Source organism: Methylomonas sp. EFPC3 (genome assembly GCF_029643245.1).
Lineage (GTDB): Bacteria > Pseudomonadota > Gammaproteobacteria > Methylococcales > Methylomonadaceae > Methylomonas > Methylomonas koyamae_B.
The window spans coordinates 1,843,140-1,900,810 of sequence record NZ_CP116398.1 but is presented as its reverse complement, the minus strand read 5'-3'; the positions used below and the strand labels follow the sequence as shown (position 1 = coordinate 1,900,810).

50 protein-coding genes, 2 tRNA genes, 3 rRNA genes and 1 pseudogene (2 of these 56 cut by a window edge) are annotated in these 57,671 nt (G+C 53.6%); 32 read left to right on the top strand and 24 right to left on the bottom strand.

Annotated elements, in window-relative coordinates; genetic code table 11:
- The 14 genes from accB to rrf form a co-directional block, all read left to right on the top strand.
- Positions 1–108: the 3' portion of an acetyl-CoA carboxylase biotin carboxyl carrier protein gene (accB, locus tag PL263_RS08505; RefSeq protein ID WP_278212602.1), read on the top strand. 336 nt of this gene lie to the left of the window's left edge; only the last 108 of its 444 coding nucleotides appear in the window; its start codon lies off the left edge, out of view; its stop codon occupies positions 106–108.
- 20 nt (positions 109–128) lie between these two features.
- Positions 129–1,472, top strand: coding sequence for an acetyl-CoA carboxylase biotin carboxylase subunit (accC, locus tag PL263_RS08500; RefSeq protein ID WP_140912175.1), 1,344 nt, complete (start codon positions 129–131; stop codon positions 1,470–1,472).
- 57 nt (positions 1,473–1,529) lie between these two features.
- Positions 1,530–2,414, top strand: coding sequence for a 50S ribosomal protein L11 methyltransferase (prmA, locus tag PL263_RS08495; protein ID WP_278212599.1), 885 nt, complete (start codon positions 1,530–1,532; stop codon positions 2,412–2,414).
- Positions 2,415–2,642: 228 nt separating this feature from the next.
- Positions 2,643–3,056, top strand: coding sequence for a DUF3426 domain-containing protein (locus tag PL263_RS08490; RefSeq protein ID WP_278212598.1), 414 nt, complete (start codon positions 2,643–2,645; stop codon positions 3,054–3,056).
- A 6-nt stretch (positions 3,057–3,062) separates the two neighbouring features.
- Complete coding sequence (locus PL263_RS08485) at positions 3,063–4,259, top strand: class I SAM-dependent rRNA methyltransferase (protein ID WP_278212597.1); 1,197 nt, start codon at positions 3,063–3,065, stop codon at positions 4,257–4,259.
- 195 nt (positions 4,260–4,454) lie between these two features.
- A complete protein-coding gene (locus PL263_RS08480; protein WP_140912187.1) occupies positions 4,455–4,982 on the top strand; it encodes a hypothetical protein in 528 nt (175 codons plus the stop codon).
- A gap of 186 nt (positions 4,983–5,168) precedes the next feature.
- A complete protein-coding gene (gene xrtD, locus PL263_RS08475) occupies positions 5,169–6,776 on the top strand; it encodes a VPLPA-CTERM-specific exosortase XrtD (protein ID WP_278212596.1) in 1,608 nt (535 codons plus the stop codon).
- 86 nt (positions 6,777–6,862) lie between these two features.
- Entirely contained in the window at positions 6,863–7,984 is a 1,122-nt protein-coding gene (gene gmd, locus PL263_RS08470) for a GDP-mannose 4,6-dehydratase (RefSeq protein ID WP_278212595.1), read from the top strand.
- Positions 7,985–7,991: 7 nt separating this feature from the next.
- On the top strand, positions 7,992–8,963 hold the full coding sequence (locus PL263_RS08465) for a GDP-L-fucose synthase (protein WP_278212593.1): 972 nt from the start codon (positions 7,992–7,994) through the stop codon (positions 8,961–8,963).
- Between the two features lie 435 nt (positions 8,964–9,398).
- Positions 9,399–10,934, top strand: a 16S ribosomal RNA gene (locus tag PL263_RS08460).
- Between the two features lie 60 nt (positions 10,935–10,994).
- Positions 10,995–11,071, top strand: a tRNA-Ile gene (locus PL263_RS08455).
- A 108-nt stretch (positions 11,072–11,179) separates the two neighbouring features.
- Positions 11,180–11,255, top strand: a tRNA-Ala gene (locus tag PL263_RS08450).
- 341 nt (positions 11,256–11,596) lie between these two features.
- Positions 11,597–14,490: ribosomal RNA gene (locus PL263_RS08445) — 23S ribosomal RNA — on the top strand.
- Between the two features lie 162 nt (positions 14,491–14,652).
- Positions 14,653–14,768, top strand: a 5S ribosomal RNA gene (gene rrf, locus PL263_RS08440).
- The 16S, 23S and 5S rRNA genes sit together here with 2 tRNA genes alongside, the layout of an rRNA operon.
- Positions 14,769–14,858: 90 nt before the next feature.
- On the opposite strand, the gene PL263_RS08435 is transcribed toward rrf, so the two are convergent.
- Positions 14,859–15,419: a DUF1415 domain-containing protein gene (locus PL263_RS08435; protein WP_278212592.1), complete on the bottom strand. Its 561-nt coding sequence runs from the start codon at positions 15,417–15,419 to the stop codon at positions 14,859–14,861.
- A gap of 42 nt (positions 15,420–15,461) precedes the next feature.
- Here PL263_RS08435 and PL263_RS08430 point away from each other — a divergent pair, with 42 nt between their 5' ends.
- On the top strand, positions 15,462–16,259 hold the full coding sequence (locus tag PL263_RS08430) for a thermonuclease family protein (RefSeq protein WP_278212591.1): 798 nt from the start codon (positions 15,462–15,464) through the stop codon (positions 16,257–16,259).
- A 2-nt stretch (positions 16,260–16,261) separates the two neighbouring features.
- Here the strand turns inward: PL263_RS08430 and PL263_RS08425 are convergent, their stop codons facing one another.
- The 14 genes from PL263_RS08425 to queF form a co-directional block, all read right to left on the bottom strand.
- Entirely contained in the window at positions 16,262–16,570 is a 309-nt protein-coding gene (locus PL263_RS08425) for a hypothetical protein (RefSeq protein ID WP_140912407.1), read from the bottom strand.
- Positions 16,571–16,872: 302 nt separating this feature from the next.
- Positions 16,873–17,370 carry a thiol peroxidase gene (gene tpx / locus PL263_RS08420; RefSeq protein ID WP_278212588.1) on the bottom strand — a complete coding sequence of 166 codons (498 nt, stop codon included), beginning with the start codon at positions 17,368–17,370 and terminating at the stop codon, positions 16,873–16,875.
- Between the two features lie 27 nt (positions 17,371–17,397).
- Positions 17,398–18,789 (bottom strand): ribosome biogenesis GTPase Der, encoded by a 1,392-nt coding sequence (gene der / locus PL263_RS08415; protein WP_278212587.1) that lies wholly within the window; start codon positions 18,787–18,789, stop codon positions 17,398–17,400.
- A gap of 4 nt (positions 18,790–18,793) precedes the next feature.
- The gene (bamB, locus tag PL263_RS08410; protein ID WP_278212586.1) at positions 18,794–20,005 is read right to left on the bottom strand and encodes an outer membrane protein assembly factor BamB; all 1,212 of its coding nucleotides are present in this window, start codon (positions 20,003–20,005) and stop codon (positions 18,794–18,796) included.
- A gap of 28 nt (positions 20,006–20,033) precedes the next feature.
- Complete coding sequence (locus PL263_RS08405; RefSeq protein ID WP_278212585.1) at positions 20,034–20,687, bottom strand: tetratricopeptide repeat protein; 654 nt, start codon at positions 20,685–20,687, stop codon at positions 20,034–20,036.
- 24 nt (positions 20,688–20,711) lie between these two features.
- Positions 20,712–22,007: a histidine--tRNA ligase gene (gene hisS, locus PL263_RS08400; RefSeq protein WP_278212584.1), complete on the bottom strand. Its 1,296-nt coding sequence runs from the start codon at positions 22,005–22,007 to the stop codon at positions 20,712–20,714.
- Between the two features lie 15 nt (positions 22,008–22,022).
- On the bottom strand, positions 22,023–22,781 hold the full coding sequence (pilW, locus tag PL263_RS08395) for a type IV pilus biogenesis/stability protein PilW (RefSeq protein ID WP_278212583.1): 759 nt from the start codon (positions 22,779–22,781) through the stop codon (positions 22,023–22,025).
- Entirely contained in the window at positions 22,771–23,883 is a 1,113-nt protein-coding gene (gene rlmN / locus PL263_RS08390; protein ID WP_278212581.1) for a 23S rRNA (adenine(2503)-C(2))-methyltransferase RlmN, read from the bottom strand. Before rlmN ends, pilW begins: the two co-directional genes overlap by 11 nt.
- A complete protein-coding gene (gene ndk, locus PL263_RS08385; protein ID WP_140912399.1) occupies positions 23,858–24,289 on the bottom strand; it encodes a nucleoside-diphosphate kinase in 432 nt (143 codons plus the stop codon). The genes rlmN and ndk overlap by 26 nt, the downstream gene beginning before the upstream one ends.
- Before the next feature lie 135 nt (positions 24,290–24,424).
- Positions 24,425–26,272 carry a protein translocase subunit SecD gene (gene secD / locus PL263_RS08380; RefSeq protein WP_278212578.1) on the bottom strand — a complete coding sequence of 616 codons (1,848 nt, stop codon included), beginning with the start codon at positions 26,270–26,272 and terminating at the stop codon, positions 24,425–24,427.
- 76 nt (positions 26,273–26,348) lie between these two features.
- Positions 26,349–26,693: a preprotein translocase subunit YajC gene (yajC, locus tag PL263_RS08375; RefSeq protein ID WP_140912397.1), complete on the bottom strand. Its 345-nt coding sequence runs from the start codon at positions 26,691–26,693 to the stop codon at positions 26,349–26,351.
- Positions 26,694–26,808: 115 nt separating this feature from the next.
- Positions 26,809–27,669, bottom strand: a complete 861-nt coding sequence (gene asd / locus PL263_RS08370; RefSeq protein WP_278212576.1) for an archaetidylserine decarboxylase — start codon at positions 27,667–27,669, stop codon at positions 26,809–26,811.
- Positions 27,666–27,950: an EscU/YscU/HrcU family type III secretion system export apparatus switch protein gene (locus PL263_RS08365; protein WP_278212574.1), complete on the bottom strand. Its 285-nt coding sequence runs from the start codon at positions 27,948–27,950 to the stop codon at positions 27,666–27,668. The genes asd and PL263_RS08365 overlap by 4 nt, the downstream gene beginning before the upstream one ends.
- Before the next feature lie 11 nt (positions 27,951–27,961).
- Positions 27,962–28,351 carry a preQ(1) synthase gene (gene queF / locus PL263_RS08360; RefSeq protein WP_278212573.1) on the bottom strand — a complete coding sequence of 130 codons (390 nt, stop codon included), beginning with the start codon at positions 28,349–28,351 and terminating at the stop codon, positions 27,962–27,964.
- 159 nt (positions 28,352–28,510) lie between these two features.
- Here queF and PL263_RS08355 point away from each other — a divergent pair, with 159 nt between their 5' ends.
- Positions 28,511–28,981, top strand: coding sequence for a hypothetical protein (locus PL263_RS08355; protein WP_278212572.1), 471 nt, complete (start codon positions 28,511–28,513; stop codon positions 28,979–28,981).
- Positions 28,982–29,076: 95 nt separating this feature from the next.
- On the opposite strand, the gene PL263_RS08350 is transcribed toward PL263_RS08355, so the two are convergent.
- Positions 29,077–30,261 (bottom strand): GGDEF domain-containing protein, encoded by a 1,185-nt coding sequence (locus PL263_RS08350; protein WP_278212571.1) that lies wholly within the window; start codon positions 30,259–30,261, stop codon positions 29,077–29,079.
- A 218-nt stretch (positions 30,262–30,479) separates the two neighbouring features.
- Between PL263_RS08350 and smc the strand changes: the two genes are divergently transcribed.
- The 10 genes and pseudogenes from smc to PL263_RS08300 all read left to right on the top strand — a co-directional run bounded on the left by smc (position 30,480) and on the right by PL263_RS08300 (position 41,621).
- Entirely contained in the window at positions 30,480–33,980 is a 3,501-nt protein-coding gene (gene smc / locus PL263_RS08345; protein WP_278212570.1) for a chromosome segregation protein SMC, read from the top strand.
- Positions 33,980–34,711: a cell division protein ZipA C-terminal FtsZ-binding domain-containing protein gene (locus tag PL263_RS08340; RefSeq protein ID WP_278212568.1), complete on the top strand. Its 732-nt coding sequence runs from the start codon at positions 33,980–33,982 to the stop codon at positions 34,709–34,711. Before smc ends, PL263_RS08340 begins: the two co-directional genes overlap by 1 nt.
- A gap of 67 nt (positions 34,712–34,778) precedes the next feature.
- Entirely contained in the window at positions 34,779–36,578 is a 1,800-nt protein-coding gene (gene lepA, locus PL263_RS08335; protein ID WP_278212566.1) for a translation elongation factor 4, read from the top strand.
- Between the two features lie 12 nt (positions 36,579–36,590).
- Entirely contained in the window at positions 36,591–37,367 is a 777-nt protein-coding gene (gene lepB, locus PL263_RS08330; RefSeq protein WP_278212564.1) for a signal peptidase I, read from the top strand.
- Between the two features lie 78 nt (positions 37,368–37,445).
- Positions 37,446–37,823: a DUF4845 domain-containing protein gene (locus tag PL263_RS08325; RefSeq protein WP_140912387.1), complete on the top strand. Its 378-nt coding sequence runs from the start codon at positions 37,446–37,448 to the stop codon at positions 37,821–37,823.
- Positions 37,820–38,503: a ribonuclease III gene (rnc, locus tag PL263_RS08320; RefSeq protein ID WP_140912386.1), complete on the top strand. Its 684-nt coding sequence runs from the start codon at positions 37,820–37,822 to the stop codon at positions 38,501–38,503. Before PL263_RS08325 ends, rnc begins: the two co-directional genes overlap by 4 nt.
- Positions 38,500–39,389 (top strand): annotated as a pseudogene (era, locus tag PL263_RS08315) (GTPase Era). Before rnc ends, era begins: the two are co-directional and overlap by 4 nt.
- Positions 39,389–40,090 (top strand): DNA repair protein RecO, encoded by a 702-nt coding sequence (gene recO, locus PL263_RS08310; protein ID WP_278212862.1) that lies wholly within the window; start codon positions 39,389–39,391, stop codon positions 40,088–40,090. The pseudogene era and the gene recO overlap by 1 nt, the downstream one beginning before the upstream one ends.
- A 42-nt stretch (positions 40,091–40,132) precedes the next feature.
- Positions 40,133–40,876, top strand: coding sequence for a pyridoxine 5'-phosphate synthase (gene pdxJ, locus PL263_RS08305; RefSeq protein WP_278212563.1), 744 nt, complete (start codon positions 40,133–40,135; stop codon positions 40,874–40,876).
- 4 nt (positions 40,877–40,880) lie between these two features.
- The gene (locus PL263_RS08300) at positions 40,881–41,621 is read left to right on the top strand and encodes a PP2C family serine/threonine-protein phosphatase (protein ID WP_278212562.1); all 741 of its coding nucleotides are present in this window, start codon (positions 40,881–40,883) and stop codon (positions 41,619–41,621) included.
- A gap of 80 nt (positions 41,622–41,701) precedes the next feature.
- On the opposite strand, the gene PL263_RS08295 is transcribed toward PL263_RS08300, so the two are convergent.
- The 5 genes from PL263_RS08295 to epmB form a co-directional block, all read right to left on the bottom strand.
- On the bottom strand, positions 41,702–42,655 hold the full coding sequence (locus tag PL263_RS08295; protein ID WP_140912381.1) for a sigma-54 dependent transcriptional regulator: 954 nt from the start codon (positions 42,653–42,655) through the stop codon (positions 41,702–41,704).
- 12 nt (positions 42,656–42,667) lie between these two features.
- Positions 42,668–43,393: a sulfite exporter TauE/SafE family protein gene (locus PL263_RS08290; RefSeq protein ID WP_278212561.1), complete on the bottom strand. Its 726-nt coding sequence runs from the start codon at positions 43,391–43,393 to the stop codon at positions 42,668–42,670.
- Between the two features lie 92 nt (positions 43,394–43,485).
- A complete protein-coding gene (locus PL263_RS08285) occupies positions 43,486–44,409 on the bottom strand; it encodes a diguanylate cyclase (protein ID WP_140912379.1) in 924 nt (307 codons plus the stop codon).
- Complete coding sequence (locus PL263_RS08280) at positions 44,379–48,389, bottom strand: PAS domain-containing protein (RefSeq protein ID WP_278212560.1); 4,011 nt, start codon at positions 48,387–48,389, stop codon at positions 44,379–44,381. Before PL263_RS08280 ends, PL263_RS08285 begins: the two co-directional genes overlap by 31 nt.
- A 96-nt stretch (positions 48,390–48,485) precedes the next feature.
- Positions 48,486–49,472, bottom strand: coding sequence for an EF-P beta-lysylation protein EpmB (gene epmB, locus PL263_RS08275; protein WP_278212558.1), 987 nt, complete (start codon positions 49,470–49,472; stop codon positions 48,486–48,488).
- Positions 49,473–49,545: 73 nt separating this feature from the next.
- On the opposite strand from epmB, the gene efp reads away from it, so the two are divergent.
- The gene (gene efp, locus PL263_RS08270; protein WP_140912376.1) at positions 49,546–50,115 is read left to right on the top strand and encodes an elongation factor P; all 570 of its coding nucleotides are present in this window, start codon (positions 49,546–49,548) and stop codon (positions 50,113–50,115) included.
- Between the two features lie 56 nt (positions 50,116–50,171).
- Positions 50,172–51,095 (top strand): EF-P lysine aminoacylase EpmA, encoded by a 924-nt coding sequence (gene epmA, locus PL263_RS08265; RefSeq protein ID WP_278212556.1) that lies wholly within the window; start codon positions 50,172–50,174, stop codon positions 51,093–51,095.
- A gap of 100 nt (positions 51,096–51,195) precedes the next feature.
- On the opposite strand, the gene PL263_RS08260 is transcribed toward epmA, so the two are convergent.
- The 3 genes from PL263_RS08260 to PL263_RS08250 all read right to left on the bottom strand — a co-directional run bounded on the left by PL263_RS08260 (position 51,196) and on the right by PL263_RS08250 (position 53,836).
- Entirely contained in the window at positions 51,196–51,462 is a 267-nt protein-coding gene (locus PL263_RS08260) for a hypothetical protein (RefSeq protein WP_278212555.1), read from the bottom strand.
- A 247-nt stretch (positions 51,463–51,709) separates the two neighbouring features.
- Positions 51,710–53,500, bottom strand: coding sequence for an aspartate--tRNA ligase (gene aspS, locus PL263_RS08255; protein WP_278212554.1), 1,791 nt, complete (start codon positions 53,498–53,500; stop codon positions 51,710–51,712).
- Between the two features lie 63 nt (positions 53,501–53,563).
- Positions 53,564–53,836, bottom strand: coding sequence for an FmdB family zinc ribbon protein (locus PL263_RS08250; protein WP_140912372.1), 273 nt, complete (start codon positions 53,834–53,836; stop codon positions 53,564–53,566).
- Between the two features lie 113 nt (positions 53,837–53,949).
- Between PL263_RS08250 and pyrC the strand changes: the two genes are divergently transcribed.
- From pyrC to PL263_RS08230, 4 genes are all read left to right on the top strand, one after another.
- Positions 53,950–54,993, top strand: coding sequence for a dihydroorotase (gene pyrC, locus PL263_RS08245; protein WP_278212553.1), 1,044 nt, complete (start codon positions 53,950–53,952; stop codon positions 54,991–54,993).
- 187 nt (positions 54,994–55,180) lie between these two features.
- Positions 55,181–56,764 (top strand): glycosyltransferase family 39 protein, encoded by a 1,584-nt coding sequence (locus PL263_RS08240; RefSeq protein ID WP_278212552.1) that lies wholly within the window; start codon positions 55,181–55,183, stop codon positions 56,762–56,764.
- A 71-nt stretch (positions 56,765–56,835) separates the two neighbouring features.
- Positions 56,836–57,561, top strand: a complete 726-nt coding sequence (locus tag PL263_RS08235; protein WP_278212551.1) for a glycosyltransferase family 2 protein — start codon at positions 56,836–56,838, stop codon at positions 57,559–57,561.
- Positions 57,562–57,603: 42 nt separating this feature from the next.
- Positions 57,604–57,671, top strand: the start of a protein-coding gene (locus PL263_RS08230) for a lipid-A-disaccharide synthase N-terminal domain-containing protein (RefSeq protein WP_278212549.1). 304 nt of this gene lie beyond the right edge of the window; the window shows 68 of its 372 coding nt (coding positions 1–68); its start codon is at positions 57,604–57,606; its stop codon lies off the right edge, out of view.

Here is a 57,671-nt window from a genome sequence, read left to right as displayed (position 1 = left end):
AAAATTCTAAATCAGATCGAAGCCGACAAAAGCGGCAAGGTTAAGCAGATACTGGTGGAGAACGGTCATCCGGTCGAATACGGCCAGCCTCTATTCATTATCGAATAACCTGTTTCGAGGCTTGGCTTATGTTTGAAAAAATTGTTATCGCCAATCGTGGCGAGATTGCATTGCGCATTTTGCGGGCTTGCCGCGAGTTGGGTATTAAAACTGTGGCGGTCTATTCCGAAGCGGACCGAGACCTGAAGCATGTGCGTTTGGCCGACGAGGCGGTTTGCATCGGCCCGGCGGCTTCTTCCGGCAGCTATTTGAACATCCCGGCCATCATCAGTGCTGCCGAAGTTACCGATGCCGAGGCGATTCATCCTGGGTACGGTTTTCTGTCGGAAAATGCCGATTTTTCGGAAAAAGTCAGTCAGAGCGGATTTGTATTTATCGGGCCCAAGCCGGATACCATTCGGATGATGGGCGATAAAATCTCTGCGAAGAAAGCGATGCAAGCGGCCGGTATTCCATGCGTTCCCGGTAACGGCGACCCATTGGGCGACGACGACGAAACCAACCTAAAAATGGCGCGGGAAATCGGTTATCCGGTGATTATCAAGGCTGCGGGCGGCGGCGGTGGCCGGGGCATGCGCACAGTGCATACCGAAAGCACCTTGTTGAACGCGATTGCGATGACCAAGGCCGAAGCCGGTACCGCATTTGGCAACAGTACGGTGTATATGGAGAAGTTTTTGGAGGATCCGCGCCATATCGAGTTTCAAGTCTTAGCCGATTCGCACGGCAATGCCATCCATTTGGGCGAACGCGATTGCTCGATGCAGCGCCGCCACCAAAAGGTAGTCGAAGAAGCACCGGCGCCGGGCATCACCGAGGAACAGCGTCAGCTGATGGGCGAACGTTGTGCCAAGGCTTGCCGGGAAATCGGTTATTTGGGGGCCGGAACTTTCGAGTTTCTATACGAAAAAGGCCAATTTTATTTCATCGAGATGAATACCAGGGTCCAGGTCGAACATCCGGTCACCGAGATGATTACCGGTTTCGACATCGTCAAGGAGCAGTTGCGAATTGCCGCCGGCGAGCCTTTGTCTATCACTCAGGAGCAGGTTACGTTCACCGGCCATGCCATCGAGTGTCGCTTGAACGCCGAAGATCCGAAAACCTTTATGCCGAGTCCGGGCCTGATCGAGCAATTCCATATGCCGGGCGGTCCGGGAATTCGTTGCGAGACCCATATTTATAACGGGTATCGGGTGCCGCCGTATTACGACTCGATGATCGGTAAACTGATCGCGCACGGCGATGATCGAGCCAGCGCAATTGCCCGGATGAAGACGGCGCTGAGCGAAATGGTGATCGACGGCATCAAAACCAATATTCCGCTACAGCAAAGCATCATGGCAGATGCGGCATTTGCTCAGGGCGGACAAAATATCCATTATTTGGAAAAGAAACTGGGCATCCACTAAGCCGTAAATGGCCAAGGCAAAGCGTACGCCGTTTAATTCTCCAGTCAGGGCTTGTTTATGGCATGGCATCAGCTTTCGGTCGTAACCGACGAAACCACTGCTCCGGAAATCTCGGACTTCTTTTCCGAATTGGGAGCGGTTTCGGTAACCTATAGCGATGCGGAAGACGAGCCGGTTTACGAACCGGCTATCGACCAAACCAAAGTTTGGAGCCGCACGCGGGTGACGGCACTGTTCGAATTGGACTCGGATCCGGATATCGTGCAGTCACTGTTGTTCAATCAATTCATCGGTCAACCTTTGCAGGAGTGGTCGGCAGAAGTGTTGCAGGATCAGGCTTGGGAAAGGGCGTGGATGGAGCATTTTCAGCCGATGAAGTTCGGCGGCAAGCTTTGGATTTGTCCCAGTGGGCAGGAGAGAGCGGAGCCGGATACGGTGTGCATGACCTTGGATCCGGGGTTGGCTTTCGGGACCGGAACCCACCCCACCACGGCCTTGTGCCTGGAATGGCTGGCTAGTCACGAATCTAACGGCAAAGTCTTGATCGATTTTGGTTGCGGTTCCGGCATATTGGCGGTAGCGGGCTTGTTATTGGGCGCCGGATACGCGCACGCCATCGATATCGATCCGCAGGCCTTGACTGCCAGCCGTTACAATGCCGAGAAGAACGGGGTGCAAGACCGGATCAGCTATTATCTGCCGGAACAGTTCTCGGCGTTTGCCGCGGATGTGGTGCTCGCCAATATTCTGGCCAAACCGTTAGTCGAATTGGCGCCTGTGATCGCCGAGTTGGTCAAACCCGGCGGCCAACTGGTGTTATCGGGGATTTTGAACGAACAGGCCGAAGTGGTGGCCGACGCCTACCGCGCGCTCGGTTTGTCGGTTGCCGAACCGGTGAGTCGTGAAGATTGGTGTCGGCTAGATGTTTGCAAGCCCGGTTGACGAATGTTCACCCTTTGTCCGAATTGCCAAGCACCACAAGCCGTAACGGTCGGGCAATTGCGTCGGCAGCGAGGATTGTTGACCTGCTCGAGTTGCGGTCAGCGTTTCGACGGTCTGGCAGAGTTAAGCGAGGACGGCAGCGAAGCGTCGGATTGTTCTAGAGAGCCAAATGGGATCGTTGCGAAACCAGGACAGTCAAGTTTCAAGGGCTGGCGATGGGCTGGCGCGATGGCATTAGCTGTATTGCTCGCTCAAGTTTTTTATTTCGAAGGCGAAAAACTCTACCGCTTGCCTACCGTTGCCGCGAATTGGCAGCGCTTGTGCGGAATGGTCGGTTGCCGACCTCCCGGTTATAACAATGACCTTGAGTTATCGGTATCGCATACCGATTTACAGCGCCAAGCCGACAATAGTTACGTTTTCAGCGCGGCAATCACCAATCATGCCGTTTTGTCGCAGGAAGGTACGATGTTAAGGCTGACTCTGCTCGGCTTTAACGGCCAAGCGATTGCGGAGCGGGCTTTTTCATTGTCGCAACTGGCCGGTGTCGCTGCGCTAAAGCCGGACCAGACATTGCCGATTCGCTTGCATATCGTCGCACCTGCGGCTCAGGTGGGCGGTTATGTTTTTAAGTTATCGTAAATGAGCATGAGTTATCCCGAACTGTTTCTGAAAAAGAACGAAGACAAGCGTTTGCGCCAAGGCCATTTATGGGTGTTCAGCAATGAGGTCGATTGCCGGCGTTCACCGCTGGAGCAATTTAGTCCGGGCGACTTGGCTACCGTATGCGATGCCGAGGCTAAGCCGATCGGACTAGCCTATGTCAATCCCAATGCTTTGATTTGCACGCGGTTGTTGACGCGTAAAAGCAATCTGAAAATCGGCGAGAGTTTTTTCAAATCGCGGCTGAGCCAGGCGCTGAATCTGCGTCAGCGTTTGTTCGACAAACCGTTTTACCGCTGGGTGTTCGGCGAAAGCGATGGTCTGCCTGGTTTGGTGGTGGACCGGTTCGGTTCGGTATTGTCGGTGCAAATCACCACGGCCGGCATGGAGCGGCACAAGGATTTAGTGGTCAAGGTTTTATGCGAGTTGGCTGAACCGACAGCGGTACTGTTGAAAAATGATACCGGCCAACGCCAGCTTGAAAACTTGTCTCTAGTGCCAGAGTTGGTTTTTGGCGAATTGCCGGAGCATTTGGTGGTTGAGGAAAACGGTTCCCGATTTTTGGTGAATGTTGCCGAGGGTCAAAAGACGGGCTGGTTTTACGATCACCGGGAGAACCGTGCCCGGCTGGCAAAGTTGGTGGGTGGCATGCGGGTGCTGGATTTGTTCAGTTACGCCGGGGCCTGGGGCATTCCGGCAGCAATGGGCTGGGCGACCGAAGTCTGTTGCGTCGATAGCTCTGAAAGCGCGTTGAAACTGGCCGAAGCCAGCGCCGAGTTAAACGGTGTCGCCGGTAAAATGCGTTTTGTGCGCAGCGATGTGTTTGAGTTTTTAAAGCAGGCTCGAGAGCAACGCGAACAGTTCGACGTCATCATATTGGATCCGCCGGCGTTGATAAAACGCAAGAAAGATTTCAAATCCGGTTATGAAGCTTATCGACGCTTGAACCATTTGGCGTTACAGGTCTTGTCCGGTAGCGGTATTTTGGTTTCGGCGTCTTGTTCTCACCATTTGAGTCGGGAAAATCTTCAAGAAATTTTGCGATCGTCGGCACGGCATATTGATCGGCATTTGGTGTTTTTTGCCGCCGGTGGCCAAGGCCCGGACCATCCGATACATCCGGCGATGGCCGAAACCGAATATTTGAAAGCGTTCTTTTGCGCGGTTAGCGCACGTATCTGACCAGATGCCGGCGCAGAAATCGGGCTGCGATCTGTGCGGGCAGCCGGTGTTGATTGGCGGATTCAAGTTGAATACCGTGCAAGGGCCGAAAAAATTCTGCTGCGAGGGCTGTCGCAGCATTTTTCAATTGCTCAATGCCGAGCAAATAATAATAACGACAACAGAGGAGAAACAAACATGACTACCCAAGGGGGCATAAAAGCCTGCGAATCGTGTACAGACCGCGTCAATATCGGTTGCCATCATAAACAGATGCCGGTGTGGTCCAGGGCCGTCGGTTTGTTGTTCATCTACTTACCGATTCTGACTTTGCCTTTTGTCATTGCCAGTGCTTATCTCACCTACTTCAGTCTGAAATTGGTCGGTGCGCAAAATGTGAAAACCTGGGGCGATTTTTTGCCGGCCAGATCGAGTCATCGCTATGATCTGAAAAGCCAGATTACGATGGACGGCTCGTTCAAGTTGAGTATGTCGCAGTCCAAGCTATTTTGGATTTTAAATTGCACTTGGTATTGCCCTTACAGCGTGGGTTTGTTTGAATGGCATGCCTACATGGTGAAAGTGGTGGAAAATTGGTGGTGCCCGTTTACCCATGATCGTAAGAACAGCTATACCCAAGGTGCTATTGATCAGTCTTTTTGGCACATTTACCCGGAAGAGAAGGCCAAGTTGCATGAAGAGGATAAAAGCAATCCGATTTTTACCGCCGACCCGGATGCCTAGTGGTTCCGCGATTGTCACAGTGCCTTAATCCGGCCCAGGGATAATGGCGGGTCGGTCTGGTGCTGGAGTTATATAGTTTTTCGGCACTTGACCGGGATGGGTGGTTGAGAAGGCTGGTTAAATTCATTAGCCGCAAACTCTCATAACCTACAGAGTCTAAAAACCAATTCTTATTGTCGACACGGAATGAATACAGAGAATACTAGAGCGGCCGTTGTGTGGTCTTGTTGGGGGGCGGCTTTTTTGCTGCTGTGTTTGGTCTTTCGCGACAGCTTGGCCGAAATGGTTAACACCTGGACTAACGTTGAGGAGTATAGCCACGGTTTCTTCATTCCGTGTATCACGGTTTATCTGATCTGGATGCGGCGTAGCGAGCTGAGCTTGACACAAAACGTCAGAGAATCGACGCCCGGGTTGGCTGTGATTGTTTTGGGCCTACTGATTTTTATATTGGGTGGTCTGGCGACAATCAAGACGATGGAACAATACGCCTTTCTGATTGTATTGGTTGGCGTATTCATCTCTGCTTTTGGATTCCAGGGGCTTAGGACGTCTGCGGTACCGTTAATGTTCCTAATCTTCATGGTGCCCTTTCCTCAGTTCATTTTAAATAACCTCTCATCGAAATTGCAGTTGATTTCGTCTTGGCTCGGTGTGGAATTTATTCGGGCTTGTGACATCATGGTGTACCTGGAAGGTAACGTTATCGACTTGGGCAATTATAAGTTGCAAGTGGTTGATGCTTGCAGTGGTTTGCGCTATTTGTTCCCCCTGGCCAGTTTGGCGTTCTTGTGCGCGTATCTGTTTAAAGGGCCGTTCTGGCAGAAGCTGCTGATTTTTTTGTCGGCCATGCCGTTGACTATCCTCATGAACAGTTTCCGTATCGGCGTGATTGGTGTGTTGGTCGATAATTGGGGTACTGAGATGGCGGAAGGCTTTTTGCACGATTTTGAAGGTTGGGCTGTATTTCTGTTGTGTATGGTGCTGTTGTTCATCGAGATGTGGATTTTTAGTCGGATCAGCGGCAGAAAGTTGGCATTCGGTGAATTGGTGCAGATCCCCGCGGAATGGGGGATGGCTCCGGCCATTGGTTTTTCCGTCGGACAATTGAATCGCTCGGTATTTGTAGTTGCAATATTGCTTGTTATCGGAGCCAGTTTCGCGGAAATGTCCAGAGGCAGGGAAGATGTAATCCCGCAGCGCAAAGCGTTCTTAAATTTTCCGACTAAGCTAGGCGATTGGCAGGGTCGCAATGATTATTTAAGCCAGTTCTATCTGAACGAGTTGAAACTCACCGATTACGTAATTATCAATTTCAATCAGCCTGGTACCCAAAGTAGCGTCAATTTTTACAGCGCTTACTATCAGTCTCAGCGTAAAGGCGCTGCGGTGCATTCGCCGCGCAGTTGTATTCCGGGCGACGGTTGGCAGATCATCAGCTACGGTCAGAAAGAGTTTCCTGAATTTGCGTTGGACGGCCATTCGCTTGAATTGAACCGGGCTGTTATTCAAAAAGGCGACAGTCGCCAATTGGTATATTTTTGGTTTCAACAACGGGGTAGAACGATAACTAACGAATACATGGTCAAATGGTACCTATTCTACGATGCTATTATGATGAATCGGACGGACGGGGCGTTGGTAAGATTAGTCACTCCGGTGAATACGGCTGAAGACATAGCGTTGGCCGACAGTCGCTTGCAAAGTTTTTTGCGCGATTTATTACCTGAGTTAGGAAATTATTTGCCTGGGAAAACGATAGTTCCAGCTACAAATCTTTCTACTTCAGGTTGATTCAGCAAGAACAGCCGCGTCGGTTTTAAAGTGGCTGAATCTAAATTGGATTTTTCGAATGTTGTCCTACAGAAAAGGAGCTTTAAGTGAGTACTAAAAAAGCGTTGATTACCGGAATTACCGGCCAGGACGGGTCGTATCTGGCTGAGTTTTTATTGGAAAAGGGCTATGAGGTGCACGGTATCAAGCGACGTTCTTCGCTTTTTAACACTGAGCGCGTCGATCATATTTACCAAGATCCGCATATCAAAGATCCGAAGTTTTTTTTGCATTATGGCGACTTAACCGATACTTCGAATTTGACGCGGATTCTCAGTGAGATCCGTCCCGACGAAGTCTACAACTTGGGGGCGATGAGCCATGTTGCTGTATCGTTTGAGTCTCCCGAATATACGGCCGACGTCGATGCAATAGGTACCCTGAGGTTGTTGGAAGCGATTCGGTTTTTAGGATTGGAGAAAACTACTCGGTTTTACCAGGCATCGACTTCCGAGTTATATGGCTTGGTCCAAGAAATCCCGCAGAGAGAAACGACGCCGTTTTATCCTCGTTCGCCCTATGCGGTGGCTAAGCTGTATGCTTACTGGATTACTGTCAATTACCGCGAAGCCTATGGTATGTATGCTTGCAACGGTATTCTGTTCAATCATGAGTCGCCACGTCGTGGCGAAACGTTTGTAACTCGGAAAATTACCCGAGGGCTTAGCAATATAGCCATTGGTTTGGATCAATGCTTGTACATGGGCAATATGGACTCTATGCGTGACTGGGGGCATGCTAAGGACTATGTGCGGATGCAGTGGATGATGCTGCAGCAGGAACAGCCGGAAGATTTTGTAATCGCTACCGGTGTGCAATATTCGGTGCGACAATTCATCGAAATGTCAGCTAAAGAATTAGGGGTAACCATTCGCTGGGAGGGTAAAGGCGTTAGCGAAAAAGGGTTTGTCGAGACTATTGCCGGCGACAAAGCCCCGGCAATGACGGTCGGCCAAAACATCGTGGCGATTGATCCCCGTTATTTCAGACCGGCAGAAGTTGAAACCTTGTTGGGCGATCCAGCTAACGCCAAAAACAAGTTGGGCTGGGTGCCGCAAATTACGCTGCAAGAAATGGTCGCGGAAATGGTGGCGTATGATCTGGAGCAGGCGCAGAAGCATGCCTTACTCAAAAAGCAAGGGTATAGTGTAGCCGTAAGTAGGGAGTAGGTTTGTAATGGATAAAAATTCGAAAATTTATCTGGCAGGTCATCGCGGTATGGTTGGATCGGCCATATATCGCCAGTTATCGGATGCCGGCTATCAGAATATTGTGGTTCGAACCCATGCGGAATTGGATTTGACTGATCAAGCCGCTGTTCGCGAGTTTTTGGCGTCCGAGAAACCCGATTGGGTGGTATTAGCTGCCGCCAAGGTTGGCGGTATTCATGCCAACAATGAGTATCCGGCTGAATTTATATACCAGAATTTGATGATTGAGGCTAATGTCGTCCATGCCGCTTGGTTGGCGAATTGTCGTAAACTTTTGTTTTTAGGCAGTTCTTGCATATATCCGAAGTTTGCGGAGCAGCCTATGCGGGAGGAGGCGTTGCTAACCGGAGTGCTGGAGTCGACCAACGAACCTTACGCCATTGCCAAAATCGCTGGGATCAAATTGTGCGAATCGTACAATCGCCAATATGGTGTTGATTACCGTTCGGTCATGCCGACCAACCTATACGGTGAGAATGATAATTTTCATTTGGAGAACAGCCACGTTATTCCGGCCTTGGTCAGGAAATTTCACGACGCAAAAATAAACAATGCTCAGACGGTCGAGGTGTGGGGAACTGGCAAGGCTATGCGCGAGTTTTTACATGTCGATGATATGGCGGCGGCTTGTATACACGTCATGGGCTTATCCGAGGCGGAATACAAGTCTTGCACCGAGCCTATGTTGTCGCATTTGAATGTTGGCACTGGTACGGATGTGACTATTCGAGAACTGGCAGAGACTATCGGTCGAGTCGTCGGTTTTCAGGGCGAAATTAGTTGGAACACAAGTAAGCCTGACGGTACGCCGCGTAAGTTGATGGATGTATCCAAACTGAAGTCTTTGGGGTGGGAGCCCAAGATTGGTTTGGAAGAAGGTCTAAGCGCTACCTATAAATGGTTTTTGGCTCATCAGGGGCACTTTAAGAGTCATTAGCCGTCTCTCGCCGCACCTTAACGGCTAAAATTAAGTTAAGTGTTGACAGAGTGGTGGGTTATGGCTAGAATGAGCGGCTCTTCACTGCTGACGGCTTGGGGATTTGAAGGTTAAATCCTGGGTTGGTGGTGGGCTTGCTGGCTCTGTTGTTTTGGGGTTGGTAAGTTGGTGGCTTTTGATTTGGAGGTTTGAATCGAAAGTCGCTGAAAAAAGTGGTTGACATGACTTCTGATTGCTGTAGAATATGTCGGCTCAACAGGGTGAAACGCTCTGGCTCTTTAACAAACTGAATCGAAATAATTTGTGTGGGTATGTGTAGCGATCGATTTCTGTTAGAAATTATCGGTACAGACCACGTCAATTTAAGCTTATAAATTACGTTCTGTAATCGAGTCAAGATTGGTCGCTAATCTTTCTTAGCGACAAACCAAAATTAAACTGAAGAGTTTGATCATGGCTCAGATTGAACGCTGGCGGTATGCTTAACACATGCAAGTCGAACGCTGATAAGGTGCTTGCACCTTTGATGAGTGGCGGACGGGTGAGTAATGCATAGGAATCTGCCTATTAGTGGGGGACAACGTGGGGAAACTCACGCTAATACCGCATACGATCTACGGATGAAAGCAGGGGACCTTCGGGCCTTGCGCTAATAGATGAGCCTATGTCGGATTAGCTAGTTGGTGGGGTAAAGGCCTACCAAGGCGACGATCCGTAGCTGGTCTGAGAGGATGATCAGCCACACTGGGACTGAGACACGGCCCAGACTCCTACGGGAGGCAGCAGTGGGGAATATTGGACAATGGGCGAAAGCCTGATCCAGCAATACCGCGTGTGTGAAGAAGGCCTGAGGGTTGTAAAGCACTTTCAATGGGAAGGAATACCTATCGGTTAATACCCGGTAGACTGACATTACCCATACAAGAAGCACCGGCTAACTCCGTGCCAGCAGCCGCGGTAATACGGAGGGTGCAAGCGTTAATCGGAATTACTGGGCGTAAAGCGTGCGTAGGCGGTTGTTTAAGTCAGATGTGAAAGCCCCGGGCTTAACCTGGGAACTGCATTTGATACTGGATAACTAGAGTTGAGTAGAGGAGAGTGGAATTTCAGGTGTAGCGGTGAAATGCGTAGAGATCTGAAGGAACACCAGTGGCGAAGGCGGCTCTCTGGACTCAAACTGACGCTGAGGTACGAAAGCGTGGGTAGCAAACAGGATTAGATACCCTGGTAGTCCACGCCGTAAACGATGTCAACTAACTGTTGGGTTCTTAAAGAACTTAGTAGTGGAGCTAACGTATTAAGTTGACCGCCTGGGGAGTACGGCCGCAAGGCTAAAACTCAAATGAATTGACGGGGGCCCGCACAAGCGGTGGAGCATGTGGTTTAATTCGATGCAACGCGAAGAACCTTACCTACCCTTGACATCCTCGGAACTTGTCAGAGATGACTTGGTGCCTTCGGGAACCGAGAGACAGGTGCTGCATGGCTGTCGTCAGCTCGTGTTGTGAAATGTTGGGTTAAGTCCCGTAACGAGCGCAACCCTTATCCTTAGTTGCCAGCGAGTAATGTCGGGAACTCTAGGGAGACTGCCGGTGATAAACCGGAGGAAGGTGGGGACGACGTCAAGTCATCATGGCCCTTATGGGTAGGGCTACACACGTGCTACAATGGCCGGTACAGAGGGCAGCGAAACCGTGAGGTCAAGCAAATCCCACAAAGCCGGTCCCAGTCCGGATCGCAGTCTGCAACTCGACTGCGTGAAGTCGGAATCGCTAGTAATCGCGGATCAGAATGCCGCGGTGAATACGTTCCCGGGCCTTGTACACACCGCCCGTCACACCATGGGAGTGGGTTGCAAAAGAAGTAGGTAGTTTAACCTTCGGGAGGGCGCTTACCACTTTGTGATTCATGACTGGGGTGAAGTCGTAACAAGGTAGCCCTAGGGGAACCTGGGGCTGGATCACCTCCTTACAAAGACAGAATCCCGTTACACGTATCCACAACAAATTATTTCGATTGAAAGACGCACCTGGGTCTGTAGCTCAGTTGGTTAGAGCGCACCCCTGATAAGGGTGAGGTCGGAGGTTCAAATCCTCCCAGACCCACCAACGCGAAAAGCAAGACGAAAGCAACAAGGCAACTGAACACGCAAAAGACATTCGTCGGATTGCTGTTTTGATCTTGACGATTTCGGCTTTAGTCTTTTGACTGTTTTCGGGGCCATAGCTCAGCTGGGAGAGCGCCTGCCTTGCACGCAGGAGGTCGGGAGTTCGATCCTCCCTGGCTCCACCACTCGCCAGAGGCAAGCCAAGTGCCCGCGTCCAACGTATCCGTGAAGGCGATCAGCTCTATAATGCTTGAATACAGGCTTTATAGAATTGATCCTTAGATCAATACGCTCTTTAACAATATGGAAATCTGTAACCAAGTCTTGATCGGAAACGATCAAAACTGAAACGAGTTGCGGTTTATCGGAAGTGATTATCGAAAGATAAGCGCCGAAAGTAAATAGCAAGTCGTTCTCAAGCAACATCAGCGAACATGTCAGCTGACAAATAACTTAAATCGTAAGCCTAACGAAGCCGAAGATGAAAATCGGAAGCGAAGTAAAAGCAGACGTATTCGGGTTATATGGTCAAGTGAATAAGCGCATACGGTGGATGCCTAGGCAGTAAGAGGCGATGAAAGACGTGGTAGCCTGCGAAAAGCTTCGGGGAGGCGGCAAACAGCCTGTGATCCGGAGATGTCTGAATGGGGAAACCCGGCGAGGATAACCTCGTCATCTTTGAGTGAATACATAGCTCACTGAAGCGAACCCGGAGAACTGAAACATCTAAGTACCCGGAGGAAAAGAAATCAACCGAGATTCCCTTAGTAGTGGCGAGCGAACGGGGACCAGCCCTTAAGTGTTGATGACGTTAGTGGAACGGTCTGGAAAGTCCGGCGATACAGGGTGATAGCCCCGTACACGAAAACGTCTTCAGCATGAAATCGAGTAGGTCGGCGCACGTGAAACGTTGACTGAATATGGGGGGACCATCCTCCAAGGCTAAATACTCCTTACTGACCGATAGTGAACCAGTACCGTGAGGGAAAGGCGAAAAGAACCGCGGAGAGCGGAGTGAAATAGAACCTGAAACCGTATGCGTACAAGCAGTGGGAGCCCCTTCGTGGGGTGACTGCGTACCTTTTGTATAATGGGTCAGCGACTTACATTTTGTGGCAAGCTTAACCGAATAGGGGAGGCGTAGGGAAACCGAGTCTTAATAGGGCGTTTAGTCGCAAGGTGTAGACCCGAAACCGGGCGATCTATCCATGACCAGGTTGAAGGTGTGGTAACACACACTGGAGGACCGAACCCACTCCCGTTGAAAAGGTAGGGGATGAGTTGTGGATCGGAGTGAAAGGCTAATCAAGCTCGGAGATAGCTGGTTCTCCTCGAAAGCTATTTAGGTAGCGCCTCGTGTATAACTGCTGGGGGTAGAGCACTGTTTCGGCTAGGGGGTCATCCCGACTTACCAACCCGATGCAAACTCCGAATACCAGCAAGTTTCAGCACGGGAGACACACGGCGGGTGATAAGGTCCGTCGTGAAAAGGGAAACAGCCCAGACCGTCAGCTAAGGTCCCCAAATCTATGCTCAGTGGGAAACGATGTGGAAAGGCACAGACAGCCAGGAGGTTGGCTTAGAAGCAGCCACCCTTTAAAGAAAGCGTAATAGCTCACTGGTCGAGTCGGTCTGCGCGGAAGATTCACCGGGGCTAAGCATAGTACCGAAGCTACGGATTCACGCTTTGCGTGAGTGGTAGAGGAGCGTTCCGTACGCCTGCGAAGGTCGATTGAGAAGTCGGCTGGAGGTATCGGAAGTGCGAATGCTGACATAAGTAACGATAAAGGGGGTGAAAAACCCCCTCGCCGTAAACCCAAGGTTTCCTGCGCAACGTTAATCGACGCAGGGTTAGTCGGCACCTAAGGCGAGGCAGAAATGCGTAGTCGATGGAAAACAGGTTAATATTCCTGTACCAGTAGTAACTGCGATGGGGTGACGGAGAAGGCTATATCAGCGGTCGGTTGGAAGTGGCCGTTTAAGCAAGTAGGCATGTACCTTAGGCAAATCCGGGGTGCTTTATGCTGAGATGTGATGACGAGTGTCTCGAAAGAAACGCGAAGTGATAGATGCCCTGCTTCCAGGAAAAACCTCTAAGCTTCAGGTTACTAGTGGCCGTACCCTAAACCGACACAGGTGGGTGGGATGAAAATTCTAAGGCGCTTGAGAGAACCCAGGTGAAGGAACTAGGCAAAATGATACCGTAACTTCGGGAGAAGGTATGCCGTTGATAAGTTAAGTCCCTCGCGGATGGAGCGTAAGGCGGTTGCAAAAAATCGGTGGCTGCGACTGTTTAGCAAAAACATAGCACTCTGCAAACACGAAAGTGGACGTATAGGGTGTGACGCCTGCCCGGTGCTGGAAGGTTAATTGATGGGGTTATCTTCGGAGAAGCTCTTGATCGAAGCCCCAGTAAACGGCGGCCGTAACTATAACGGTCCTAAGGTAGCGAAATTCCTTGTCGGGTAAGTTCCGACCTGCACGAATGGCGTAACGATGGCCACACTGTCTCCACCTGGGACTCAGTGAAATTGAAATCGCTGTGAAGATGCAGTGTACCCGCGGCTAGACGGAAAGACCCCGTGCACCTTTACTATAGCTTGACACTGGACTTTGAACCTACTTGTGTAGGATAGGTGGGAGGCTGTGAAGCAGGAACGCCAGTTCTTGTGGAGCCATCCTTGAAATACCACCCTGGTATGTTTGGAGTTCTAACCTCGATCCATTATCTGGATTAGGGACAGTGTCTGGTGGGTAGTTTGACTGGGGCGGTCTCCTCCCAAAGAGTAACGGAGGAGCACGAAGGTACCCTCAGCCTGGTCGGAAATCAGGCAATGAGTGCAAAGGCATAAGGGTGCTTGACTGCGAGACGGACAAGTCGAGCAGGTACGAAAGTAGGTCTTAGTGATCCGGTGGTTCTGTATGGAAGGGCCATCGCTCAACGGATAAAAGGTACGCCGGGGATAACAGGCTGATACCGCCCAAGAGTTCATATCGACGGCGGTGTTTGGCACCTCGATGTCGGCTCATCACATCCTGGGGCTGAAGCAGGTCCCAAGGGTATGGCTGTTCGCCATTTAAAGTGGTACGCGAGCTGGGTTCAGAACGTCGTGAGACAGTTCGGTCCCTATCTGCCGTGGGCGTTTGAGATTTGAGGGAAGCTGCTTCTAGTACGAGAGGACCGAAGTGGACGAACCTCTGGTGTTCCGGTTGTCATGCCAATGGCATTGCCGGGTAGCCACGTTCGGACAGGATAACCGCTGAAAGCATCTAAGCGGGAAGCCCCTCCCAAGATGAGATCTCACTGGGACTTTAAGTCCCCTGAAGGGCCGTTGGAGACGACGACGTTGATAGGCACGGTGTGGAAGTCCAGTAATGGGCGTAGCTAACGTGTACTAATTGCCCGTGAGGCTTGACCATATAACACCCAATGCGTTTGGGTAGCAGTTGACTGCTGATAACAAACTGAGAACGACAAACTCGCTACAGATTTCCATGAAAAACAGGTTAACGGCGAAAGCCGGCAAGCGAATAAGCTTGAAACCTGTGCATGACGGCTGCAACAACAGCCTAACCAGTTTGCTTGGTGAACATAGCAAGCGTGAACCACCCGATCCCATCCCGAACTCGGAAGTGAAACCGCTTAGCGCCGATGATAGTGTGGCAGGTTGCCATGTGAAAGTAGGTCATCGCCAAGCTCTTAAACATAAAGCCCGTCTCAGACGGGCTTTTTTTTGCCCATATTCTTCTCACACAATTCTACTGTAACACTTGGCACTTTCTGCGGCTCATTCCGAAGTAGTTGATTCAAGGCAGTCGCGAAGAATGTTTTGCAGTTTCTTTAGGCCTAATTGTCTAGTCAACTTCACATTCCGTTCCGGTATGCTTGCCGGATCAGGATATGACGCTAAGGCGCTTTCGATGCTGCTTTCTCGAATTAGATGCAACATTGGGTACGGTGATCGATTCGTATAGTTATCGGGATCGTTTTCGCCGCTATCGGCAAACCGATAATGCGGGTGAAAACTGGCTATTTGATAAATTCCCTCGTATCCTTGATCAATCAATAATTGCTCGGCAATTGCCAATACGTCTAGATAGTCGTAAAAGTTGTCGAGCTGTCTGGTGATAATTAGCAAGGTTGTTTCTGTCTCTGAGTGAGTATCGAGATGCATGCATTCTTGTATAACCGCGTTCAGGCAAGATTCGACGTTATTGCCATTTTCTACTCGATAACGAATGCTGTTACGCTGCTGCTCTCGATTTGCAAAGGGACAAATGTTGTAGGCTATTACGAATGATTTAATCCACGCTTCAGTCGCAGCGATTATCTGTTGGTTAGTAGACATATCCATAGTATGCGTAAAACAATAAAAATTGGGTGTTGGTCCGTGCTCGCGTTACTGGTGCCAGTAATTGCTGGCGCCGAAGTCTATCGTTGGACAGACGTTCACGGCCGTAGCCATTTCTCGGATCGGCATCATGAAGATGCCCAAGTAATGCATATTGATCCGGGGATAAGCTACTACCGGGTTGAGAAGGTGTTTGATGGCGATACTATTCTATTAGATGACGGCCGCAAAGTTAGGTTGTTAGGTATAAATACGCCGGAAATCGCTGGCCGCATCAAATCCGCGGAAGCTGGAGGTGAACAGGCCAAACAATGGTTGCGGCTTAAGCTGGAACAACGAAAGGTATTCCTGCAGGGCGATGTGGAAAAACAGGATAAATATCAACGTACTCTGGCTTATGTATTTAACGAAAATAAACAATTGATCAACGTCGAGTTGGTGAAGCGGGGATTAGCGACTGTCAATATTCACCCGCCAAACCTGAGATATGTTAACGAATTGCTGGCCGCGCAGGAGGAAGCGGAACGCGGCAATATTGGTGTATGGTCCGATGCGGCCTATAGCCCAACTCCCGTTGAGCGGTTGGATCAGTCAAATTACCAAGGATGGAAACGGGTGACCGGCAAGATAATTTCGCTCAAACAAACGGTAAAGCATAGTTATTTGTTATTCAGCGATAAGGTCTCGGTCTCCATCGAGCCAAGTTCCTTGCCGTTATTTACAGCCTTGGAAAGTTATATTGGAAAAAACGTCGAGGTGCGTGGCTGGGTAAAGCGTTCCAGAGACCGCTTCTACGTGATTGTCAGGCATCCCGCCGACATTCGAGCCGAGCCGTAGCACTATTCTTCCTCCGCAAACAATTCCTGGATCATTTGTTTCTCATCGTCGTTCAGGATGGTTTCTGCGGAAAACCAGCGGGTACGCTGGAAAATGACGTCTTCAGATTCCTTTCGCAATCCTGCTCGGCGGTCGGTCTCGCGTCTTTCGGCAACCCGGCGTTCGCCCATACGGCGTTCGTACTTGGGCCACAGTAAATATTGTTGCTGAATGAAGGCAATCCATTCTTCCGAATTGAATGGGTACGGATTGGTTCGTCGTTCCTGTTGGCGGCGTACTGTTCGACGCCGAGCCGAGAATTCGCTATTCATTGCTAGCACTACCTTGGGTTCCTCGAGCCGCAACTACTTTTTTGGCAGTGCGCTCCATAGGGAAAAACAGTAATCGATAAGCCCGTTGAGTTATTTCGTCCTTAGTCTGAATGGCAACGATTGGTGCAGTCTGTCTTCAAATATCCGAAACAAAACCGCACGGATATCTTGGCCTGAGATAAATCTGAGTAAGATAAAGTTCCGTTCTAAACCTTAAGTTAACAATATTGGGCTTAGGCTACCGAATTTTAATGAATTGCGATAGTTCTTTGAAATTTTCTATGGCCCGCTTTTTAAAGCTTCTAATTTAGGGTTGCCAGCGCCGCGGCGTAATCGGGTTCGTCGGCAATTTCGTTGACCAGCTGGGTGTAAATGACCGTGTTATGTTCGTCGATAATGACAATTGCGCGTGCCGTTAGTCCGGCCAAAATGCTATCCAACAACTCGACGCCGTAGTCGTGGGCGAAACTGGAGCGAAACGTGGACAGCGGCACCACATGTTTGATGCCTTCAATTTCGCAGAATCGGACTTGAGCGAACGGCAGGTCTGCCGATACGGCCAGCACCACGGTATTCGGTAAATGAGCCGCTTTTTCGTTGAACTTGCGGGTAGATGCTGCGCAAGTCGGCGTGTCCAGGCTCGGTACGATATTCAATACCTTGCGTTTGCCGGCAAATTCGGCCAAGCCGACATCCTGCATTTTCCGGTTGGTAAGCAGAAAGTCCGGGGCGGGACTGCCGACGGCGGGTAAATCGCCGACGGTGTTGATGGGTTTGCCTTGGAAGGTGATGGTTGCCATTCTGGGCTCCTGTGGAGGTTATTATTTTTATTTCTTTCGCTTGCTGAAGTCGATCAAACGCTTACGTTTTTTGATCTGCCGGTCGCTGAGTGGGTTTTTTCGGCCTTGAAACGGATTTTCCGGCGATTTGAATACCAAACGCACCGGCGTTCCTTTCAATTGCAGTTGGTCGCGGAAATAGTTCATCAAATAGCGTTTGTAGGCGCCGGGCAGGGCATCGGTCTGTACGCCGTGAATCACTACCACCGGTGGATTGCGCCCGCCCTGGTGGGCGTATTTCAATTTGATTCGACGGCCGCCGACCAGCGGCGGTTGATGCGCCGCCAGCGCGTCGGTCAGGATTCGGGTCAATAACGGCGTCGACATATCGACCATCGCCGAGTCGTACAGGCTGTGCACGACATCGAACAATTTGCCGACGCCGCTGCCGTGCAAGGCCGAAATCGGATGCTTTTCGGCAAAGTCCAGAAACGACAGCTTCATTTCGATTTGCTTTTTGACGAACTCGCGGTGCTCGGCGTTAAGGCCATCCCATTTATTCAGTCCGATAATCAATGCGCGGCCAGCTTCCAATACCAACCCCAGAATATGCGCATCCTGGTCGGTAACGCCTTCGCGGGCGTCGATCAAATAGATCACGACATGGGCTTTTTCGATCGCTTGCAGTGATTTAATGATGCTGAACTTTTCCACGGTCAACGCCACTCGGGAGCGGCGGCGCATGCCGGCGGTGTCGATCAGCGTGAATTTCTTGCCGTCGCGTTCGAATGGGATGTAAATGCTATCGCGAGTGGTGCCGGCTTCGTCGAACACCACGACGCGTTCTTCCCCGAGTAAACGGTTGACCAGCGTCGATTTGCCGACGTTGGGCCGGCCGACGATGGCGATGGCGATGCCGGGATCTTCTTCCTGAATCTCGTCAGCTTGGGGCGGCAACAACTCGTCGATCCGGCCCAACAATTCGTGCACGTTGCGGCCGTGGCTGGCGGCAATCGGTACCGGTTCGCCGAGCGCCAGGCTGTAAAAATCGTGGGTGACCGTATTGCTGTCGATACCGTCGATTTTGTTGACGACCAATACCACCGGTTTGCCGAGCTTGCGCAGCATATCGGCGATCGCTTCGTCGGAGGCATTGATGCCGTCGCGGGCGTCGACCATGAAGAACACGACGTCGGCTTCCTGCAATGCAATTTCGACCTGCTTCTTGGCGAAGGCGTCGATACCTTCCTGGTCGTCGGTGATACCGCCGGTGTCGACCACCAGGCAATCGCGCTCGCCGCGTTTGACCCGGCCGTATTGGCGGTCCCGGGTCAAGCCCGGATAATCGGCTACCAGCGCCTCGCGGCTACGGGTCAGGTAATTGAACAGGGTGGATTTGCCGACGTTGGGTCGGCCTACTAGAGCAATAACGGGTAACATCGAATTATCGGGCCTTTAACGCAGCGAGGGTGCCGTCTTTGGCATATATGTAAACAGTGTCGTCCACGACTACCGGTTTGGCCTCAATCGCCGCTTTGCTGACTTGGGTTCGCGCCAATTGGCGGCCGTCTGTCACCGACAGCCAATGGACGTAGCCTTCGAAATCGCCGACCACGACATAACTTTGGTAAGCCGCCGGTGCGGTAAGGTGACGGTTATGCAGATCCTTTTGTTTCCACAACGAAGCGCCGCTGCGTTGGTCTAGCTGCCAAACGTCGCCTTGGGTATCGCTGACATAAATGTATCGGTAATCCAGGCTGAGTCCGGTATAGGACGACACGGCTTCATTGCGCCACAACACGTCGCCGTCGATTTCGGAAACCGAGGAAGCGCCGCCGGTAAAACTGGCGACATAGATTGCACCGCGGCTGGCGGCCGGATCGGCGTCGAGATCGACCAATCGTTCGACTTCGGAGCGGCCGCTGGGAATCGCAATGGTGGCTTCCCAAACCGCTTTGCCGTCTGTGAGTTGTAAGGCTTGTAGTTTGCCGTTAGCGGCGCCGGCAATCACGTTGCCGTCAATGATAAGCGGCGTACCGGCTCCGCGAATGCTCAAAGCGGGAACGCTGTGTTCGGAAGTCCAAAGCAATCCGCCGTCGCTTTCGCGCAAAGCCATGATTTTACCGTCGGTGGTACGGATAATCACCGTGCCGCGACTGACTACCGGAGTGGCCTGGACTTCGCTGGGCACGTCGGTTTTCCAGCGCTGTTCGCCGCTGGCTCGGTCGAAGCCGATGACTTCGCCGGTGTTGGTGCCCATCACCACAGTATTCACGCCCAAGCCGGGCCCGGCGGAGAAACTGTATTCGGTATCGGTTTCCCAGGCCAGATTGCCGCTGGCGGCGTTGCGCGCCTGCAGATGGCCTTTATAATCGGCGGCGTAAACCGTACCGTCGGCCACAGCAGGGATCAACTTCAGATACTTTTCGTCGGCGCCGGTACCCACCGATTCCTTCCAGACCGTTTCCAGTTGCAGTTCCGGGGTGTATTCCTGCAGTGCGGCCGGCGGATCGGCGTTATCGTCGTCGCCCATTACATAGTCCGTTATCCCGGAGATGAAATCCCGACCGGCATCCAGGCCGGCGCATCCGCCCAATACCAGCGGGCCGGCGAGCAGGGTGGCGAGGGTCAGGTATCTGGCTTTCCTTATTTGCATGGCCTAAACGAAACCGTGTTCAACAGCGTTAATTGGCGGCAGTCGGCGCAACCGCAGGCGCGGCGACGTCGTCCAATTTGAATTGAGTCAGCGGCGTGGCTTGGCCGGTTCTGATCGCACTTTGGTAAGCGCTACGCGCTTCGTCGATACGGTCCAATGCGACGTACAGATCGCCCTGCAATTCGTCGTAGCTGGCCGAGAAGCCTTCGGCTTTGGCCGGGTCGACTTCGGCGATCAGTTGCAGTCCTTGCTCGTATTGGCTGGTGGCCAGCATCAGCTGGATCAAACGCAGGCGGGCTACGTGTTTCAGCGGTTCGCTGTGCGCGGTCTGGATTGCCTGTTTCAGAACGGCTTTAGCGCCTTCGAGATCGCCTTTCTGCACTTTGACTTTGGCCAGTTGCAGGTGGGCGTAATTGGCGTAGGCAGTGGAAGCAAACTCGGTCGGCAGGCGTTCTGCCAGCTTTTCAGTTGATTCGCTATTGTCCTTGGCGGCGCTTTCCAGCATCTGCTGGTACATTTGCGACGCCTGACTGCGCTGGCTGGTCTGATGGTTTTGCCACATATTCCAGCCGGCGACCAATACCAGCGCCGTGGCCACGCCGGCGATCAGCGATGTTTGGTTGGCCTCCCACCATTTTTTCAACTGTTCCAGTTGTTCTTCTTCAGTATCGTAAATTGCCACGGTGCTTTCTCTTATCTTTCCAGGTTACAGGGATTTGGGTTGATGCCAGTCCCGCAGAGCTTGCAGGAGTTGGTTATGGTCGAGCGTGCGTTGTTCCTGGTCGGCGCGCAAGGGCTTCAACGCCACTTCGCCGCGGGCGGCCTCGTCGTCGCCAATGACGATGGCGTACTCGGCTCCGGATTTGTCGGCTTTTTTGAATTGACTTTTAAAGCTGCCGCCGCCGCAATTGACTTGTAACTTCAAATGTGGCAACTGATCGCGGATGGATTCCGCCAAGCGCATGCCGGCGGCTTCGGCCTCACCGCCGACCCGGATCATGTATACGTCGACGTTGGCTTCCACCGGAACCGTTTCCAGCAACTCCAATAGGGCCAGTATGCGTTCCATACCCATCGCAAAACCGATCGCGTGGTTGGCTTTGCCGCCCAATTGCTCGATCAATCCGTCGTAGCGGCCGCCGGCGCAGATGGTGCCTTGCGAGCCGAGTCGTTCGGTGACCCATTCGAAAACGGTTTTGCCATAATAATCCAGGCCGCGCACCAGTCGGGTATTGATGGTGTAGACGATACCCAAGTCGTCCAGCGTTGCTTTCAGGCTGTCGAAATGGGCCAGGCTTTCCGCACCCAAATGTTCCAGTAATACCGGCGCTTGTTGCAGCATCGCCTGCATTTCGGGATTCTTGCTATCCAGGATGCGCAGTGGGTTGGTCTCCAGCCGGCGCAGGCTGTCTTCGTCCAGCAGGCTTAAATGTTGTTTGAAATATTCGACTAGTGTGCCGCGGTAAGCCAATCGCTCCTCGCTGGTGCCCAACGAGTTGATTTGCAATTCCACCATGTCGCGAATACCCAGGCGTTTCCACAAACGGTCGGTCAACAATACCATTTCGGCATCGATATCCGGGCCCGGCATGCCGTAAGTCTCGACACCCAATTGGTAAAACTGGCGGTAGCGGCCTTTTTGCGGGCGCTCGTGGCGGAACATCGGGCCGTAATACCACAAGCGGTGGCTTTGGTTGTGCAACAGGCCGTGTTCGAGGCAGGCGCGCAGACAGCCAGCGGTGCCTTCCGGGCGCAATGTCAACGAATCGCCGTTACGGTCTTCGAAGGTATACATTTCCTTTTCGACGATGTCGGTGACTTCGCCGATCGAGCGTTTGAATAATTCGGTTTTTTCGACGATGGGCAGACGAATTTCCTGGTAGCCGTATCCGGCCAATACCTGGCGAGCCTGGCCTTCGAGCCATTGCCAGTAAGGCGATTGCTCGGGAAGAATGTCGTGCATGCCGCGGATGGCCTGAATGGCCTGTTGTTGTTTTGCCATGGGTTTACTGCGGGACTATTTGCTGATCGCGGTTTTAACTTGTTGTGCTTCTTTGGAAGCGGGGAACGAGCCGAGTAGTTGCTCGCGGTATTCTTCGGCCAGCTTGCCGTTGCCCAGCGCGCGTTCGGTTTGGAATGCTAGCCAGAGGCTTTCCGGTGTGTGCTTGGCGACACCCAAATAGCGTTCCATGAAGGCTCTAGCCGACATGAACTGCTGGTTCTGGTAGCTGATACGCTGCATTTCCAACAATGCCGGCGCATAGTCCGGCTGGGTTTGTAACGCTTGACGGAAACAGGTTTCGGCTTGGCGAAAGTCGTTCTGTTTGACATGACATAAACCCAAATTGGTCAATGCAAACCAGGGCCGATTGTTCATCGGCGATTCCAAAGAGTTGTTCAGTAACTCGAATGCCTGGTCGTATTTGCCCCGGTCGCACAAAAAGCGTCCGTAATTGCTTTTGATGCTGAAACTTTCCGGATCCTTGCGCATTGCGTTACGGTAACTGTCGTCGGCTGCGTCGTAGTCCTTGATGCGTTCGTAAAATACTGCCAGCGTGTTATGGATTTCAGCATTGCTGGAGTCGAGGCGGACTGCGGTTTCCAGCTTTTCTCTGGCTACATCGAGCATGCCCATGTCGAGATAACGGGCACCCATCTGTAAATTTAGCTTGGCCTTGTCGGCGGAGCTCATGGTTTCGCGGCTGGTCGGCAGCAGGCCGCAACCGCCGGCTACCATCAGCCAGAGGACTGCACCCGCCAGAGACTTAACTGACATGCGCGGCTTCCTGGGCTTGCAGTTTCAGGTGGCGGCGGCTCTTGTCTTGCACCTGTCCCACCAGCTGGCCGCAGGCTGCATCGATATCCTCGCCCCGGGTTTTGCGGATCGTGGTGACGATGCCGGCGTTGTGCAGAATATCGCGAAACTTCAAAATTGTGCTTTGCGCCGAGCAGCGATAATGGGATTGCGGAAACGGATTGAACGGAATCAGGTTTAATTTGGACGGTACGTCTTTCAGCAATTTGACCAGTGTATGCGCATCGGCTTCGCTGTCGTTGATGCCGTCCAGCATGACGTATTCGAACGTGATGTGTTTGCGCGGCCCGGTCTTGGCGTAGGCTCGGCAGGCTTCCATCAGTTCTTTCAGCGGGTATTTGACGTTGATCGGCACCAACTGGTCGCGCAATGCGTCATTCGGCGCGTGCAGGGAAACCGCCATGCTGACGTCGCACACCGCATTCAAACGTTGCATTGCCGGCACGATACCGGAGGTGCTGATCGTTACCCGGCGTTTGGACAGTCCGTAGCAGAAATCGTCCATCATCAGATTCATCGCTGCCACGACGTTGTCGAAATTCAATAGTGGCTCACCCATGCCCATCATCACCACGTTGGTGATACGGCGGTCCGGCCCGAGGCGTTGTTGTGCCAAATAAAGCTGACCGATGATTTCGGCGGTCGACAGATTGCGATTGAAACCTTGTTTGGCGGTGGAGCAGAAGGTGCACGCCAGTGCGCAACCGACTTGCGACGAGATGCACAGCGTGGCTCGGCGTTCTTCCGGAATGTACACGGTTTCGACCCGGTTACCGCACTGCATTTGCATCGCCCATTTGCAGGTGCCGTCGCTAGCTAATTGTTCGGCGACGATCTGCGGCGCTTTTATTTGGCAGTGCTCGCTGAGGTAAGCGCGCAAGGGCTTGCTCAGGTTGGTCATTTCATCGAAATTGGAGATGCCTTCCTGATAAATCCATTTCAACACCTGGGTGGCGCGAAACGGCTTTTCGCCGAGTCCGACAAAAAAGGCCTGCAGGCCCTTTCTGTCGAAATCGAGCAAATTGATCGGATCCGGTTTAGCGGATACGGTCGCAGAGTTCATTGGCGGAGAAGAAGTAAGCGATTTCTCTTGCTGCTGATTCCGGCGCATCGGAGCCGTGTACTGCGTTTTCGTCGATGCTGACCGCGAAGTCGGCGCGGATGGTGCCTGGCGCGGCTTCTTTCGGGTTGGTTGCACCCATCAGCTCGCGGTTTTTCAACACGGCGTTTTCGCCTTCCAGCACTTGCACGATTACCGGACCGGAGGTCATAAAGCTGACCAGGTCTTTGAAGAAACCGCGTTCCTTATGTTCGGCGTAGAAGCCTTCGGCTTGTTCTTGGCTCAGTTGCAGCATTTTGGATGCAACGATGCGCAGACCGTTTTTTTCGAAACGGCTGACAATTTCCCCAATCACGTTTTTAGCGACCGCATCAGGCTTGATGATTGAGAAAGTACGTTCGATTGCCATTGTTTAACTCCCGTAGGCTAATGTTAAGAAAAGATTTTCGTATTATATCGCGTCCGGCAGGGGTTGAATAACGCCCTGCCGAATAATGCGGCCAGGACTGCTCTCGGCAGTCCGAGCTCTATATCTGTGGATCGCTTAGATGGATACTCTGCCGTCGCGGCGGTCGCCGCCATAAAACCAGTTGACCAACATGCGGGTGCCGGTCACGGCGGTGAATACCGAAGTGGCGATGCCTATCATCAGCACCAGCGCAAAACCTTTCACCGGACCGGTGCCGAAACCGAACAGCAGCACTGCAACAATAAAATGGGTAACGTTGGAGTCGAGAATTGTGGCGAAAGCTTTTTCGTAACCGGTAAAGATACTGGCTTGCAGGCTCAAACCGTTACGCAGTTCTTCCCGAATCCGTTCGTTGATCAAGACGTTGGCGTCGACCGCCATACCGACTGTCAACACGATGCCGGCCATGCCGGGCAAGGTCAGCGTCGCTTGCAGCACCGACATGATCGCGATCAGCAACACCACGTTGAAAAGCAGTGCGAAATTGGCGATCAAACCGAATGCGCGGTAGTAACCGATCATGAAAAATACCACCAGGAGGAAGCCGGCGGTGATCGACATCATGCCCTGGTCGATGTTTTCCTGACCCAGACTCGGACCGACCGTGCGTTCTTCGACGATTTCGACCGGAGCCGCCAGCGCGCCGGCTCTAAGCAACAGTGCCAGCGTGCGGGCTTCTTCCGGGCTGTCCAGGCCGGTGGTCTGGAAACGCTTGCTGAAGCTGTCGCGGATGGTGGCAACGCTGATGACTTTCTCGACTTTTTCCTTGTGCTGGACTTTTTCGCCGTTAACCACTCGGGTTTCGGATTTGTACTCGATAAACACCACGGCCATCGGCTTGCCGATATTTTCCTGGGTCATCTTGCCCATTTTCTTGGCGCCGGCGCCGTCCAAGGTAATGAACACTGCGGCCTGGCCGTCCTGATCCAGACCCGACGAAGCGTCGGTGATCTGGTCGCCGGTGACGATGACGGCTCGTTTCAACAACACCGGATTGCCGTTTTTATCTTTATATAAGCGGCTGCCGGCCGGTTCGTGTCCGCTCAAAGCCGATTGCACGTCGTGTTCGACGTCGACTAAACGGTATTCCAGGGTCGCCGTAGTGCCCAGCAACTCTTTGGCACGGGTGGTGTCTTGTACGCCCGGCAATTGAACGACGATACGGCTGTCGCCCTGTTGCTGAATGATCGGTTCGGCTACGCCCAATTCGTTAACCCGGTTACGCAGCGTGGTGATGTTTTGGCCCAGGGCGGATTTTTTGATCTCGCGCAGGTCGCGTTCCGGGATGGACAGAGTGAATTCGTTCGGCCCGCTTTCCACCAATGCCAGATTGCGGAAATCCTTGTTCAACACTGCAGCCGCGGCAACCCGCGATTCTTCGTTCGGCAGCACGACTTTGATGCCTTGGTCTTCTTTGGTCACCGACTGGTAACGAACTTTGGCGTCGCGGAACGCGGTACGGATGTCGTTGGTGTAACGTTCTTCCGCCTGCTTCAAGGCGCTGTCCATGTCCACTTCCAGCAGGAAATGCACGCCGCCGCGCAAGTCCAGGCCCAGATGCATCGGATTCGCACCCAGTGCGCGCAGCCAGTCCGGCGTAGCGGGGGCCAGATTCAACGCCACGGTGGCTTTGTCCGCCAATTGCTCGCGCAACAGATCGGCGGCTTTCATTTGCTCGTCGGTGTTGTTAAACCGGGCCAGGATTTTGCCGTTCTCGAATTCGAACGCTTTCAGCGTGAAACCTGCGTTTTTAATCGTCGCGGCAACATCGTCGGCCTGGTTCTGCTGCAACGGCGCCGAAGTGGAGGACGCCAGTTGTACTGCCGGGTCGTTACCGTAGATATTGGGTAACGCGTAAATCGTACCGATCAGCAGGATGATCAGCACCAGAGTGTTTTTCCAGACAGGGAAATGATTTTGCATGGTTATTCCGTTAAAGCAGTAACAGCCGGACTGTTGCGGGTAAGAGCGGGAAGTAAACGGGTTGCGGCGGTTGGGTTTAGGATTTTTTGTTGTTCAAGGTTTTGTAAGTGCCTTTGGGCATCATGCTGGCAATGGCGTGGCGTTGCACTTGGATGAAACTATTGTCGGAGACTTCCAGTTTGACGAAGTTATCGTCCAATTCCGCAACTTTGCCAAGAATACCGCCGCTGGTGACCACCTCGGCGCCTTTGGTCAGTGCCGCCAGCATTTGTTTCTGCTCTTTATTGCGTTTGGCTTGGGGGCGTATGAACAGAAAATAGAAAAATATCAAAATGCCCAGCGGAAACAGCATGCCCTCGAAACCCGGTTGTTGCATGGCAGGCGCAGTCTGAGCCATTGCGTCGGAAATCAAAAAACTCATATTAATCCTCGTGTTGTTGTCGTTGTTTTAATGGTCCGGCTCGGCGGACAAGCGGCCATTATGCCACATTAGGCCGGCTAAACCCATGCCGGCGGGCAATTGCGAACCTTGCGGCTTATTTCAAAACGCGGCCGATAGCTTCACCGAGCTTAACGGCGCGGCCGGCCTGTAACTCGCCGTTCCAAGCGGTAACGTCTTTGCCGAATAAGACGATGATGGTCGATCCCATATTGAAGCGGCCCATTTCGGCGCCTTTGTCGATCATCGGCGGCTTGTCCGGATATTGCCAAGTCCGCGGCGCGCTGATCGACGGCGGCGTTACCACGCCATGCCAGACCGTCTCGACGCTGGATACGAAAATGGCTCCGACCAGTACCAACGCCATCGGACCGGCCTCGGTTTCGAACAAGCAGGCTACGCGTTCGTTGCGAGCGAACAAATTGGGTACGGTCTCAACCGTGGCGTTGTTGACGCTGAACAGGCGGCCCGGTATGTGTACCATTTCCGTTAGCGTTCCGCTCAAGGGCATGTGTAGTCGATGGTAGTCCTTGGGCGACAAATAAATCGTCGCGAAGCTGCCGTGTTCGAAAGCGGCTGAGCGCTCCGCGTCGCCGCCGAGCAATTCCAAGGCAGAATATTCGTGACCTTTGGCCTGGAAAATACGGCCATCCTGAATTGTGCCGACTTGGCTGATTACGCCGTCGGCCGGGCAGGCGATTGCATCTGCCGCGGCCGCGATCGGCCGGATGCCGTCTTTCAATTCGCGGGTGAAAAATTCGTTGAAGTTGGCGTAGTGGTCAAGATTGGGATCTTTGGCCTCTTCCAGATTGACGCCGTATGCCCGGCTGATGGCTTGAATGAACAGATTTTTCCAGGTTTTGTTGCGGCAGTGGGTCAATTTGGCCATCCAGCCTGAAAGCAAGTGATGGGGGAGGGCGTATTGAGGCAGGACGGTGCAAATCTGTTTTAAGCTCATGGTTCGGGATCGGGTAATTTGCCGCTGAGAAAGTAAGCGAAAGCAATGACTTCGGCAACGGCGACGTAAAGTTGTTGGGGGATTTCTTCGCCCAGCGGAATCTGCGCCAATATCCGCGCCAATTCCGGTTGGTTTTGCAACGGGACGCCGTGCTTTTCGGCGATGGCCAAGATTTGCTGAGCGGTAATGCCTTCGCCTCTGGCGGTGACTCTGGGCGCGTTTTTGCCGTCGTACTTGAGGGCGACGGCAATGTCGGCGTTGTAAAAGGTTCTGCCGCTCACGAGGCCTCAGGCTAAGGCAATGCTACCGGCGCCGGTGCTTGCCAATTCGGGTTGCGATGTTCGGCGACTACCGTGGTGTAAATGCCGCCGCGCACGTTGAACTCGGCGCGCAGGCGCATGAAGTTGGGCGAAATCGCTGCGACGATGTGGTCGAGAATTTCGTTGGTGACGGCCTCATGAAACGCACCGAGTTCGCGAAAGGTCCACATGTAAAGTTTCAGGGATTTCAACTCCACACAGAGTCGGTCCGGCACGTATTCTATCGTCAGTTTGGCGAAATCCGGCTGGCCGGTCATCGGGCACAGGCAGGTGAATTCCGGAATGTCGATCCGGATCGTGAAATCTCGGGTCGGACGCGGGTTTTCGAAAGTGGTCAAATCTGAGCTGGGTCGGGTGGTCATCGTGTCTTTTACTCGGGTAATGAAAATTTGCCGCGAACAATCTGCCGCAAAGGCGAAATTTTACCAGTTAAGGAGGCGGACTAATAACCTTTTCGTCAGTACGTAACTCAGGGGCGCTGAACACCGTTTTATGTATGCCGCGGTAATCGCTGCTGTTTCTTGAAAACTCCGAAACAAAATAGTCAGCAAAGTCCCGGGCTTGAGTTAGAATCTAAAGTCTGGCAGCCAGAAGCTCTGTTTTGGTCGATTTTATTCAGTTACTTGGAGGCGATTATGGAAATTAATCCCAGTCATTCCCAGCAAAACGTTGCATTGAACCAGGTGGCGGCTTCGCGCAGAACGGCAGCCGATGAACTCGCCGAGCGGCGCAAAACAAGCGAACAGAACGTGCCGCCGCAAAAAAATCAAGCGGTATCCGGCGATACGCTGGTGCTGTCGGAGGAGTCTTTAAAACGGTCGCAGGCCTCATTTGCCCAGATTCCTGAGATTGAACGTCCGCAAATCGCCAGTCGAGATCAGGCCCAGCAAGCGCTAGGAGACTTGATTTCGGGGATCAGCCGCCAACCTGGGCAAGTCGTGGCCGCCCACGGTAATACCTCCGCCGACCGCGTGCGCACATTGTTGAATTGATCTTCTTATCCGGAAGCAACCGGCTAGCGAAAAGCCGGTTGCTTCGTCTTTGCCGCGCTGGCATCAATCGCCGGTCCGGGCCGATATTTGCCGAGCTACTCGCCCAAGTCCAACAACGAAATATCCGAGAAATTGGCCACCCTGTTGCGTCCGGCTTGCTTGGCGCGATACAAGGCTGTGTCGGCAGCCTGCAACAACGCGGAAAAATTCAAGCCGATGTTGTCCGAACCGGCAATCCCGATGCTGATGGTGCTGGTTATGGTTTGTCCTTGCCACTGCGTCGGTTGGGTGGCGTGGCTTTGCCGCAGTCTTTCCGCTAGACAGTGGGCTTCCTTTTCGTTGGTGCAGGGCAGGATCAGGCAGAACTCCTCGCCGCCGTAGCGCGCCAGATAATCCTCGCCACGAATCTGGCGCTTGGCGTTTTCTATCAATTGTATCAAGACTTGATCGCCGGCTTGGTGGCCGTGAGCATCGTTAATGTTTTTAAAATAGTCGACATCCAGCATCAAAACGGCCAAGGCTTCTTTGCGCCGCGCGCTTCGCGCTAGCAGGCGTTGGCATTCCAGATCCAGGCTGCGCCGGTTCCAGGCGCCGGTCAGGGCGTCAATCGCGGCCAGGTTTTCCAGTTCGGCCGCCATCCGGTAGTTCACCATCAGGACAAAGCCGAAGCTGAGAAACAACTGGATGACGCTGCCGGCAAAAAACATGACCGGATTAAGCGGCATTGGATTGAACAGGCCGTAATCTGCTGCCGGGGAGGAAAATATCGACACCGCCCTGGCGACATAAACCAAACCCAGCGCCGCGAAAGAGGCACCCGTCAACCAATGCGCGGTTCTCTGATAGGAAGCGAGCGGAATCAGCAACGAGCGAGCACAGGCGAAATTGATTCCGGCGAAAATCAGGGAATTGGCGCTGGCGCGCAATTGGGTATTGGGTTCGAACAAGGTAAACCAAGCGCTGACGCCGATCACCGATGCTACTGCCGCGAATAGCAAACCGCATCGGCAGGACCGGTTTTTGAAGGCTTGAATTCCGAGAAATTGCAAGGCCGAGCCGATGACCAGAAACGATGCGCCGGCAACGATGTTCCAGCCCGGTTGCGGAGTCAGTGCCGGATAAGCAAGGCCGGCGCCGAAACTGATGAACAGGCTGGCCATTGACCAGTGCCTCAAGCCCCGTATGCCGCGAGCATGCAGACTGGCGACCAATAGCAAGATGGAGAGTAAAAAGCTGAGCACGGCAATCATCACCATCATCGTGCGCAGGTCGAGGTTCATCAAAGCAATCCGTTAGTGGCGGGTTAACAATGCTTCGGCCCTGAAACTGGGCGGCCGGAGGACTGCTAAAATTTTCGCACGTGAAGCGATAAAACCCATAGCGCGATTCGATTGCAATGCTGATGCAACGCTTCGAGGGGTAAAATCCATTCCAATCGTCGCCCCATTTCGGGGATAATGCGGGGTTTTGTAGCCGGTCTTGCACGCGCCAACCAGTCATGAAACTGGAGAAAATCAAACTTTCTGGATTCAAATCCTTCGTCGATCCCACCACGATTCCGATCAACGGCAATCTGACCGCGATCGTCGGGCCTAACGGTTGCGGCAAGTCCAATATCATCGACGCGGTGCGCTGGGTCATGGGCGAGAGTTCGGCCAAGCACTTGCGCGGCGGCAATATGGCCGACGTTATTTTCAACGGTTCATCCGGCCGCAAGCCGGTCAGCGTGGCTTCGGTGGAACTGGTATTCGACAATAGCGAAGGCAAGGCCGGCGGCGAATATGCCAAATATGCGACGATTTCGATCAAGCGCCAAGTCAGCCGCGACGGCCAGTCGCTGTTCATGCTCAACGGCTCCAAATGCCGGCGCAAAGACATCACCGATTTGTTTTTGGGCACCGGTCTGGGCTCGCGCAGTTACGCGATCATCGAGCAGGGCACGATCTCGCGGATGGTGGAAGCCAAGCCGGAAGATTTGCGCGTGCACATCGAAGAGGCTGCCGGTGTCTCCAAATATAAGGAACGCCGTTCGGAAACCGAAACCCGCATGCGTCACACCCGGGAAAATCTGGAGCGTTTGAACGATCTGCGCGACGAGGTGGAAAAGCAGATCAAAAACCTGGCTCGGCAAGCGGAAAAGGCCGAGAAATACACCGAATTGAAAAAACAGGAACGCCAGTTCAAACAGGAATTGCTGGCGATGCGCTGGCGCAATTTTCAACGTTCCGCGCAACAACTCGAAGCCAAGTTGCAAAGCGTCGCTGAAGAACACAATCGTTTGTTTGTGTTGTTGCGCGATACCGAGAAGTCGATGGAGCTGAAGCGTAGCGAACAAAAAGCTCAGCAGCAGCATCTGGACTCGACCCAAGCTGAATACACCACGCTGGTGGCCGAAGTCAGCCGTCTCGAGCAAACCATCAAACATAATCAGAAGAGCCACGAAGAAACCTTGGTCGAGATCGAGCGCTTGAAGCAGCAAGCGGAGCAAGCGCAGGTCGAATGCGAGCAAGATAGGCAACAACTCGAGGAGATCCGGCAGACACTATTGGAAGCCGAAGAAACCATGGTAGTTGCCAAGGAACGTGAAGAGGATTTGCTGGGTATCCAACAGGACGCACATCTACAAAAACAGCAATGGCAACAGCAGTGGGAGGCTTTTCTGGCCGAAAACGCCGGTTACCGGGAGCAAGTCGAAGTGCAGCGGACCAAGCTGGTTCAGTTGGAAAACCAGAGTCGGCAATTGCAGGCAAGGCTCGATAAATTGCACAGCGAACGCCACGGTTTGACCGATACCCGGTTGCAGTTGGAATTGGAAACGCTGGATAGCAGCATCGAGCTGATCGAGACTGAGCGCCAGCAGCTACAGCAGGATTTGGATGCTGTGCTGCAACGTATCGGCGAGTTGCGGCCGGAAATCAAACAGATTCAGGAACAGTTGCACGCCGACCGCGCCGAATTGCAAAAGGTCAATGGCAAGATCAGTTCGCTGGAATTGTTGCAGCAACATGCGATGGGTAAGGATAAGAAAGAACTCGGCGTCTGGCTGGAGCAAATGGGCTTGGAACAGCAGCCGCGGCTGGCGGAATTCGTCGAAGCCGACGAAGGCTGGGAAACGGCGGCCGAAACCGTGTTAGGCAGTTATCTGGAAGCAATCTGTATCGACAGCGCCGATGCAATTTTGGCCGAGCTGCAAGAGCTGAACAAGCAGTCGCTGATCGTGTTCGAAACTCACCCGGCTGCCGCGCCCGCATCGGCGGTGGCTGACACCTTGGCCGGCAAGGTCCGCAGCCGTTGGCGGCTGGACAGTTTGTTGAGCGGAATCTATTGCGCGGACTCGATGCGGCAGGCGCGGCAACTGCCGCTACAGGCGCACGAGTCGGTGGTGCTGCCGGACGGCACCTGGCTGGGCCGCGACTGGATCAAGGTCAGCCGCGGCAGCGATAGTAAGGCGGGTGTCTTGCATCGGGAGAAAGAGCTCCGCGAGTTGAAATTGCGGCAAGCCGAATTGCAAATGGCGATTGCCGAACAAGAACAGCAATTGGAACATTGTGAACACGACTTGAAGGCTGCGGAAAGCCATCGCGAGCAATACCAGCAGAAAGAGAAATTACTGAGTGCCGAGTTCTCGGCAAAAAGCGCCGAATATAGCGCCCAGGCCGCGCGTTTCGAACAACAAAAGCGTCGTCTGGAACAGTTGGACCATGAAATCGACGAGATCGGCCAGCACCTCGCTGAGGTGGTCGAGAGTATCTCGGAAGCGGAATTGGCCAAGCAGGATGCCGAGCTGGCTTTGGGCGATTTGGGCGACCGTAAGGCCGACTTGGAGCGGCTCAGCCAGGAGTTGCAAGCCCGGCAGCAGAACACCGACGCTTCGGTGGATGAGGCCCGTCGACATTTGCACCGCTTGCATGCCCAGATCGAATCCTTGAAATCCTCGGAAATCCTGACTGCCAAGCAGATCGAGCGCCTGCAAGTGCAGCATCAGCAAGCGGCCGACCGGATCGTCGAGTTGGAAAACAAATTGCACTATGCGCTGGCGCCGTTGGACGAGGAGCGTATGCAGTTGGAAGAGTTGTTGGAAAAAAAACAACAATTCGAGGATGGCCTGCGCGCCGAGCGCCAAGCGCAACAGGCTAGCGAACAATCCGTCAGCCAGTTGGCCGAACAATATTCGCAAACCCAGCGTGCGTTGGAGAAGCAAAAGGAAGCGCTGGATCAAATTCGTTTCGAGCAGCAGGACAGTAAGGTCAGGCAGCAAACCGTGGCTGAACAATTAGCTGAAGTGGATGCCGATCCGGAGGTGATACTGGCCAACTTGCGCGAGGGCGCCAGCGAGAGTCAATGGAAGCGCGAGGTCGACGATCTGGCCGAACAAATCGAACGTTTGGGTTCGATCAACTTGACGGCGATCGAGGAATACAAAACCCAGTCGGAGCGGATGAAGTTCCTGAACGAGCAGCATGACGATCTGGTCGACGCCCTGAATACCTTGGACCAGGCGATCAGCAAGATCGACCGGGAGAGCCGGCAGCGTTTCAAGGAAACCTTCGACAAGATCAACAACGGTCTCAAAGAAAAATTCCCGCGCTTGTTCGGCGGCGGTCAGGCCTATCTGGAATTGACCGAAGACGATTTGCTGGAAGCCGGCGTCAATATTATTGCCCGGCCGCCCGGAAAGCGGAACAGTTCCATCCATTTGTTGTCCGGCGGCGAAAAAGCGCTGACCGCGGTGGCTTTGGTTTTCTCCATTTTCGAGCTGAATCCGGCGCCGTTCTGCTTGCTGGACGAAGTCGACGCGCCGCTCGACGATGCCAATGTCGTGCGGTTTTCGAAGATGGTGGAAGACATGTCGGCAACCGTCCAATTTTTGTACATTTCACACAACAAAGTCACAATGGAAATTGCAAAACATCTGGCAGGTGTTACCATGAAGGAGCCCGGGGTATCCCGAATGGTGGCGGTGGATATTGATGAAGCGGTAAGCATGGCGGAAAACTGATGGATAAAGAATTATTAAGAGTCGTGATTATTTTGATCGGCGTGCTGGTGATGATCGGCATGGTGTTGTGGCATTTCGTCAAATCGTTGCGTTATAAACGCGCCGCCGACGATTACTACGACGAAGACTCTTACGACGACAGAACTGTGGACGAATTTGCCGTTGAGGACGAGGAAGACGGCCTCGGCGTGTTTGCTTTGGGAGACGACTTGGTTGATGGAGATGCGTTGTTAGATGACAAAGCTATCAAGCCGTCGCCAAAAGCCGCGGTTGCCGCGCGGCGGGAACCGGAAAAAGCGGTTGCTGTTCCCGCGCCCGCTGCCAGCCGCTCCCATTTGCCGATTCTGATCGAATTCAGCATCGTCGCTCGCGCCGATCAGGGGTTCAACGGCGAAGACTTGTTCGACGCCTTCGAACGAGTCGGTTTGCGTTACGGTAGCGTCAGAGTGTTCGAGCGAGTGGACGCGAATCGGATGGTGGATTTTGCGGTGGCCAGCATGGTCGATCCCGGTACCTTTCCCGACACCGGATTGGACGATTTCTATTGCCCCGGCATTGTCTTTTTTATGCAGCCGCGCGAAGTCGACAATCCGTTGGCCGTATTCGACGATTTCATGGAAACCATCGATACCCTGGCCGACGCCCTCGACGGCGTGGTTTGGGATAATCAACGGCAACCGCTGACCGCCGAAACCGTTGCCCAATTCCGGGAAATATTGGCTACTGCCTGAACCCGCCATCCGGCGGCAGGGCAGCCGCCGTAAGTTATTGCAACCCAACGTATTATCAAGAAGCTAAGTGGATCAAAAACATATCAGAAATTTCTCCATCATCGCCCATATCGACCACGGGAAATCGACATTGGCGGACCGGTTCATTCAAATTTGCGGCGGACTCAGCGACCGGGAGATGGAGGCTCAAGTACTGGATTCTATGGATCTGGAGCGGGAACGCGGCATTACCATCAAAGCGCAGAGCGTTACGCTGGATTACAAGGCCGGCGACGGCGAAACCTACCAACTGAATTTCATCGATACTCCGGGCCATGTCGATTTTTCCTACGAAGTATCGCGTTCCTTGGCTGCCTGCGAAGGTGCCTTGCTGGTCGTCGATGCCGCTCAAGGTGTAGAGGCGCAGAGTGTCGCCAACTGCTACACCGCGATCGAGCAGGGACTCGAAGTGGTACCGGTATTGAACAAGATCGATCTGCCCTCGGCCGAGCCGGAGCGGGTGATGGCCGAGATCGAAGACGTCATCGGCATTCCGGCCGACGACGCCTGTCAGATCAGCGCCAAGACCGGCCTGAATGTAGAGTCGGTGCTGGAACAACTGATCCAAAAAATTCCGCCGCCAAGCGGTAACGAAGCCGGGCCGCTGCAGGCCTTAATCATCGATTCCTGGTTCGACAACTACCTTGGTGTGGTGTCGTTGGTACGCATCGTCAACGGTTCGTTGAGGCGTAAACAAAAGATCACCGTGATGTCGACCGGCAAGTCTTATCCCGTCGACAAACTGGGCGTGTTCACACCCAAGCAGTTGGAAAAGCCAGAGCTGGCAACGGGTGAGGTGGGTTTTATCGTCGCCGGTATCAAGGACATTTTCGGTGCCCCGGTCGGGGATACCATTACCGCGACCGATAATCCGGCCGGCGAAGTCTTGCCCGGTTTCGAAAAGGTGCAGCCGCGGGTATTTGCCGGCCTGTATCCGGTCAGTTCCGACGATTTCGGCGCCATGCGCGAGGCTTTGGACAAATTACGGCTGAACGATTCGGCATTGAATTACGAAGCCGAAACGTCGCAGGCGCTGGGATTCGGCTTTCGTTGCGGCTTTCTCGGCATGTTGCACATGGAAATCGTGCAGGAAAGGCTGGAGCGCGAATACAACATCGATCTGATTACGACCGCGCCGACCGTGGTCTATGAAGTCGAGACCCACAACGGCGAAGTGATGATGGTCGATAACCCGGCGAAGTTGCCGGATCCCGGCACCATCGAAGAGGTTCGCGAGCCCATCATTTTGGCCAACATTCTGGTGCCGCAGACCTACTTGGGCAGCGTGATCAATCTATGCGTCGAAAAGCGCGGCAACCAAAAGAACATGCAGTATGTCGGCGGTCAGGTTTCGTTGAATTACGAGTTGCCGATGAGCGAAGTGGTATTGGATTTCTTCGATCGCTTGAAGTCGGTCAGCCGCGGTTACGCTTCGTTCGATTACGAATTTCTCCGTTTCGAGCCGGCGCCGTTGGTGAAACTGGATGTTTTGATCAACAGCGACAAGGTCGACGCGTTGTCGATTATCGTCCACCGCGACCAGGCGCAAAACCGCGGCCGCGATTTGGTCGAAAAAATGAAGGATTTGATTCCGCGCCAAATGTACGAAGTCGCGATCCAAGCCGCGATCGGTTCCAAAATCATCGCCCGCTCCACGGTCAAGGCCATGCGTAAGAACGTGACGGCCAAATGTTACGGCGGCGATATCACGCGGAAGAAAAAACTGCTGGAAAAGCAGAAAGCCGGTAAGAAACGGATGAAGCAGGTCGGTAGTATCGAGATTCCGCAGGAGGCGTTTCTGGCGGTGTTGCAAGTCAATAAAGAGTAACGGCAATAGTTTATGGATTACGATTTTTCATTTTTTTTGGTCGCCGCCACGTTTGTCACCGGTATCGTCTGGGGTGGCTACAGCCTGTATTTGAAGCGCGCCGGTTTGCCGTACCCAACCGAAAAGGAACCGGTGTTGGTCGAATACGCCCGTTCGTTTTTTCCAGTGGTCTTGATCGTGCTATTGCTGCGTTCGTTTTTGGTCGAGCCGTTCCGGATTCCGTCCGGGTCGATGATGCCGACGCTGCTGGTCGGCGATTTCATCCTGGTCAACAAATTCAGTTACGGTATCCGCTTGCCGGTATTGAATACCAAAGTCGTTGAAATGGGTGAGCCGAAACGCGGCGACATCGTCGTATTCCGTTACCCGAAGCAACCGGAAGTCGATTACATCAAACGGGTGATCGGTTTGCCCGGCGATAGAATCGCCTATTTCGACAAGAAACTTTACGTAAACGGTACTCCGATTAAACAAGTTTCGTTAGGACGCTACCAGGGTGTCGGTCAAGGCGCCAATATGACCGGTGCCGAGCGCTTGGAAGAAGATTTGACCGGCGTGCAACATTCCATCCTGGTGGCGCCTGGAGCTTCCACGGTTGAAGACGTCTTTGTGGTACCACCCGGACAGTACTTCATGATGGGCGACAACCGCGACAATAGTAACGACAGCCGTTACTGGGGCTATGTACCCGAAGCCAATCTGGTCGGTAAAGCGTTCTTTATCTGGATGAATTGGGATTGGCAAAATAACGGCATCGATTTCGGCCGTCTGGGGACAGTATTGCAGTAATCCGGGCTTACCGGACGGTTTAGCGGTGTGCATTGATGCCAGATATGCGCCCGTTGTTTAAGCTTTTAGGAGGACGCGATGCGCTCTTTACCCCGAAAACAGCAAGGCCTGACCTTTTTGTCGATAGCCTTCATTTTGGCATTGATCGGTTTCTTTACGCTGTTGATACTGAAGATTGCGCCGATTTATATCAATCACAGCCGTGTGGTCAATGCGATCAAGGCGATCGAAAACACGACCGATATCGTCACCAAGTCTAAATCCGAGATCAAGACCAGTCTGGATAAACGGTTCGATATGAACTATGTCGAACATGTCAAGCCCGAAGACGTGACGATCGTGGCGCAACCGGGTTACGTCCGGGTCGAAATCGACTACGAGCGGGTGGAGCACATCATGGGTAATCTGAGTGTACTGGTCGAATTCCATGAAGGATTCGAAGCCGGCAACAAGTGATTAAGAAACCCGAACTTCTCTCGGCAAAACTCGGATTGACCTTCAACGATCCGCAGTTGTTCAGCATGGCGCTGACCCACCGTAGCGTCGGTGCCCGCAATAACGAACGGTTGGAATATCTGGGTGATTCGGTACTCGGCTTCGTCATTGCCGAGCAATTGTACGAGTTGTTTCCCGACGCCGGCGAAGGCGTGCTGAGCCGTTTGCGGGCTAGTCTGGTCAATCAAAGTTCGCTGGCCGAATTGGCCAGACAGCATAATCTCGGCGACTATCTGATCCTGGGGTCAGGCGAGTTGAAGAGCGGCGGATTTCGTCGCGATTCGATTTTGTCGGATGCGCTGGAAGCTATCATGGGCGCGTTGCTTCGAGATCAGGGCATCGACACTTGCCGGCAATGGATACTGCGCCTGTTTGCCGATAAGTTCGCAGATTTGAAAGTCGACGATTGGAACAAGGATCCGAAAACCCGGCTGCAAGAGTTGATGCAGGCCGGCCGCAAGCCCTTGCCGGTTTACGAATTGATCGGCATGTCCGGCGCCGACCATGCCCAGACTTTCGAAGTCAAATGTAGCGTCGTGGTCACTTCCGAGACCTGCAACGGTGTCGGAATCTCCCGCAAAAAGGCCGAGCAGGCCGCGGCGGAAAATATGTTGAACCTTTTGCAAACCAAGGCTAAATGAACTGCGGATATGTCGCTCTGATCGGTAGGCCCAACGTCGGCAAGTCGACGTTGATGAACCACTTGCTGGGGCAAAAGCTCAGCATCACGTCCCGCAAGCCGCAAACCACCCGGCATCGGATTCTCGGCATCAAAACCACCGAGGCCGGTCAGGCGATTTTCATGGATACGCCGGGCATGCATCAGGACGAAAAAAAGTCTTGAACCGTTACCTGAACAAAACCGCCGACAGCACCCTGCTGGGCGTCGATGTCGTGGTCTGGTTATTGGACGGCTTGTATTGGCACGAATACGACGAGAAAATTTTCAAGAAGCTGGAGCGGGCCGGTTTGCCGGTGATTCTGGTGGTCAACAAAGTCGATAAGCTCAAGGACAAGGATGCCGTGCTGCGGTTTTTCGCCGAGGCCCAGGCTAAGTATCCGTTCCAACACATTCTGCCGGTGTCGGCCTTACGGAATACCAATCTGGATGTGCTGGAGCAGCAAATCATGGCCTTATTGCCCGAGGCCGAGCCGATTTACCCGGAGGACCAAATCACCGACCGGCCGGAGCGGTTTTTTGCCGCGGAAATCATTCGCGAGAAATTGACCCGGCGTCTGGGTGACGAGCTGCCTTACGCATTGACTGTCGAAATCGAGCGCTACGAAGAATACCCGGAATTATGCAAAATTTACGCGGCGATTTTAGTTGAGCGCGACAGCCAGAAAAGTATCGTCATCGGTAAACAGGGCGAGATGCTGAAAAAGGTCGGTAGCGAGGCTCGAGTCGATATCGAAAAATTGATCGGCCAAAAAGTCTATCTGCAGTTATGGGTCAAGGTGAAAAAAGGCTGGTCGGATAACGAGCGGGCCTTGCAGAGTTTGGGTTTTACCGACTTCGGTGAGTGATGGATGGTGGTGCGGTTCATTTGCAGCCGGCGTTCGTGTTGCAACATCGGCCGTATCGGGAAACCAGCCTGTTGTTAGACGTATTCACCCGCGATTTCGGCTTGGTCCCGATATTGGCCAAAGGGGTCAGAAAACCGAAGTCTAAGACGGCCGGCCTGCTGCTGCCGTTTTCGGCATTGAAGCTGTCTTATGTCGGCAAACACGAACTGAAAGTCCTGGCCGACGCTGAATATGTCGACAGTTATCCGTTACAGAGCTTGGCTTTGTACTGCGGATTTTATGTCAACGAATTGGTCGGTATCTTCGTGCAGAAAGCCGATCCCCAACCGGGAATTTTCGCGCTTTACCGGCGATGTCTGCGCGAATTGTCTGATGCTCGGAATATCGAGCAAACTTTGCGCTATTTCGAGCTGGATTTGTTGCGAGAGGCCGGCTATGCCGCCGATTTGGCTTACGATGTCAGCGGCGAGCCGATTGTCGCCGGCCGGCGCTACGATTTTATTGCCGATTACGGCATGGAACAGGCCGGCGGCGGCGCGGTCGGCGGCGACACGCTGGCGATGTTAGCCGGCAGGGCGGCATTGCCGGCTGAGGCGTTGGTCGAAGCCAAAGTCCTGCTCAGGAAAATGTTGGACGTCCACTTGCAAGGGCGGCAGCTGAGTAGTCGCGCAGTGCTGGCCAAAATAATCAAACATTTATAACCGAATGGTTTTCGCGGATTTTTTCCTCGGATTTAAGAGTACATGACAAAACAAACTATATTGCTGGGCGTCAATATCGATCATGTCGCGACACTGCGGCAAGCCAGAGGCACCCGTTACCCTGAACCGGTGCAGGCGGCGTTGTTGGCGGAGCAAGCCGGTGCCGACGGCATCACCGCACATTTGCGGGAGGATAGACGGCATATTCAGGACCGGGATATCCGGCTGTTGCAGGAGATGTTACATACCCGCTTGAATCTGGAAATGGCGGTGACCGAGCCGATGCTGGCGATCGCCTGTGAACTGCGGCCGCAGGCTTGCTGTTTGGTGCCAGAGCGTCGCGAGGAATTGACGACCGAGGGTGGCTTGGACGTGGCCGGCGCTGCCGACAGAATGAAACAAGCCTGTCTGCAGTTGGCCGTGGCCGGCATCGAAGTCTCGTTGTTCATCGATCCTGACTTTCGCCAAATCGACGCGGCGTTGGCTGCCGGGGCTCCGGTAGTCGAATTACATACCGGCCGCTATGCCGATGCCGAAACCCGCGAGGAGCGTGAAAGGGAATTACAGCGGATTCGCGACGCAGCGGCATACGCCCATGCCGCCGGCCTGCAGGTCAATGCCGGACATGGTTTAAATCTGCACAACGTCGAAGCGATTTGCCGGATCGATTCTATCGTCGAATTGAATATCGGCCACGCCTTGATCGCCCAGGCTTTGTTTTGCGGGTTGGAACAAGCGGTAAGGGATATGAAGCGGGTGATGCGAGAGGCGCGTTTGCACGGTTAGAGCTATGTTGGCAGAAATCGAGTTTTACCAATTGACCTCGATCGGTAACCGCGAGGTCAATCAAGATTGTATGGCGCATCGGGTATGTAACGAATATGCGTTGTTTGTGGTGGCTGACGGTTTGGGCGGGCACCATGGCGGAGAAAAAGCGTCGCAATATTTTTGCCGTTGTTTGATTGCGTTGGTGGATAAGTATCGCTCACCTATTCAAAGTCGCGGCGCGCCGGCGGTGCAGGATTGGATTGCCGAGGCTGTGGTTGGTATGCGCGAGCTGTTTGCCGGCGACCCGGTCGCGCTAAATGCGCATACGACTTGTGCGATATTGTATCTGGACGCTGAGCAGGTCATCACCGCACACTGCGGAGATTCGCGCATTTACCGGCTCAATGCCGAGCGGGTGTTGTGGCGGACCAAGGATCATTCGCTGCCGCAGCAATTGTTCGACGAAGGTAAGATCAGCGAATGGGAAATGGGTGTGCATCCAGATCAGCATAAATTGACGCGGAGTATTAACGCCTTATATCCTCCGGTTGTCGATATTGTCAGTTGTCCGCCGGTAAAAAGTGGCGAGACTTTCATTTTATGCAGCGACGGCTTTTGGGAATTTGTCAAAGAGCCCGAATTGTTGCAATTGTCGCAACCGGCCAGCGCTAAACCCGAGTTGCAGAAGATGGCGAAAATGGCCGTGCTGCGGGCTCAGGGCAAAAGCGACAATGTAACGGTGCAATGGGTGCGCAAACGATAATACGGCGGATTGGAAATTGTTAGCCGTAGTCCTTTTTTGCGGGGCATAAAAAAGGCCGCTGAATGTGCGGCCTCGGTTTGTCAGTGGGTGGCTAAACCGTGTTTCTGAATCCGATACAGTAGCGTATCGCGCGATATGCCCAGCAGTCTGGCGGATTTGCTGCGGTTGCCTTTGGTTCTGGTCAGCGCCTGTAAAATCATGTCCGCTTCCAATGCATCCAATTGCAGACCCAGTTCCGGCAGCGTGAATTCTGGGCCGGAGGCTACCGTTCCACGGCTGAATTCGTGCGGCAGGTTTTCCGGTTCGATGACTTTGCCGGATAGCAGGATGCTGAGTCGTTCGCAGAGGTTGCGCAGTTCGCGCACGTTGCCCGGCCATTTGTAGTTGCGCAGGGTTTTTAACGCTTGCCTGCTGAAGGTTGGTGGTTCTAGCGAATGCGTCGCCGAAAAATGGGCGAAGAAGTGTTTCGCTAACTCTTCGATGTCTTCGCTACGCTGATGTAAGGACGGGATTTCCAGAGGGACGACATTCAGGCGGAAATACAAGTCTTGGCGAAACTCGCCGTTTTCGATCAATCTGGTCAAGTCTGCGTTGGAGGCCGCAATGACGCGCACGTTGACAGTATAGGGTTTGGTACCGCCGACCGGCAGGCATTCGCCGGATTCCAGAAAACGTAACAGTTTCGATTGAATGCTGATCGGTAATGAGTTGATTTCGTCCAGGAACAGCGTGCCGCCGTCAGCGGCCTGGAACAATCCCTGTTTGTCGGAAATTGCGCCGGTAAACGCGCCTTTTTTATGGCCGAAAATCTCCGATTCGACCAAGCCCTCGGGTAGGGCGGCACAGTTCAACGTGATAAAAGGTTTGTTGGCGCGCGGGCTGTCTTTCTGTATTGCCGTGGCGAGTACCTCTTTGCCGGTACCGGTTTCGCCTTTGATCAAGACGGTAACGTCGGTCGCGGCGACAATTCGGGCGCTACGGATTAGCGCTTCTATGGCTGGAGACTGTCCAATAATCGAATTGAAGTTATCCACCTGTAAAACCTCTCAATACGTCATAATGTGTTCAACGCGCATCGGGTTTAGCCAAGGAAAGGCTGCCAATAATGCGAAAATGATAAACAAGGCTCCGACCGCATGCTTGAATTGGCGCAGTCTGGAAAGCCGAGTCAGAAACGAGGTCATTATACCGATTCCCATGACGGCTGGTAAAGTACCTAACCCGAAAGCTAGCATGGTCATTGCACTGTGTACTATCCCTTCGGCAGTTGCCGCTAACGCCAGCGCGGTGTAGATCAGGCCGCACGGCAGCCATCCCCAAACCATACCGAACAATAAGGCCTGGGTGCGGTTCTGTACCGGAATCAGGCGTCGGCCCAAAGGTTCGATGCATTTCCAAAAGCGAGCGCCCACTTTTTCGATATAAGCAAAGCGTGGAAACCAGCCGGCCAAGTACAGACCGGCGCCGGCCATCACGGCGGCTGAAAAAAGTTGCAGCAACCGATGTGCTTGGCCATGGCTGAACGGCAAGCTTAGAAACACCTGTATCGCCCCGGCCAACGCGCCGGCCAGGGCGTAGCTGAAAATCCGCCCCAGGTTGTAATTCAGTACGATTGCGAACAAACGCCGTTTGTCGTTACGCAGCTCGGGTTTAAGGCTATATGTCAGCGTGCCGATGATCGAGCCGCACATGCCGATACAATGCAGGCTACTGAACAGACCCATTAGGAACGCTGCAAAATACGAAGCGTTGAAATCGAGATAAACGTGCATATTCGGAACGAGTTGGCGGCGATCGGTGGTGGCGATAGGCGCGGATTATAGCGGGTTTCCGCTGTTCTCGATGCGAGATTGCGCTGGGGCCTTTAACCAATGTCGGTAATGTTGTTGGCGCAAACCCGGTTGCGCCCCTGGTTTTTGGCTTGATAAAGCGCGTCGTCGGCGGCTTTTAGTAGAATTGCCGAGTGGTCGTGAGCATGGGCCTGTAAGCTGGCAACGCCGACGGAGATGGTGACAAAAGCCAAGGGATTGTTCTTGACGTGACGGATTTTCAGGGTTTCTACGGTTTCCCGATACTGTTCTGCCCTCAGCATTGCGCCGATACTGTCGGTGTTGGGTAGCAGGATTGCGAATTCCTCGCCGCCGAGTCGAGCGACCAAGTCTTCCGGGCGGTGGGTCATCGCTTGCAATGCTTCGGCTACCCGTTTCAAACATTCGTCCCCCATCGGGTGGCCGTAAAAGTCGTTATATTGTTTGAACGAATCAATGTCGACGATCATCAGGGAAAGCGGCATGCCGGTACGCTTGGATTGGTTCCACTGCCGTTCCAGCGCTGCATCGAACGCGCGGCGGTTGGGAAGTTCCGTCAATCCGTCCAGCGACGCCAATTTTTCCAACAGATCGGATTTGGTTTTTAGTTGGATTTGGGTTTTGACTCTGGCCAGGACGATGGAAGGGGAAAAGGGCTTGGTGATGTAATCGTTACCACCGATGCGGAAGCCGTGGACCTCGTCTTCTTCGGTATGTTTGGCGGTCAAAAAAATGATGGGAATGTTGCGGGTCTTATCTTGCGATTTGAGTTGCAGGCAGGTCTGGTAGCCATCGGTACCGTCCATCACGATATCCAGCAGAATCAAGTCAGGAAGTTGGCTGGACGCGATTTTTATCGCCAGTTCGCTGTTCACCGCCACCTTGACGTGATAGTAAGGCTCCAGGATGTTTTTGATCAAATCCAGGTTTTCCGGACTGTCGTCCACCGCTAGGATGGTGTGGGCCTTTGGGTTTTCCATGATGTTACATTCCAGAATCCAATAAACGGTTCAGTGCCTGAGCGGCTTCCACAAACTGGTAATTGGCGATTTGCTTTTTCACCGGTGCCAACGCTTCCGCCAGCTTTGCGTCTTCGACCGCGGCGGCGATCTGTTCCATTTGCCGATCTGCATCCGAGTCGAAGACTTGTAATTTGTTGATCAGTAACGCCAATTGTTGACGGAGTTCCAGCGGCGACAGGCTGATTTTTCGCCTCGGGTTCGGCGGCGGCCGGTAGCGCGCTGTTGATGCCGCGGATCACTTTGGTCATTTCCAACGCAGTGGCGGCGATGTTGTTTTCTATCGTCGACCAGGTTCCGGGGTTGGACTGAGTGGCCGACAAGCATTCTTCCAGTCGCACCAAATGGCTTTGTAACTGTAGCGCGCCAAGTGAGCCGACCAAGCCTTTTAAAGTATGGACCAATTGGTAAACTTTATCGTGATTGTTGTCGGCAACCGCCTGATTGATTTCGGCCATCGTGTCGGCGTGGTTTTCGGCGAATTTTTGTAGGATTTTGCGGTAGACCACCCGGTTTCCGGCCGTATGCTGTAAACCGACGACGCTATCGATGCCGTAAAGGTAAGGGATATGGCTGTTGATTGTGTCTTTCGGCGCGATGTGGAGCGTGGTGTTGGTGCGCGGGGCAATCCATTTCACCAGGGCCGCGTAGAGGGTTTCCGGCAATATCGGTTTGCTGACGAAATCGTCCATATCCGCTTGCAGGCACTTATTGCGGTCATTGCTCATCGCGATGACCGGCAATGTCTGGCAACTTGGCAGGGATCGCAAGTGTTTCGTGGTCTGATAGCCGTCCATGACCGGCATCTGTACGTCCATCAATACGCAGTCGAACGGCATCTGTTGCAATTTCTGCAAGGCTATTTCGCCGTTTTCGGCGACCTCCGCCTCGATACCGGCTTGCTTGAGCAATTCGATCGCGACGATTCGATTCACTTCGTTGTCCTCGACTAACAATACCCGGGCTCCGGCGATGGTATGCAGCTTGTCGGTGCCCAGGGTATTTTTCCGCAGGTATTGTGCCTGACGAATCGAAGCCATATTGCTGATACCCAATTTGACGCTGAACGTAAAGGTGGAGCCGACGTTTTCCCGACTCGAAACGCTGATCGTTCCGCCCATTTGCTCGACCAACTGCTTCGATATGATCAGGCCAAGCCCGGTGCCGCCATAGTTGCGGGTGATGCTGCTATCGCCCTGGCTGAACGCTTGAAACAATTTGGCTTGCATTTCGGCGTTCATACCGATGCCGGTATCGCTGATGCTGAATTGCATGCAGGTCTGTTGGGCCGAGCGGCTTAATTCGTTTAGCGTGACTCGGATCTCGCCGTGTTCGGTGAACTTGATAGCGTTACCGATCAAGTTGATAAGTATTTGCCGTAAACGTTGTGGATCGCCGACGACTGCCAGATGCGTTTGGTCCGCCGGCGGCCGAATTAGCGCCAAGCCTTTGCGGGCGCTAAGTTCTGACATTGTGGAAAAGACGTTATCCAGCATTTCCTCGAGTACGAAGGGTGTGGATTCCAAGTGCATCTTCCCGGCTTCCATTTTCGAGAAATCCAGAATATCGTCGATGATGGTCATCAGCGAGCGGGACGCGGTTTCGACCCGTTCCAGATAATCGCGTTGTTTGTCGGTGATACCGGTGTTCAGGCATAGCTCCACCAGGCCGATGATGGCATTCATCGGCGTGCGGATTTCGTGGCTCATATTGGCCAAAAATTCCGATTTGACCCGGGTGGCTTGTTCCGCCTGCTGTTTCGCCTCCAACAAACGTTGTTCGGCCTGCAGGCGGTCGGTAATGTCTTGCATGGTGCCTTGCACGCCGACGATTTTGTTATCGGCATCGCGCAAGGCTTTGCCGCGCTGGTGCACGTGACGGATTTCCTTATTACTCAATACGATCCGGTGGCGAAAGTCGATAACGTGGCCGTGGACGGCATTTTGCATCGCCGATTTGAAAAAAGCTTGGTCTTCCGGGTGCACCAGTCGGGTCAAAATCGCCGAAAAATCCGGGGAAAAATCCGGTTTTCCGGTCCCGGTGATGCGGTACATTTCGTCCGACCAACTGAAATGATTGTCGGACAAACGCCAGCGCCAATCGCCGATATGGGAAATACTTTGCGCATCCAGTAAGCGTTGTTTCTGATCCTGCAACGCATCGATTGCCCGGCTCCGTGCCAATTCTGCGCTGATTTGCAGCGCGAGCAGCTTCAGTATGTCTGTGGCGAATGTGGCGTCGGGGATCGGTTTGCAATACGACACGGCGATGAAGCCGAAACTGTTCTGCTGTTTGTCCTGTAGCGGAATGCCGAGATAGCCCTCGATATGTCGCGCTTGCAACCATCCCGCGTTAGGAAAGGTTTGGCCGACGCCGCTGCCGAAGCAGCAGATGCGGCCGGCAGCAACCTCGCGGCAGGGCGAATCCAATAAGCTAATTTCCCGGTTGGGCACGATTTTGCCGTGAGCGCATAGCGAAAGGCTATGGGCGCGGCCGCTATCCAATACTTCTGCTACCAATGCGTAATCGGCTCCCAGAGTTTCCAGGGTCAGTATGGTCAAGTTATCCAATAGTGACTCGGCATTCTGCGGCGCCGTGCTGGAAATGATGTTTCTGATGGCGCTGTTTTGCTGACGTTGCTGGGTGACGTCGCTGACCAGTCCCTGGTAATCGGTAATCCGGCCCTGCTCGTTGCGGACGATCATCTTTCGGTCTTGCACCCATTTAATGCCGCCGCCGTGGGTAACGATACGATAAGGTTGATGGACGATTTCCTGGCATTCTAAGGATTCACCGCCGATTTCAATCTCCCTTTGGAATGCGGCCAAGTCGTCCGGATGTAACAGGTTTGTGTAAAACACGCCGCCGTTAACCATTTGCTCTGCGCTGTAGCCGAATAGCTGGCGAGCGTTCTCAGTGGTGAACTCGACTGGCAAGCCCTCGGAATTGTTCCATTTCAATACCACTGCACCGCTACGACTAATAATGTGGTAAGCGGCCTGTAAATTGGTCTCGGATTGTTTGCGTTGGCTGATATCCTGATGGGTGCCGCATAAACGGGTGGGGCCGCCGCTTACCGGATCGTGTGCGACTACGGCTCCGGACCCTTGAATCCAAACCCAGTGGCCCAGTTTGTGGCGCATGCGAAATTCGACGACATAAGGGCGGCGGGACTCGATGTGTTTTGCGACGACAGTCCTTACCCGCTCCCTATCGTCAGGGTGCAAACGCCTCGCCCAATCGCTGACGTAGTTGTCGAGTTCGTCCTGCTTCAGGCCGAGCATGTCGAGCCAACGTTGATTGACCAAATGCTTGCCGGTGGGATACTCCCAATCCCAATAGCCCAGTTGGGCGCCGTCGATGGCCAGCGTCAATTGTTCTTCGACGCGCTTACGCGGTGTGATATCGATGTGAAATTCGATCAATTCGCTATTGTTGCGAGAACTCAAACGCTGCAGCGAGATTTCCCGCCAAGTGTCGCCGGGGAAAGCGAAATCGGCGGCGAGCATGGCTTTACCGGCTTTGATGTGTTGGCACAGAGGGCATTCGCTTTCCGCAAGCTGGCACGGGTGAAACCAAACGTGTACCGGCTGATTCAGCAAATCCCCGGCGTTTTTGCCTGTCGCCAATGTGGCGGCGCGGTTGATAGCGCGTATCAGGCCGGCACTGTCGACCAACACGACCGGATGGTTCAGCGCATCGTAGTTGCGCCGCACCTGGGCCGCCAGCGATGTGTCGCGGGTCGGGTGTAGCAGTAGGTTGCCGAATAGCAATAGCGCGGCAGTTCCCGGCAATAGCAAACTGATTAGATCGGATAAAGAGCCGCGGCCGCTGGTCTGCTGGTAGAGTGTTACCGCTACATCGCAGAGCAAAAGCAAACATGCGGCGATCAACACCAGCCGCGGTATCTGCTCGGATGATTCGGTGGAAGTGTCGGTCATGGCGGATTGGCCCGGGTAAAACCGTTCTCGAAGCGAAAATCTTAGCCTGCGGCCATGTAAATGTGAATTTAGCTGAAGCCGAATTTGCTGGTGTGTTTAGCAAATCGGGATTTTAAAGGCTGCTCCTGCCTGTTCTTTGACCAGTCGCGGTACCAAATAGCCGGGTAAATGCCTTTGCAAGTACTGGTGCAGTATTTTGGCTTCGGCTTCGCTCACTTCGAAATGGCCGACGCCGCGAGCTCGGTCCAGCAAATGTAAGTAGTAGGGCAGGATGTTAAAGCTGAATAATTTTTCGCTCAGCTCACGGAGTTGTTCGCCGTCATCGTTGATTCCTTTCAATAACACACTTTGATTTAATAGGGTCACGCCGCTAAGTTTGAGTTCGGTACAGATTTGGTTGACCGAATTGCTGAGTTCTTGAGCATGGTTGACGTGCAACACCATCGCGACCGGTTTCGGCAATGCGGCGAAAGTCCGCAGCAATGCGCTGGTTACACGTTCCGGCAGCACGACCGGGGTGCGGGTGTGGATGCGGATGCGCTTGATGTGGCCGATTTCAGCGAAACGACACATGAGCTGTTCGAGTTTAGCGTCACTGAGCAGCAAAGGATCGCCACCGCTCAGAATCACTTCGCTAATTTCCGGACGTTGCTCGACATAGGTCAGGGCGCTTTCGAATTGTCGGCCGGACAATTGCAATTCTCCGTATGGAAAATTTCTGCGAAAACAGTAGCGGCAGTGCACCGCACAGGCGCCGGTCATGATGAATAGCACTCGACCCCGGTATTTGTGAATCACACCGGTCTCCGCCACGGCCTTTAAGTCGCCGACCGGGTCGTCAGTGTAGCCGGGGTAATCGGTTAATTCGGCCAGATCCGGCAACACTTGGCGTAGCAGTGGGTCATCCGGATTGCCGGCTTGCATGCGTGCCGCAAAATCACGCGGCACCCGTAACGGAAATGCGCTGGCTTGCTCGGGTAAATTTAAATCGGCGGGTGAAAGTTGCAGATAGGCGCACAAGTCGGCAACGCTGCCGAATGCATCGGCAAGCGCCTGTTGCCACGTGGCGGATGGGGTGTTCAAAGTTGCTCCGGTTTCCGAATAAAAATCTTATCCATTATAATCGTCCGCTTATTGTTTGTTTCACGAGGAAAAAATGGCGACTTTTAGCACCAACGAGTTCAAGGGCGGTTTGAAGATCATGCTGGATAACGACCCTTGCGCGATTATCGAGAACGAGTTCGTTAAGCCCGGCAAAGGCCAAGCCTTTAACCGGGTCAGGATCCGCAATCTGAAAACCGGCCGGGTAATCGAGCGCACTTTCAAATCCGGCGATACCGTGGAAGGTGCCGATGTCGTCGATAAGGAAATGCAATATCTGTATAGCGATGGCGAATTCTGGCATTTCATGGTGCCGGACACCTTCGAGCAATACCAAGCCGATAAAAACGCCGTGTCTGAAGCCATTAAATGGCTGAAAGAACAGGATATCTGCACGATGACTTTGTGGAACGATTCGCCGCTATCGGTGACGCCGCCCAATTTCGTCGAATTGGCGATCACCGAAACCGATCCCGGTTTGAAGGGTGATACCTCCGGCGGCGGCGGCAAGCCGGCGACATTGGAAACCGGCGCTGTGGTGCGGGTGCCGCTGTTCGTGCAAACCGGAGAAGTGATCAAAGTCGATACCCGTACCGGCGAGTACGTCTCCCGCGTCAAAGAATAGTGGCTGCTGCCTGGCGGCCTGTTTGCACTATCGGGCATTTGCGCAGCCGAGCGCAAATGCTCGCCGCAATCAGGCGCTTTTTCGATCAGCGCCAGGTTCTGGAAGTCGAGACCCCGCTGTTATGCCGGACCACCGGTACCGATCCGCAGTTGGATTTTTTCAGCAGCGACTACCTCGCGCCGCCGACGCGGCAAACCCTGTTTTTGCAAACCTCGCCGGAATTTGCGATGAAGCGGCTGTTGGCGGCCGGCAGCGGCAGCATCTACCAGATTTGCAAGGCCTTCCGCAACGGTGAGGCCGGACGCTTTCACAATCCGGAGTTCACGATTCTGGAGTGGTACAGAGTCGGTTTCGATCTGCAACGACTCATGGCCGAGGCGGCCGAGTTGGTGCGGTCTTTAGTCTTAGTGGACGGCTTGCCGATGCCTGTGGTGCAAATCTCCTACCGGCAACTTTTCCTCGGCAGCGTGGGCCTGGACCCGTTGGTGTTCCAGCGCGAGACTTACGCTGCCTATGCTGCGGAGCACGGGTTACAAGACGCCATTAGCTTGTGCGGCAACGACCACGCATTGTGGTTGGATTTTATTTTCAGCCACCGGGTGCAGCCGGCGATGGCAGTCAGCACTTTGTATCTGGTTTACGGCTATCCGGCGATACAGTCTTCGCTGGCCAGGCACAGTGTCGACGATCCGCGGGTTTGCGAGCGTTTCGAGATTTTTGTCAATGGTGTCGAATTGGGTAACGGATTTTTCGAGTTGGCCGATCCGGACGAGCAGGAAGGGCGGTTCAACCGCGAAATCGCTTACCGCGAGCAAAACGGCCTGCCTGCGGTTACCAAAGACCGTTATCTGCTGGACGCGTTAGTCTCCGGCTTGCCGGACTGTAGCGGGGTGGCGATCGGTTTGGATCGGTTGTTGATGTTAGCCACCGGTAGCGAATCGATTGCCGAGGTGTTGGCTTTTCCGTTGGCGAATGCCTGAGGTTGAGCTGTCGTTGCCGGAAAAAACGCCCCCTTCTGCTGAAGGGGGAATTCGGCATGGGTTCCGGATCAGTATAAGACAGGCATAGTTGCACGGCGGTTTAGAAAGGCCAGCTCAAATGGTTTTTTTGGTTATCCATGCTATCGAGCGCCGCTTGTACGTCCTTAACAAAAAAGCGTTTCAAGCCACGGCCCAGTCGGGTCGAGAGCATCGGAACCGCCTGTTCTTTAGCCAGATAAGTCGCCGGTTCGCGCCCTCTACGGTATTTGCTGAGCGCTTGTCTAACGGCCGAACACAAATAGCATTCGGTGCCTTCCGGAAGTGTGGCGTTTAAATCGCGAATCAGATGGGGGGTTATTTTGTTCATACCAACCTCCTCCGCAATCGGGAGCCGGGGACGCTAATCCCTGTGTCAGTTAAAGATCCGCGACTCGGATCTGTTATTTAACAAAAATAACGTGATTAACTTATCAATCCTGTGGAAAAAGTCAACGATTGTGTTGCCGTATTTTTTGATTTATGTCAAGGCAATTTTTGACTGCTTGTGGGTTTGCTGCGATGCGGAGAGCAGGCGGACCGTCCTAACGGTTCGCCTGCTGCTGTTTGGCGGGAGCTTAATCTGGTTTCTCTTCTTTGCCGGCCGGTTTGCGTAGCCGGATGCCCAATTCCTTGAGTTGTTCTTCGCTGACCACTGCAGGGGCATTGAACAGCGGGCAAGCCGCGGTTTGGGTTTTCGGGAAGGCAATTACATCGCGGATAGATCCGGCGCCGGTCATCAGCATCACCAGACGGTCCAAGCCGAAAGCAATACCGCCGTGCGGCGGCGCCCCGTATTTCAGAGCATCTAAGAGGAAGCCGAATTTCTCGCGGGCCTCTTCGTGACCAATACCAAGAATATCGAACACGGTTTGCTGCATCGCGGTGCGGTTGATCCGGATCGAGCCGCCGCCAACTTCGGTGCCGTTCAATACCAAATCGTAAGCCCGTGACAATGCTGTGCCCGGATTAGCAACCAGATCTTCCACAGAACAGCTCGGCGCGGTAAACGGATGGTGAATCGCGGTGTAGCGTTGGGCTTTGTCGTCCCAGGCGAACATCGGGAAATCGACGACCCACAATGGTTTCCACGGGCCGGTCAGCAGGTTGCGGTCCAGGCCCAGTTTGACCCGCAGGGCACCCATGGCTTCGTTAACGATACCGGCTTTGTCGGCACCGAAGAAAATCAAATCGCCGTTTTGGGCGCCGACTTTTGCCATGACCTTGGCCCAAACTTCGGCTGGCGCAAATTTGACGATCGGCGATTGCAAGCCGTCTACGCCGGCGGCCAAATCGTTGACCTTGATGTACGCCAGGCCTTTGGCGCCGTAGATGCCGACGAATTTGGTCAACTCGTCGATCACGCTGCGGCTCAAGTCGCCGCCTTCCGGCAGTTTCATCGCTACCACGCGGCCGTTGGGATCGTTGGCCGGACCGGAGAAGACTTTGAAATCGACGTTTTTCATTTCTTCGGCGATGTCCACCAGCTCCAGCGGAATCCGCAGGTCGGGGCGGTCGGAACCGAAACGGCGCATCGCTTCTGCATAGCTCATGACCGGGAATTGGTCGCCCAAATCGACGTCGATGATGTCCTTGAACAGGCGGCGGATCATTTCTTCCATCACCGCCATGATTTCCTGCTCGTTCATGAACGAGGTTTCGATATCGAGCTGGGTAAATTCCGGCTGGCGGTCGGCGCGCAAGTCTTCGTCGCGGAAGCAACGCACTACTTGGTAGTAACGGTCCATGCCGGCGATCATCAGCAACTGTTTGTAGAGCTGCGGCGATTGCGGCAAGGCAAAGAACGAATTTTGGTGGGTGCGGCTGGGGACGATGTAGTCGCGGGCGCCTTCCGGCGTGGCTTTAGTTAAATACGGGGTTTCGATTTCGAAAAACTCGTGGTCGTCCAGATACTGGCGCAGGTTTCGGGTGACGTCACGGCGCACCTTCATTTTTTGCTGCATCGCGGTGCGGCGTAAGTCGATGTAACGGAAGCGCAAGCGGGTTTCTTCGTTGACTTCGATCTCGCTTTCCAGCGGGAACGGCGGGGTCTCGGCTTCGTTTAAGACTTCAATGTGTTTGCCCAGCACTTCGATCTGGCCGGTGGACATGTTCGGATTATGCGTGCCTTCAGGCCGGTCGCGGACGATGCCCTCGATGCGCAGCACGTATTCGCTGCGCACATGCTCGGCAATGGCGAAACTCTCGGCCGCGTCGGGATCGAACACTACTTGCACCAGGCCGGCGCGGTCGCGCAAGTCGATAAAAATCACGCCACCATGGTCGCGGCGGCGGTGCACCCAGCCGCACAGGGCCACGGTTTGTCCCAGATGCTGGGTGTTCAGTTCTCCACACTTGTGGCTACGCATAATGTCTCTCGGAATATTTCAAAAAGCTGGCGATGGTACGAATTTATAGGGTTTCAGGCAAGTTTAATGGCAAGCGCAACTGCCGCCGCAACCGCCGCTGTTACCGCCGGATTTTTCCGGAGTCTTGCTTTCGCCGGCGACGTTTTTCTTGTTGCCGCTTTTGAAATCGGTTTCGTACCAGCCGCCGCCTTTCAGTCTGAAGCCGGCCGCGGAGATTTTCTTTTTCAATTCGGGTTCATTACAGGCGGGGCAAATCACCAGCGGTTCGGCGCCCAGTTTTTGCAGGGCCTCGTGTTCGTACCCGCAAGCGTTACATTGGTATTCGTAAATAGGCATCTGCTTCTCCAGTTAAAAGTCTCTAAAAACCGCTTACTAAGGCCAGGTTTTAAATTTTCAAGGCCCTTAATGCTAGAATATCGCGCCATTTTAAATGAAAACGCCCGGAGAATATGGACAAATTGACCATCCGCCAGCCCGACGACTGGCATTTGCACGTCAGAAACGGAAGTATGTTGCGCTCGGTCATTGGTCATAGCGCCAGGCAATTTGCCAGGGCGATCATCATGCCCAATCTGAAGCCGCCGGTTACTACGGTGGAGCAGGCGTTGGCTTATCGGCAGGAGATTTTGAATGCGCTGCCTGAAGGCTCTGAGTTTCAGCCATTGATGACGCTGTATCTGACCGGGAACACAACGCCGGAACAAATAAAAAACGTCGCCGACTGCGAACACGTTTATGCCTTCAAGCTGTATCCGGCCGGTGCGACGACCAATTCCGACGCCGGCGTCGCCGATATCGTTGCGGCTTACCCCTTGTTTGAAGCGATGGAAAAATATGGGGTGCCATTGCTGGTTCACGGCGAGGTTACCGACGCCGAATACGACATTTTCGATCGCGAAAAAATCTTTCTCGAAACCAAGCTCAGTCCAATTATCCGTCGTTTTCCGCGGCTACGGATTGTTGTCGAACACGTGACTACGCAGGAGGCGGTGGAATTTGTCCAATCGGCGCCGGCCAATGTCGGTGCAACCATCACGCCGCAGCATTTGCTTTACAACCGAAATGCCTTGTTGGCGGGCGGAATTCGGCCGCATTTTTACTGTTTGCCAATTCTGAAACGCGAGCATCATCGGCAGGCTTTATTGCAGGCGGCAACCAGCGGCAACCCCAAGTTTTTTCTCGGTACCGACAGCGCGCCTCATCTTACCGCATTGAAAGAAAGCCACTGCGGTTGCGCCGGCTGTTTCAGTGCGCACGCGGCGTTGGAATTGTATGCGGAAGCCTTCGAATCGGCCGGCGCTCTGGAAAAGTTGGAGGGCTTTGCCAGCGATTTCGGTGCGGATTTCTACGGATTGCCGCGCAATAGCGGTGAGGTTACGTTGGTCAAGCAGGCCTGGCAGGTGCCGGATGTATATGCCGATCCTGATTTAGGAACGGCGATCACCCCGTTGCGGGCCGGAGAATCGGTTTCTTGGCGATTGCTGAGTCAGTAACGGTGCAATTGAACCGTCATTGTGGTTTATATCAACCCGCAGTGGCGGCCGTGTACGTTTTCGATTGGGGCGCCTGGCGTCGAAATCCCTCTAACGAAGTATTGGCATGAATCTGGCTTTGTCCATCGGATTTAGTCCGGTCTTCGGCTCCCATGGCCGTTAGTTGCGGCGGCCGCAAATTTTCGAAATGAATTTATCTAGCGATCCGATTTACCGTTGGGGAATATTTTTGCTCTGGCTTCTGCTGAGCATCAGCGTGTTTTTTCGCGCGCCGATTCCGATCGACGAAACCCGCTATCTGAGTGTGGCTTGGGAAATGTGGCTACGCGGCGATTTTTTAGTGCCTTATCTGAACGGGCATACCTATAGCCACAAGCCGCCCCTGTTGTTCTGGCTGATTCAGCTCGGTTGGGGGCTGTTTGGCGTCAACGACTGGTGGCCGCGTTTAGTGGGGCCGCTGGCGGCACTCGGTAATTTGCTATTGGTCAGGCGCTTGGCTGCAACTCTTTGGCCTGAGCAACGCGAGGCAGCGGCACTGGCGCCCTGGGCGCTGGCGGGTACATTGCTCTGGACTTTGTTTGCCACGTCGACCATGTTCGATATCTTGCTGACCGATTGCGTGATGCTGGGCATGCTGGGCCTGTTAGTCGTAGCGAACGGTCGGGGGCGCAAGGGCTGGCTCTATTTCGGCCTGGCGATCGGATTGGGTCTGCTGACCAAGGGGCCGGTGATTTTTCTGCATCTGTTGCCCACGGCCTTGTTTGTCCGATTCTGGCACACCGACGCCAAAGCGCTGGGAGCCGCCTGGTGGCTGGGATTGCTGGCGGCAGTGTTGTTGGGTGCGTCGCTGGCTGTGGCTTGGGCCTTGCCCGCAGCACAGGCGGGCGGGCAGGATTACGCCGACGCGATTTTGTGGCATCAAACCGCGGACCGTACCGTGGGTACCAAAATCCATACCCGGCCTTTTTTCTGGTATTTACAGTTTCTGCCGTTGTTATTGTTTCCCTGGTTGTTCTGGCCGCGCTTATGGGCCGGCTTGCGTCAGGGGCTTAATGGCGACAACGGTTTAAAGTTCAGTGCGATTTGGTTGGTTTCGGTTTTTGTGTTGTTTTCGGCATTGCCCAGCAAGCAACTGCATTATCTGATTCCGATGCTGCCGGCTTTTGCTTTGGTTACGGCCAGGGTGTTGTCGCGGAAGCGTTTGGCCTGTTCTATTGCCGCGGAATCGGTGCTCCCGGTTTTGTTTGCGTTGATCGGCATTTTTCTGATGATACTGCCGCAGGTGCCGGGTTTGGCCAAGTTGCATTGGGTGCAAACTGTCGAAATCGACTGGGGGCTCTGGGTGTTGGCAGTTGCGGTAGGCTTGGTCGTCGCAGTCTGGCGCTCGCGAACTCTGTCGGTGGCATCCTTGTCCGCCGCTGTGGTGGTGGCGGTTTTCGCCGGTTTTATCTTCTTCTTTCAGTATGTCGGTCTGGCCTATGACTTGCGTCCGGCTGCGATGCAGATCCGCGCGTTCAACGAACAGGGCGTGCCTTACGTTTACGTCGGCAATTACCAGGGGCAGCTGAATTTTCTGGGCAGACTGACCACGCCGCTGCCGGTATTGGCGACGGTTGCGGACGCCGAGCGCTGGGCGGCCAGCCATCCGGCCGGTTATCTGGTTTCGCTGGAAAAAGACAAACCGGAGGATGCCTTTTATCTGCAGGGGCATCGCGAATATTGGCTGATTTTCCGGCGCGCCGACCAGTTTGGTCGGTTAAAACCCCTATGACCGGCCGACAATAATCCGGCTTCGCATTAAGCGTTTGATACAATTAGCAACTTTTTACTTTTTCCGAGTTTATGCAAATTTCCGTCGTAGTTCCCGTTCATAACGAAACCGACAACGTAGACGCGTTGATCGCCGAAATTGACCAAGCTTTGAGCGGTCAGGATGCTTACGAAATGATATTCGTCGACGACGGCAGCACCGACGATACCGCGGCCAAGTTGCAGCGGGCCATGCAAAAATATTCGGCATTGCGCGTATTGCAGCATCGGCGCAGTTGCGGCCAAAGCCGGGCGGTGCACAGTGGAGTGCTTGCTGCGCGTTACCCGTGGATCGCGACGCTGGACGGCGACGGCCAGAACGATCCGGCCGACATTCCAAATCTGGTCGCCGCCTGGCAAGCCCAGAACGATCCACAATTATGGATGCTGGCCGGGTTTCGTCATCAACGAAACGACACGGGTTGGCGCAAATTCTCGTCCAAATTCGCCAATGCGGTGCGCCAGGCGATTTTGCACGATGCAACCCCAGATACCGGCTGCGGCTTGAAATTGTTTTTGCGCGACAAATTCTTGGGATTACCGTATTTCGATCATATCCACCGCTTCTTGCCGGCCTTGATCCAAATGGCCGGCGGCCGGGTGATGTCCGTGAAAGTGAACCATCGGCCGCGCAATTTCGGGCAGTCCAAATACGGGACGTTGGATCGGGCTTTGGTGGGTATCGTCGATATCTTGGGTGTGGTCTGGCTGAAACGGCGGCACAGTTTGGCGCAAGTCAGCGAGGTGGCGCGTGGTTAATTCTGCATATCCCGCATCGGCTCAGTTGGAAGCGAGGACTTGATGGAACAGGGTGTTTTCGGTTTTTTCAGTCATTTGATGGACAAATGGCAGCACCATCTGTCCAGCAT

Coding starts and splice junctions, on each gene's coding strand:
- ndk (WP_140912399.1), bottom strand. CDS start 24,289: ATGGCAATCGAACGTACTTTCTCAATCATCAAGCCTGATGCGGTCGCT.
- pilW (WP_278212583.1), bottom strand. CDS start 22,781: ATGTCAGTTAAGTCTCTGGCGGGTGCAGTCCTCTGGCTGATGGTAGCC.
- secD (WP_278212578.1), bottom strand. CDS start 26,272: ATGCAAAATCATTTCCCTGTCTGGAAAAACACTCTGGTGCTGATCATC.
- pdxJ (WP_278212563.1), top strand. CDS start 40,133: ATGACAAAACAAACTATATTGCTGGGCGTCAATATCGATCATGTCGCG.
- der (WP_278212587.1), bottom strand. CDS start 18,789: ATGTTACCCGTTATTGCTCTAGTAGGCCGACCCAACGTCGGCAAATCC.
- lepB (WP_278212564.1), top strand. CDS start 36,591: ATGGATTACGATTTTTCATTTTTTTTGGTCGCCGCCACGTTTGTCACC.
- xrtD (WP_278212596.1), top strand. CDS start 5,169: ATGAATACAGAGAATACTAGAGCGGCCGTTGTGTGGTCTTGTTGGGGG.
- PL263_RS08300 (WP_278212562.1), top strand. CDS start 40,881: ATGTTGGCAGAAATCGAGTTTTACCAATTGACCTCGATCGGTAACCGC.
- bamB (WP_278212586.1), bottom strand. CDS start 20,005: ATGCAAATAAGGAAAGCCAGATACCTGACCCTCGCCACCCTGCTCGCC.
- yajC (WP_140912397.1), bottom strand. CDS start 26,693: ATGAGTTTTTTGATTTCCGACGCAATGGCTCAGACTGCGCCTGCCATG.
- PL263_RS08235 (WP_278212551.1), top strand. CDS start 56,836: ATGCAAATTTCCGTCGTAGTTCCCGTTCATAACGAAACCGACAACGTA.
- PL263_RS08435 (WP_278212592.1), bottom strand. CDS start 15,419: ATGTCTACTAACCAACAGATAATCGCTGCGACTGAAGCGTGGATTAAA.
- smc (WP_278212570.1), top strand. CDS start 30,480: ATGAAACTGGAGAAAATCAAACTTTCTGGATTCAAATCCTTCGTCGAT.
- PL263_RS08250 (WP_140912372.1), bottom strand. CDS start 53,836: ATGCCTATTTACGAATACCAATGTAACGCTTGCGGGTACGAACACGAG.
- PL263_RS08280 (WP_278212560.1), bottom strand. CDS start 48,389: ATGACCGACACTTCCACCGAATCATCCGAGCAGATACCGCGGCTGGTG.
- efp (WP_140912376.1), top strand. CDS start 49,546: ATGGCGACTTTTAGCACCAACGAGTTCAAGGGCGGTTTGAAGATCATG.
- asd (WP_278212576.1), bottom strand. CDS start 27,669: ATGAGCTTAAAACAGATTTGCACCGTCCTGCCTCAATACGCCCTCCCC.
- PL263_RS08485 (WP_278212597.1), top strand. CDS start 3,063: ATGAGTTATCCCGAACTGTTTCTGAAAAAGAACGAAGACAAGCGTTTG.
- prmA (WP_278212599.1), top strand. CDS start 1,530: ATGGCATGGCATCAGCTTTCGGTCGTAACCGACGAAACCACTGCTCCG.
- queF (WP_278212573.1), bottom strand. CDS start 28,351: ATGACCACCCGACCCAGCTCAGATTTGACCACTTTCGAAAACCCGCGT.
- PL263_RS08340 (WP_278212568.1), top strand. CDS start 33,980: ATGGATAAAGAATTATTAAGAGTCGTGATTATTTTGATCGGCGTGCTG.
- PL263_RS08350 (WP_278212571.1), bottom strand. CDS start 30,261: ATGAACCTCGACCTGCGCACGATGATGGTGATGATTGCCGTGCTCAGC.
- PL263_RS08425 (WP_140912407.1), bottom strand. CDS start 16,570: ATGAATAGCGAATTCTCGGCTCGGCGTCGAACAGTACGCCGCCAACAG.
- aspS (WP_278212554.1), bottom strand. CDS start 53,500: ATGCGTAGCCACAAGTGTGGAGAACTGAACACCCAGCATCTGGGACAA.
- PL263_RS08260 (WP_278212555.1), bottom strand. CDS start 51,462: ATGAACAAAATAACCCCCCATCTGATTCGCGATTTAAACGCCACACTT.
- accC (WP_140912175.1), top strand. CDS start 129: ATGTTTGAAAAAATTGTTATCGCCAATCGTGGCGAGATTGCATTGCGC.
- rlmN (WP_278212581.1), bottom strand. CDS start 23,883: ATGAACTCTGCGACCGTATCCGCTAAACCGGATCCGATCAATTTGCTC.
- PL263_RS08465 (WP_278212593.1), top strand. CDS start 7,992: ATGGATAAAAATTCGAAAATTTATCTGGCAGGTCATCGCGGTATGGTT.
- pyrC (WP_278212553.1), top strand. CDS start 53,950: ATGGACAAATTGACCATCCGCCAGCCCGACGACTGGCATTTGCACGTC.
- PL263_RS08285 (WP_140912379.1), bottom strand. CDS start 44,409: ATGGAAAACCCAAAGGCCCACACCATCCTAGCGGTGGACGACAGTCCG.
- PL263_RS08325 (WP_140912387.1), top strand. CDS start 37,446: ATGCGCTCTTTACCCCGAAAACAGCAAGGCCTGACCTTTTTGTCGATA.
- PL263_RS08490 (WP_278212598.1), top strand. CDS start 2,643: ATGGCATTAGCTGTATTGCTCGCTCAAGTTTTTTATTTCGAAGGCGAA.
- PL263_RS08240 (WP_278212552.1), top strand. CDS start 55,181: ATGAATTTATCTAGCGATCCGATTTACCGTTGGGGAATATTTTTGCTC.
- epmA (WP_278212556.1), top strand. CDS start 50,172: ATGCTCGCCGCAATCAGGCGCTTTTTCGATCAGCGCCAGGTTCTGGAA.
- hisS (WP_278212584.1), bottom strand. CDS start 22,007: ATGGCAAAACAACAACAGGCCATTCAGGCCATCCGCGGCATGCACGAC.
- recO (WP_278212862.1), top strand. CDS start 39,389: ATGGATGGTGGTGCGGTTCATTTGCAGCCGGCGTTCGTGTTGCAACAT.
- tpx (WP_278212588.1), bottom strand. CDS start 17,370: ATGGCAACCATCACCTTCCAAGGCAAACCCATCAACACCGTCGGCGAT.
- PL263_RS08290 (WP_278212561.1), bottom strand. CDS start 43,393: ATGCACGTTTATCTCGATTTCAACGCTTCGTATTTTGCAGCGTTCCTA.